At 59.8% G+C, this 57,671-nt stretch carries 45 protein-coding genes and 1 pseudogene (1 of these 46 running past the window's edge); 37 read left to right on the top strand and 9 right to left on the bottom strand.

Annotation, left to right across the window (positions count from 1 at the left end; genetic code table 11):
* The first annotated feature begins 149 nt into the window (after positions 1–149).
* Together BW686_RS16015 and purT are read left to right on the top strand one after the other, a co-directional pair.
* The gene (locus tag BW686_RS16015) at positions 150–617 is read left to right on the top strand and encodes a preQ0 transporter (RefSeq protein WP_084918571.1); all 468 of its coding nucleotides are present in this window, start codon (positions 150–152) and stop codon (positions 615–617) included.
* A gap of 102 nt (positions 618–719) precedes the next feature.
* The gene (gene purT, locus BW686_RS16020; protein WP_084918572.1) at positions 720–1,901 is read left to right on the top strand and encodes a formate-dependent phosphoribosylglycinamide formyltransferase; all 1,182 of its coding nucleotides are present in this window, start codon (positions 720–722) and stop codon (positions 1,899–1,901) included.
* A 56-nt stretch (positions 1,902–1,957) separates the two neighbouring features.
* Here the strand turns inward: purT and BW686_RS16025 are convergent, their stop codons facing one another.
* From BW686_RS16025 to BW686_RS16035, 3 genes are all read right to left on the bottom strand, one after another.
* Positions 1,958–3,268, bottom strand: coding sequence for an MFS transporter (locus BW686_RS16025; protein ID WP_084918573.1), 1,311 nt, complete (start codon positions 3,266–3,268; stop codon positions 1,958–1,960).
* 133 nt (positions 3,269–3,401) lie between these two features.
* Entirely contained in the window at positions 3,402–4,649 is a 1,248-nt protein-coding gene (locus BW686_RS16030; RefSeq protein WP_084918574.1) for a transporter associated domain-containing protein, read from the bottom strand.
* Positions 4,650–4,661: 12 nt separating this feature from the next.
* Entirely contained in the window at positions 4,662–5,474 is an 813-nt protein-coding gene (locus BW686_RS16035; protein ID WP_084918575.1) for a cytochrome C assembly family protein, read from the bottom strand.
* A gap of 213 nt (positions 5,475–5,687) precedes the next feature.
* Between BW686_RS16035 and ffh the strand changes: the two genes are divergently transcribed.
* The 12 genes and pseudogenes from ffh to BW686_RS16100 all read left to right on the top strand — a co-directional run bounded on the left by ffh (position 5,688) and on the right by BW686_RS16100 (position 20,193).
* Positions 5,688–7,064: a signal recognition particle protein gene (gene ffh / locus BW686_RS16040; protein WP_084918576.1), complete on the top strand. Its 1,377-nt coding sequence runs from the start codon at positions 5,688–5,690 to the stop codon at positions 7,062–7,064.
* A 247-nt stretch (positions 7,065–7,311) separates the two neighbouring features.
* Positions 7,312–7,569 (top strand): 30S ribosomal protein S16, encoded by a 258-nt coding sequence (rpsP, locus tag BW686_RS16045; protein WP_003377687.1) that lies wholly within the window; start codon positions 7,312–7,314, stop codon positions 7,567–7,569.
* Between the two features lie 5 nt (positions 7,570–7,574).
* Positions 7,575–8,114, top strand: a complete 540-nt coding sequence (gene rimM / locus BW686_RS16050; RefSeq protein WP_084918577.1) for a ribosome maturation factor RimM — start codon at positions 7,575–7,577, stop codon at positions 8,112–8,114.
* Between the two features lie 5 nt (positions 8,115–8,119).
* Positions 8,120–8,872 carry a tRNA (guanosine(37)-N1)-methyltransferase TrmD gene (trmD, locus tag BW686_RS16055; RefSeq protein WP_002552523.1) on the top strand — a complete coding sequence of 251 codons (753 nt, stop codon included), beginning with the start codon at positions 8,120–8,122 and terminating at the stop codon, positions 8,870–8,872.
* Positions 8,873–8,916: 44 nt separating this feature from the next.
* On the top strand, positions 8,917–9,267 hold the full coding sequence (gene rplS, locus BW686_RS16060; protein WP_002552524.1) for a 50S ribosomal protein L19: 351 nt from the start codon (positions 8,917–8,919) through the stop codon (positions 9,265–9,267).
* Positions 9,268–9,370: 103 nt separating this feature from the next.
* Positions 9,371–10,267, top strand: a complete 897-nt coding sequence (gene xerD / locus BW686_RS16065) for a site-specific tyrosine recombinase XerD (protein WP_084918578.1) — start codon at positions 9,371–9,373, stop codon at positions 10,265–10,267.
* Between the two features lie 146 nt (positions 10,268–10,413).
* Positions 10,414–11,115 (top strand): hypothetical protein, encoded by a 702-nt coding sequence (locus BW686_RS16070; RefSeq protein WP_084918579.1) that lies wholly within the window; start codon positions 10,414–10,416, stop codon positions 11,113–11,115.
* Between the two features lie 244 nt (positions 11,116–11,359).
* A complete protein-coding gene (gene dsbC, locus BW686_RS16075; RefSeq protein ID WP_084918720.1) occupies positions 11,360–12,100 on the top strand; it encodes a bifunctional protein-disulfide isomerase/oxidoreductase DsbC in 741 nt (246 codons plus the stop codon).
* A gap of 115 nt (positions 12,101–12,215) precedes the next feature.
* The gene (locus BW686_RS16080) at positions 12,216–13,520 is read left to right on the top strand and encodes a homoserine dehydrogenase (RefSeq protein WP_084918580.1); all 1,305 of its coding nucleotides are present in this window, start codon (positions 12,216–12,218) and stop codon (positions 13,518–13,520) included.
* A 112-nt stretch (positions 13,521–13,632) separates the two neighbouring features.
* Positions 13,633–15,042 (top strand): threonine synthase, encoded by a 1,410-nt coding sequence (gene thrC / locus BW686_RS16085; RefSeq protein ID WP_084918581.1) that lies wholly within the window; start codon positions 13,633–13,635, stop codon positions 15,040–15,042.
* A gap of 174 nt (positions 15,043–15,216) precedes the next feature.
* On the top strand, positions 15,217–18,792 hold the full coding sequence (locus BW686_RS16095; RefSeq protein WP_084918582.1) for an ATP-binding protein: 3,576 nt from the start codon (positions 15,217–15,219) through the stop codon (positions 18,790–18,792).
* Between the two features lie 113 nt (positions 18,793–18,905).
* A pseudogene (locus tag BW686_RS16100) lies at positions 18,906–20,193 on the top strand (EAL domain-containing response regulator).
* Here the strand turns inward: BW686_RS16100 and BW686_RS16105 are convergent.
* Positions 20,166–20,828, bottom strand: coding sequence for a response regulator transcription factor (locus tag BW686_RS16105; RefSeq protein ID WP_084918583.1), 663 nt, complete (start codon positions 20,826–20,828; stop codon positions 20,166–20,168). The pseudogene BW686_RS16100 and the gene BW686_RS16105 overlap by 28 nt on opposite strands.
* Before the next feature lie 288 nt (positions 20,829–21,116).
* On the opposite strand from BW686_RS16105, the gene BW686_RS16110 reads away from it, so the two are divergent.
* Positions 21,117–21,413 carry a DUF3509 domain-containing protein gene (locus BW686_RS16110; protein WP_084918584.1) on the top strand — a complete coding sequence of 99 codons (297 nt, stop codon included), beginning with the start codon at positions 21,117–21,119 and terminating at the stop codon, positions 21,411–21,413.
* Positions 21,414–21,583: 170 nt separating this feature from the next.
* On the opposite strand, the gene BW686_RS16115 is transcribed toward BW686_RS16110, so the two are convergent.
* A complete protein-coding gene (locus BW686_RS16115; RefSeq protein WP_179149290.1) occupies positions 21,584–22,423 on the bottom strand; it encodes a TIGR02285 family protein in 840 nt (279 codons plus the stop codon).
* Between the two features lie 346 nt (positions 22,424–22,769).
* Between BW686_RS16115 and BW686_RS16120 the strand changes: the two genes are divergently transcribed.
* From BW686_RS16120 to BW686_RS16130, 3 genes are all read left to right on the top strand, one after another.
* A complete protein-coding gene (locus tag BW686_RS16120; protein ID WP_002554774.1) occupies positions 22,770–23,312 on the top strand; it encodes a YaeQ family protein in 543 nt (180 codons plus the stop codon).
* Between the two features lie 62 nt (positions 23,313–23,374).
* Entirely contained in the window at positions 23,375–25,090 is a 1,716-nt protein-coding gene (gene recJ / locus BW686_RS16125) for a single-stranded-DNA-specific exonuclease RecJ (protein ID WP_084918586.1), read from the top strand.
* 114 nt (positions 25,091–25,204) lie between these two features.
* On the top strand, positions 25,205–26,311 hold the full coding sequence (locus BW686_RS16130) for an NADH:flavin oxidoreductase/NADH oxidase (protein ID WP_084918587.1): 1,107 nt from the start codon (positions 25,205–25,207) through the stop codon (positions 26,309–26,311).
* A gap of 48 nt (positions 26,312–26,359) precedes the next feature.
* On the opposite strand, the gene BW686_RS16135 is transcribed toward BW686_RS16130, so the two are convergent.
* Entirely contained in the window at positions 26,360–28,447 is a 2,088-nt protein-coding gene (locus BW686_RS16135) for a response regulator (RefSeq protein ID WP_084918588.1), read from the bottom strand.
* Between the two features lie 297 nt (positions 28,448–28,744).
* Between BW686_RS16135 and BW686_RS16140 the strand changes: the two genes are divergently transcribed.
* Entirely contained in the window at positions 28,745–29,485 is a 741-nt protein-coding gene (locus tag BW686_RS16140) for a tellurite resistance TerB family protein (RefSeq protein ID WP_084918589.1), read from the top strand.
* A gap of 57 nt (positions 29,486–29,542) precedes the next feature.
* Here BW686_RS16140 and BW686_RS16145 read toward each other — a convergent pair whose 3' ends face one another.
* A complete protein-coding gene (locus tag BW686_RS16145; RefSeq protein WP_084918590.1) occupies positions 29,543–35,506 on the bottom strand; it encodes an NEL-type E3 ubiquitin ligase domain-containing protein in 5,964 nt (1,987 codons plus the stop codon).
* Between the two features lie 285 nt (positions 35,507–35,791).
* On the opposite strand from BW686_RS16145, the gene BW686_RS16150 reads away from it, so the two are divergent.
* The 13 genes from BW686_RS16150 (at position 35,792) to BW686_RS16210 (ending at position 50,679) form a co-directional block, all read left to right on the top strand.
* Positions 35,792–37,414: a methyl-accepting chemotaxis protein gene (locus tag BW686_RS16150; protein WP_084918722.1), complete on the top strand. Its 1,623-nt coding sequence runs from the start codon at positions 35,792–35,794 to the stop codon at positions 37,412–37,414.
* 9 nt (positions 37,415–37,423) lie between these two features.
* A complete protein-coding gene (locus BW686_RS16155; protein ID WP_084918591.1) occupies positions 37,424–37,960 on the top strand; it encodes a chemotaxis protein CheW in 537 nt (178 codons plus the stop codon).
* Entirely contained in the window at positions 37,957–39,231 is a 1,275-nt protein-coding gene (locus tag BW686_RS16160; protein ID WP_084918592.1) for a CheR family methyltransferase, read from the top strand. The genes BW686_RS16155 and BW686_RS16160 overlap by 4 nt, the downstream gene beginning before the upstream one ends.
* Positions 39,231–39,917 (top strand): chemotaxis protein CheW, encoded by a 687-nt coding sequence (locus tag BW686_RS16165; RefSeq protein WP_084918593.1) that lies wholly within the window; start codon positions 39,231–39,233, stop codon positions 39,915–39,917. Before BW686_RS16160 ends, BW686_RS16165 begins: the two co-directional genes overlap by 1 nt.
* Positions 39,914–42,274 (top strand): hybrid sensor histidine kinase/response regulator, encoded by a 2,361-nt coding sequence (locus tag BW686_RS16170; protein ID WP_084918594.1) that lies wholly within the window; start codon positions 39,914–39,916, stop codon positions 42,272–42,274. The genes BW686_RS16165 and BW686_RS16170 overlap by 4 nt, the downstream gene beginning before the upstream one ends.
* Positions 42,271–43,281 carry a chemotaxis response regulator protein-glutamate methylesterase gene (locus tag BW686_RS16175; RefSeq protein WP_084918595.1) on the top strand — a complete coding sequence of 337 codons (1,011 nt, stop codon included), beginning with the start codon at positions 42,271–42,273 and terminating at the stop codon, positions 43,279–43,281. Before BW686_RS16170 ends, BW686_RS16175 begins: the two co-directional genes overlap by 4 nt.
* A 45-nt stretch (positions 43,282–43,326) precedes the next feature.
* Positions 43,327–44,331 carry a response regulator gene (locus BW686_RS16180; protein ID WP_084918596.1) on the top strand — a complete coding sequence of 335 codons (1,005 nt, stop codon included), beginning with the start codon at positions 43,327–43,329 and terminating at the stop codon, positions 44,329–44,331.
* A 114-nt stretch (positions 44,332–44,445) separates the two neighbouring features.
* Positions 44,446–45,541 (top strand): peptide chain release factor 2 gene (gene prfB / locus BW686_RS16185; protein WP_102048019.1). Its coding sequence is split into 2 segments (ribosomal slippage): positions 44,446–44,517 and positions 44,519–45,541, totalling 1,095 coding nucleotides; the frame shifts between segments, so codons are not numbered across the junction.
* 69 nt (positions 45,542–45,610) lie between these two features.
* Positions 45,611–47,113, top strand: coding sequence for a lysine--tRNA ligase (lysS, locus tag BW686_RS16190; protein ID WP_084918598.1), 1,503 nt, complete (start codon positions 45,611–45,613; stop codon positions 47,111–47,113).
* Positions 47,114–47,190: 77 nt separating this feature from the next.
* Positions 47,191–47,916: a TetR/AcrR family transcriptional regulator gene (locus BW686_RS16195; protein WP_084918599.1), complete on the top strand. Its 726-nt coding sequence runs from the start codon at positions 47,191–47,193 to the stop codon at positions 47,914–47,916.
* 92 nt (positions 47,917–48,008) lie between these two features.
* Complete coding sequence (locus BW686_RS16200; protein ID WP_179149291.1) at positions 48,009–49,334, top strand: flavohemoglobin expression-modulating QEGLA motif protein; 1,326 nt, start codon at positions 48,009–48,011, stop codon at positions 49,332–49,334.
* A 131-nt stretch (positions 49,335–49,465) separates the two neighbouring features.
* Positions 49,466–50,362 carry an alpha/beta hydrolase gene (locus BW686_RS16205; RefSeq protein ID WP_084918723.1) on the top strand — a complete coding sequence of 299 codons (897 nt, stop codon included), beginning with the start codon at positions 49,466–49,468 and terminating at the stop codon, positions 50,360–50,362.
* A complete protein-coding gene (locus tag BW686_RS16210; protein ID WP_084918601.1) occupies positions 50,359–50,679 on the top strand; it encodes a hypothetical protein in 321 nt (106 codons plus the stop codon). The genes BW686_RS16205 and BW686_RS16210 overlap by 4 nt, the downstream gene beginning before the upstream one ends.
* Positions 50,680–50,775: 96 nt before the next feature.
* On the opposite strand, the gene BW686_RS16215 is transcribed toward BW686_RS16210, so the two are convergent.
* Positions 50,776–51,558, bottom strand: a complete 783-nt coding sequence (locus BW686_RS16215; protein WP_084918602.1) for an OmpA family protein — start codon at positions 51,556–51,558, stop codon at positions 50,776–50,778.
* 58 nt (positions 51,559–51,616) lie between these two features.
* Positions 51,617–52,030 carry a DUF4398 domain-containing protein gene (locus BW686_RS16220; protein ID WP_084918603.1) on the bottom strand — a complete coding sequence of 138 codons (414 nt, stop codon included), beginning with the start codon at positions 52,028–52,030 and terminating at the stop codon, positions 51,617–51,619.
* A 381-nt stretch (positions 52,031–52,411) separates the two neighbouring features.
* On the opposite strand from BW686_RS16220, the gene ppc reads away from it, so the two are divergent.
* The 5 genes from ppc to BW686_RS16245 form a co-directional block, all read left to right on the top strand.
* Positions 52,412–55,048 (top strand): phosphoenolpyruvate carboxylase, encoded by a 2,637-nt coding sequence (ppc, locus tag BW686_RS16225; RefSeq protein ID WP_084918604.1) that lies wholly within the window; start codon positions 52,412–52,414, stop codon positions 55,046–55,048.
* 282 nt (positions 55,049–55,330) lie between these two features.
* On the top strand, positions 55,331–55,987 hold the full coding sequence (gene adk / locus BW686_RS16230; protein ID WP_084918605.1) for an adenylate kinase: 657 nt from the start codon (positions 55,331–55,333) through the stop codon (positions 55,985–55,987).
* Between the two features lie 86 nt (positions 55,988–56,073).
* A complete protein-coding gene (tsaB, locus tag BW686_RS16235; protein ID WP_084918606.1) occupies positions 56,074–56,748 on the top strand; it encodes a tRNA (adenosine(37)-N6)-threonylcarbamoyltransferase complex dimerization subunit type 1 TsaB in 675 nt (224 codons plus the stop codon).
* A 250-nt stretch (positions 56,749–56,998) separates the two neighbouring features.
* The gene (locus BW686_RS16240) at positions 56,999–57,310 is read left to right on the top strand and encodes a hypothetical protein (RefSeq protein ID WP_084918607.1); all 312 of its coding nucleotides are present in this window, start codon (positions 56,999–57,001) and stop codon (positions 57,308–57,310) included.
* Between the two features lie 2 nt (positions 57,311–57,312).
* Positions 57,313–57,671: the beginning of a DUF72 domain-containing protein gene (locus BW686_RS16245; protein ID WP_179149292.1), read on the top strand. 505 nt of this gene lie beyond the right edge of the window; 359 of the gene's 864 nt are visible here — the first part of the coding sequence; the start codon lies at positions 57,313–57,315; the stop codon falls past the right edge of the window.

Raw genomic sequence — 57,671 nt, forward strand, 5'->3', positions numbered from 1 at the left:
GGCTTTTGTGGGAGCGAACTTGTTCGCGAAGAGGGCGTGACAGTCGATGCATTTCCTGCCTCAGGATTAACGCTTTCGCCCACGTCTTGGCACGATCCTTGTCCTTGTTTGCTATCATTGCCGCTCGCTTGCACAGGCCCAAACTCTCCATGCTTTTCCTGATCGCTTACATCGGCAGTGTCGTGCTGATCAACTTCGCCTTTTCCAGCGCTCCGCATCTGGACATGATCTGGTCGGCCTGGGGCGGGCTGGTGTTTGTGCTGCGCGACATGGTGCAGGTTCGCTTCGGTCACGGTGCGATCATTGCCATGCTGGTGGCGCTGTCGCTGTCGTACGTGACCAGTGATCCCACGATTGCACTGGCCAGCGCCACCGCATTTGCCGTGTCCGAGTGCATTGACTGGCTGGTCTTCAGCATCACCAGGCTTCCGCTGCGTGATCGGTTGTGGATCAGCTCTGCGCTGAGCATTCCGCTGGACACCTTCATCTTTTTCGGCATGATCGATGCCCTGACCGCACCCGTGATACTGACCGCCCTGATCTCCAAGTTCGCTGGCGTGACAATGGTCTGGTTGATCATGGCCTGGCGAGCGCGCAACAGCGCTTGCCCCGGTTGAGCCCCATTTGTCCGGGCTTCGTGGTAAATTGCGCGCCTTTCTTCACTGCGGTTGCTCGCCTGAGGCGTGCAGCTCTCGATATCTGCTTCACGAGGACCTGAGATGACTCGAATCGGAACTCCACTGTCGCCCACCGCGACTCGCGTACTGTTCTGCGGCAGCGGCGAACTGGGCAAGGAAGTCGTGATCGAACTGCAACGCCTCGGCGTTGAAGTGATTGCAGTTGACCGTTATGAAAACGCGCCAGCCATGCAGGTCGCTCATCGCAGCCATGTGATCAACATGCTCGACGGCGCGGCCTTGCGCGCTGTTATCGAGCTTGAAAAGCCGCATTTCATTGTTCCTGAAATCGAAGCGATTGCCACCGCCACACTGGTTGAGCTTGAAGCCGAAGGCTTCACGGTCATCCCGACTGCACGTGCCGCGCAATTGACCATGAACCGCGAAGGCATTCGTCGTCTGGCGGCGGAAGAACTGGAACTGCCGACCTCGCCGTACCATTTCGCCGACACCTTCGAGGCCTACAGCAAGGCGGTCGAAGACCTGGGTTTCCCGTGTGTGGTCAAGCCGGTCATGAGCTCGTCGGGCAAAGGGCAAAGCCTGCTGAAAAGCACCGATGATGTGCAGAAGGCCTGGGATTACGCACAGGAAGGCGGACGTGCCGGTAAAGGGCGCGTCATCGTGGAGGGCTTCATCGACTTCGATTACGAAATCACTCTGCTGACCGTGCGTCATGCCGGTGGCACCACGTTCTGTGCGCCGGTTGGCCATCGTCAGGAGAAGGGCGACTATCAGGAATCCTGGCAGCCACAGGTCATGAGCCCTGCGGCCCTGGCAGAGTCAGAGCGCGTGGCCAAGGCCGTGACCGAGGCATTGGGTGGTCGTGGCATGTTCGGCGTCGAACTGTTCATCAAAGGCGATCAAGTGTGGTTCAGCGAAGTCTCGCCGCGCCCGCACGACACCGGTCTGGTCACCCTGATTTCTCAGGACCTGTCCCAGTTTGCCTTGCACGCCCGGGCGATTCTGGGACTGCCGGTCCCGTTGATTCGCCAGTTCGGCCCGTCAGCCTCTGCGGTGATCCTGGTTGAAGGCCAGTCCACACAGACCGCTTTCGCCAACCTCGGCGCCGCACTGGCAGAGCCGGACACCGCACTGCGCCTGTTCGGCAAGCCGGAAGTCAACGGTCAGCGCCGCATGGGCGTTGCCCTGGCCCGCGACGAGTCCATCGACGCTGCGCGTGCCAAGGCAACCCGGGCCGCTCAAGCGGTCAACGTCGAGCTGTAGGTTTGTAAGCGGCAAGCTGCAAGAAAGGACGCGCACGTCTTCTTGCAGCTTGCACCTCAAAGCTCCCTGTCTTTCGTTTCCTTCAGGCTCAACACCGCCAGCACGCTGATCAGCGCGGCTGCAGACACATACCCGCCGACCCAGCTCAAACCGCCCATCGCCACCAGTTTCTGGGCGAAGAAGGGCGCCACCGACGCACCCACGATTCCGCCCAGATTGTAGGCTGCCGAGGCGCCTGTGTAGCGAACCTGTGTCGGAAACAGCTCTGGCAGCAGGGCGCCCATCGGGGCAAAGGTAATGCCCATCAGAAACAGCTCGATGCACAGGAACAACGCCACCGCCCAGGTGCTGCCGTGGGTCAGCAGGGGTTCCATCGTAAAGCCCGACAGAATCGCCAGAACGCCACCGACTATCAGCACCGGCTTGCGCCCGAAGCGGTCGCTCGCCAGAGCTGCCAGCGGTGTCGCTGCCGCCATGAACAGCACCGCAAAGCACAGCAGGCCGAGGAACGTTTCGCGGGTATAGCCCAATGTGGAGACGCCATAGCTCAGCGAAAACACCGTCGAGATATAAAACAGCGCGTAGCAGACCACCATGGATGCCGCACCCAGCAGCATGGGCCTCCAATGCTGACTGAAGGTTTCGACAATCGGCAGGCTGAAGCGTTGATGGTGTGCCATCGCCTTGGCGAAGACTGGCGTCTCTTCCAGTTTCAGGCGTACGTACAGCCCGACCATCACCAGCACGGCGCTGAGCAAAAACGGAATTCGCCAGCCCCAGGCGCGGAACTGCTCGTCATCCAGCGTCATGGCCAAGGCCAGAAACAGGCCATTGGCCGCCAGAAAGCCGATCGATGGCCCCAGTTGCGGAAACATGCCAAACCAGGCTCGCTTGCCTTTAGGAGCGTTTTCGGTCGCCAGCAAAGCCGCGCCGCCCCATTCCCCGCCCAAGCCCAGCCCCTGACCGAAACGCAGTACGCACAGCAGAATCGGTGCCCATGCTCCGATAGTGGCATAGCCAGGCAAGACGCCGATCAGTGTGGTGCAGACCCCCATCAGCAACAGCGATGCCACCAGTGTCGATTTGCGCCCGACCCGGTCACCGAAGTGGCCGAACAGCGCAGAACCCAGAGGGCGTGCAAGAAAGGCGATGCCGAAGGTCAGAAATGACGACAGCATTTGTGCGGTGCCTGACGTCTGCGGGAAAAACACCGGACCAATGACCAGTGCGGCAGCGGTGGCGTACACGTAAAAGTCGTAGAACTCGATGGCGGTGCCGATGAAGCTGGCAGTGGCTACGCGGCTTGTGGAGTTGGCCGGTGTGGCGGGCACGTCATTATCTTCGCGAGCGAGCGGAGTACTGGTCATGCGGATTCCCTGACAGTCATCTCGCCGGTCGGCCTGCGCCGTGGCCCGGCAAGCGTTGATTATTGTGATTGTGGGTGCAGCGCTGAGCAGAGTAACGCGAATGCGGCGAGAGGCAACGGTGGCGCGATGGAATCTATTTGAACGTGCCCACCAGCGTGTTGTGCCACATGGCCACGCGAGTCACGCGGTTATCCTCGGTCTCGAGTATTTCCAGGCGGTAAGGCCCGATCTTCAGGCACACCGGAGCTTGCGGAATGGTTTCCAGCGCTTCGGTGACCAGCCCGTTGAGGGTTTTCGGGCCATCGGACGGCAGGTGCCAGCCAAGGCTTTTGTTCAGTTCACGAATAGAAGCTGCGCCTTCGACTTCAAGGCGTCCGTCTTCCTGGCGCTTGATGTGAGGGTTGTCCAGCCTTTGCTCGCTTTCGAACTCGCCGACAATTTCTTCCAGAATGTCTTCAAGGGTCACGATGCCCAGCACTTCGCCGTACTCATCGACCACCACACCCAAGCGACGCTGCTGCTTGTGAAAATTCAGCAGCTGCAATTGCAGCGGTGTACTTTCGGGTACGAAATAGGGTTCGTAGCAGACCGCCAGCAACTGCTCTTTGGTCAGCGTACTCTTGGGCAGAAGATGGCTGATATCGCGGGTGTTGATGACGCCTTGTACCTGATTGATGTCGTTGTGGTAGACCGGCAGGCGCGTGTGGCGGGAAATGATCAGGCGTTCGATGATCAGTTCGAGCGGGTCATCCAGATTGACACCGTCTACTTCATTGCGGGGTATCAGAATGTCATTGACGGTGATGCTGTCCAGCGCGCGGATGCCTGAGAGCACGTTGATGCGCGGGTTATGCTCCTGAACCACAACGTGTTGAACGGCTTTGTGCGAATCGTCATCGAAGGCCTGATGCTCAGGTTGCGCATGGCGTGACGTCACCGGGCGCAGGAGGGTCTTGGCAAGCACATTGAACACGTACGCCAGCGGCCAGACGATCTTCATCGGAATTCGCAGGACGCCATTACCCAGCAGCAATGTCGAAACCGGATGGCGGTTTGCAAGGCGACGCGGCATGTATTCGGCGAAGACCAGCATGATACTGAACGTGCCCAGCCACGCTACGGTCGGCCCGTTATAGAACCAATAGCCGGCAGCGATCAGCGTGGCAATGACGGTCACCAGCACCTTGATCATGGTGTTGCACAGAATCAGGCTGTTCAGGTTGAACGCAAGGTCGGGAAGCTTCGCGGCTTCATCTTTGCGGCTGGCGGCGCGCAATGTCTTGAGCTGATGGTGCGCGGCTTCGACTGCAGTCAGCAGGGCGGCCCAGAGAGTCAGCAGGGCGAGTACGCCGAGCAGGGGGCCGAGCGGCAAATTATCCATGATCAGAGGCCATCAGATGTGCAGAATGAATTCGCGTACCAGCTTGCTGCCGAAATAGGCCAGCATCAGCAGGCAGAAACCGCCCAGTGTCCAGCGGATGGCCTTGTGTCCGCGCCATCCAAGACGATTACGCCCCCACAACAGCACGCTGAACACCACCCAGGCCAGGCAGGCCAGCAGGGTTTTATGCACCAGATGCTGCGCGAACAGGTTCTCGACGAACAGCCATCCGGAAAGCAGCGACAGCGAGAGCAGTATCCAGCCGGCCCAGAGAAAGCCGAACAGCAGGCTTTCCATGGTTTGCAGCGGCGGAAAGTTTCTGATCAGCCCGGTCGGGTGCTTGTGCTTGAGCTGATGGTCTTGCAGCAGCACCAGCAACGCCTGAAAGACCGCAATGGTGAACATCCCGTAGGCCAGAAGAGACAGCAGAATGTGGCTGAGGATGCCGGGCTCTTCCATGATTGGTTGCACGGTGCCGCTGGGCGCGAATTGCGCCAGCAGGACGGTGATCATCCCAAGAGGAAACAGCAGCACCAGCAGGTTTTCCACCGGTATGCGTGACGTGGCGATCAGCGTGACGGCGATCACCGACGCGGCGATTAGGCTGGCCGAGTTGAAAAAGTCCAGGCCAAGGCCGACGGAGTGCGTCAGCTGGGAAAACAGAGCGAAGGCGTGCGCGATCACGGCAAGCGTGCCGAGCAGGCACAGCAGCCGTTTGTCGGGCCTGGCGGTCTGGCTCAGGCGCACGCCCTGATAGGCGGTCGCGGCGGCATAAAGAGCGGCGGCGGCGAGGCTGGGAAGCAGGCTGGGTGGCAAAGGGGACATAGATCCTGATGGACGGGCCTGGAAAGGCGCTGAGTTTGGCATATAACCGGCAAATCACGAAAGACCACAGAAGCAGTCTGCGTGGTGTCCGTGCGACGGAGTCTTCGCTATAATCCGCGACCTGCTCACGCCGCAGGCTCGCCGAGCGCCATTTCTGCATTACGGGCCGGGCCGCATCAACCGGGGTTCGACGAGAGCCTGAAAGGATCGCGCATGTTTGAAAATCTGACTGACCGCCTCTCGCAGACGCTGCGCCATGTAACTGGCAAGGCCAAGCTGAACGAGGACAATATCAAAGATACCTTGCGCGAAGTGCGTATGGCGTTGCTTGAAGCCGACGTCGCCTTGCCGGTGGTCAAAGACTTCGTCAACAGTGTCAAGGAACGCGCCGTCGGCACCGAAGTGTCGCGCAGCCTGACGCCGGGCCAGGCGTTCGTGAAGATCGTCCAGGCCGAGCTCGAAAGCCTGATGGGCGCTGCCAACGAAGACCTGGTGCTCAATGTCACGCCGCCTGCCGTGATCCTGATGGCGGGTCTGCAAGGTGCGGGCAAGACCACCACGGCCGGCAAGCTGGCGCGCTTCCTTAAAGAGCGCAAGAAGAAAACCGTCATGGTGGTGTCGGTCGACGTTTACCGTCCTGCCGCCATCAAGCAGCTTGAAACCCTGGCCAACGACATCGGTGTCACCTTCTTTGCCTCCGACATCAGCCAGAAGCCTGTCGAGATCGCCCAGGCTGCCATAAAAGAAGCGAAGCTCAAGTTCATCGACGTGGTCATCGTCGATACCGCCGGTCGCTTGCACATCGATGTCGAGATGATGGGCGAGATTCAGGCGCTGCACGCGGCGGTCAAACCGGCCGAGACGCTGTTCGTGGTCGATGCCATGACTGGTCAGGATGCGGCCAACACGGCCAAGGCCTTCGGCGACGCACTGCCGCTGACCGGCGTGATCCTCACCAAGGTCGACGGTGATGCCCGTGGCGGTGCGGCACTGTCGGTGCGCGCCATTACCGGCAAGCCGATCAAGTTCATCGGCATGGGTGAGAAGAGCGAGGCGCTGGAGCCGTTTCACCCGGACCGTATCGCTTCGCGGATTCTCGGCATGGGCGACGTGCTCAGCCTGATCGAGCAGGCCGAACAGACCCTCGACAAGGACAAGGCCGACAAACTTGCCAAGAAACTCAAGAAGGGCAAGGGCTTCGACCTCGAAGACTTCCGCGATCAACTGCAGCAAATGAAGAACATGGGCGGCCTTGGCGGCCTCATGGACAAGCTGCCAAGCATCGGTGGCGTCAATCTGTCGCAGATGGGCAATGCCCAGGGCGCGGCAGAGAAGCAGTTCAAGCAGATGGAAGCCATCATCAACTCGATGACGCCGGCCGAGCGCCGTGACCCCGAGCTGATCAGCGGCTCGCGCAAGCGCCGGATCGCAATGGGTTCCGGGACTCAGGTTCAGGACATCGGGCGTCTGATCAAGCAGCACAAACAGATGCAGAAGATGATGAAGAAATTCTCCGCCAAGGGCGGAATGGCAAAAATGATGCGCGGCATGGGCGGAATGCTGCCCGGCGGCGGCATGCCGAAAATGTAATTGTGTCGCGTGCAAGAGGTTTTGCACGCGTCCCATCCGGGGGGAGACTCCCGGCCAGCCCGTGTCATGCGGGCTTATACCCGCTGTCGTGATGACAGCTTCTTGGCAAATCTGGAAGGCATGCCGATAGGCGCCGGAAAAAGACATTTGCAAAAGTCCGGATATTCCTTAGAATATGCGGCCTTTCGGGCACCTATGCCCGCTGTGCATCTTAGATTTGCAGCACCGACTACAGGAACGATGTTCAATGCTAACCATCCGTCTTGCCCTTGGCGGCTCCAAAAAGCGCCCGTTTTACCACTTGACCGTAACCGACAGCCGTAATGCTCGTGACGGTTCCCACAAGGAACAGATCGGTTTCTTCAACCCGGTTGCCCGTGGTCAGGAAATCCGTTTGTCCGTTAACGAAGAACGCGTCAACTACTGGTTGAGCGTGGGCGCACAAACTTCCGAGCGCGTTGCCCAGTTGCTCAAAGAGCACAACAAGACCAAGGCCGCGGCCTGAGTCTTATGAACGCGACGCCTGCATCTGCCGACGATCTGATCGTCATTGGCAAGATTTACTCGGTTCATGGCGTTCGCGGCGAAGTGAAGGTTTATTCCTTTACTGATCCGATTGGAAACCTGTTGGACTACAAAACCTTGACGCTTCGGCGCGAAGGCAGCGTTGAGAAACAGGTGGAGCTGGTCAGTGGACGCTTGCAGAGCAAGTTTCTGGTCGTAAAGCTCAAGGGTCTCGATGATCGTGAGGAAGCCCGTCTTCTCTCAGGTTACGAAATCTGCGTGCCGCGCAACCTGTTCCCTGATCTGGACGATGGCGAGTACTACTGGTACCAGCTTGAAGGCCTCAAGGTCATCGACCAACTCGGGCAACTGCTCGGGAAAATCGATCACCTGCTCGAAACCGGTTCAAACGATGTAATGGTTGTAAAGCCCTGCGCGGGCAGCCTTGATGATCGTGAACGCCTGTTGCCCTATACGGAGCAATGCGTGTTGGCAGTCGACATGGCCGCTGGCGAGATGAAGGTGGAATGGGACGCGGACTTCTGAATGTCATGGCCAGCCTGCGCATAGAAGTCATCAGTCTGTTTCCCGAGATGTTTTCCGCCATCAGCGAATACGGCATTACCAGCCGTGCGGTGAAACAAGGGCTGTTGCAGCTCACTTGTTGGAATCCGCGGGATTACACCACTGATCGCCATCACACTGTGGATGATCGCCCATTTGGCGGTGGTCCGGGCATGGTGATGAAGATCAAGCCCCTTGAAGATGCCTTGGTTCAGGCCAGGCAAGCGGCAGGGGATGCGGCGAAGGTGATTTACCTGTCGCCACAAGGCCGCCAACTGAATCAGTCTGCGGTACGCGAACTGGCGCAGGAGGAAGCGATTATCCTCATCGCCGGTCGTTATGAAGGCATTGACGAGCGTTTTATTGATGCTCATGTCGATGAAGAGTGGTCGATTGGTGACTATGTTCTTTCCGGTGGCGAGCTGCCGGCGATGGTCCTGATTGACGCGGTTACGCGGCTGCTGCCTGGAGCTTTAGGGCATGTGGACTCCGCGGAGGAAGATTCCTTCACGGACGGTCTGCTGGATTGCCCGCACTACACCCGACCTGAGGTGTATGCGGATCAGCGTGTTCCCGACGTGTTGCTAAGTGGCAATCACGCGCACATCCGGCGTTGGCGTTTACAGCAGTCCCTTGGGCGGACCTATGAACGACGCGCTGATCTTCTGGAAAGCCGCTCGCTTTCTGGAGAAGAGAAGAAGCTGCTGGCGGAATACATCCGCGAGCGGGACGATAGTTAACGTATCGATGGTCGATCCAGACGGATTACCTTAGGAGCACCAGCATGACTAACAAAATCATTCTTGCCCTCGAAGCAGAGCAGATGACCAAAGAGATCCCTACCTTTGCACCGGGCGACACCATTGTCGTTCAGGTTAAAGTGAAGGAAGGCGACCGCGCTCGTCTGCAAGCATTCGAAGGCGTTGTCATTGCCAAGCGTAACCGTGGCGTGAACAGTGCTTTCACTGTTCGTAAAATCTCCAACGGTGTTGGCGTTGAGCGTACTTTCCAGACTTACAGCCCGCAAATCGACAGCATGGCTGTGAAACGTCGCGGTGACGTTCGCAAGGCCAAACTGTACTACCTGCGTGACCTGTCCGGTAAAGCAGCGCGCATCAAGGAAAAACTGTCCTGATACAGTTTTTCGATGCATAAAAAAGGCAGCCTCAGGGCTGCCTTTTTGCTGTCTGTTGTTTGATGATTTGCCTCCGGCATCTCCACATAGGGTTTGAGTAAAAATGGCTGCCGTCGACCATCCGCTGATTGACCGGTTTCTGGATGCGCTCTGGCTCGAAAAGGGCCTGTCCGATAACACCCGCGACTCCTATCGCAGCGATCTGGCGCTGTTCAACGGCTGGTTGCAGGAACGCAGCGTGGATCTGCCCGGTGCCGGGCGCGACGTAATCCTCGATCATCTTGCATGGCGCGTCGAAAACGCCTACAAGCCGCGTTCTACTGCCCGTTTTCTGTCCGGCGCACGCGGTTTTTACCGTTACCTGCTGCGCGAAAAGCTGATTACAGTCGATCCGACCCTGCAAATCGACATGCCTCAACTGGGCAAGCCGTTGCCCAAGTCACTCTCTGAAGCCGACGTCGAGGCGTTGCTGGCCGCACCGGACTTGAGTGAGCCCATCGGCCAACGTGATCGGGCGATGCTTGAAGTGTTGTATGCCTGCGGTTTGCGAGTAACCGAACTGATCAGCCTGACACTGGAACAGGTCAACCTGCGCCAAGGCGTGCTGCGGGTCATGGGCAAAGGCAGCAAGGAGCGGCTGGTGCCGATGGGCGAAGAGGCCATCGTCTGGGTCGAGCGATATATGCGCGGCGCCCGCGACGAACTGCTCGGCGGAAGGCCCAGCGACGTGCTGTTCCCTAGCACGCGCGGCGAGCAGATGACCCGCCAGACCTTCTGGCACCGTATCAAGCACCAGGCGACGGTTGCGGGTATCGGCAAATCCCTGTCACCGCACACCCTGCGCCACGCGTTCGCGACTCACTTGCTCAATCACGGTGCCGACCTGCGCGTGGTGCAGATGCTCCTCGGCCACAGCGACCTGTCGACGACCCAGATCTACACCCATGTGGCCCGCGCGCGCCTGCATGAAATGCACGCGAAGCATCATCCTCGGGGTTAGGCGTTGATGATATCGAGCCACGCCCCTGTTTGAGGCGGTTTCATCGGTGATTATTTCAAATCGTTCTTGTAGAAGGCGAGTGTCGGGGCGCGGGCTGACTATTCTTGACGTGAGGGTTTTAAAACCAATTATCAAGGATGATCGATATGCCTGTTGAAAAGAAACAGCTTTCATTTCTCGCGACGCTGGAGTTGAAAGACGGCACAAAGCTGGCTTTTTCAAAAGTTGTAGCGAATGGTGAGCAGAACGGTGAGCATAGCGAAGCCCATGAGTATCTTTGTGCGAACTCCTTGGCCAAAGATACTCTGAAGCTTTATTTCAGGGCGGGCAGCGACGGTGAGTACGTTTTGCTGAATAGAGGCGTGGTGCCTGGTGTTTCGGCTCTATTGCAGGTGTATGAGAAAACGCATGAGTATGAGTATGACCCGATGCCAGTGTCTGAGCGGACCCAAGGGCAGGTACTAGATTCAAGGCCACCGGTCGACGGTAATATTGATGAGTCGGAAAGTTCTCCTCCACCGCCCGCTTCTTCAACGCCTGAAACAACATCCCCCGTTTATCTCGGTGTCAACGCTGGCGGCTGGGTCTTTAAAACAGACAATTCGGGATTGGCTTACGTGGCTCGGATAGTGCCTGAGCAAGGTCGTGAGTTTTCAATAGAAAGCAATGACGCTCACTATGTTTATCTGACATCCGGCGCAAGCAAGAACCCTATGCAAACCTATAAGCGAGAGAGCTTCCCCAGCGGTGCATGGTTTGCCTGGATGACTGACCGTGACGGGGTAGATGAGGTCTTGAAGCTGACCATCATTGAGCGGTATGACGAAAACGGTGCGGTTCGGAAGTAGATTTCTGACGGGCCTTACACTGTCCGTTACTCCAGACGTCGAAATAGGCAATACACAGCCTGGGTGCCTCACCGGCACCCATGTTTCACTTGAAAGCCTGCAATCCATCCGGGAAACATCCGGAATGACGACGTCCTGTCGGCCCCGCGAGCCTTATGTGATAGGCTTTGCCGGTTTCGCAGAACAAGGCCGGACCCTCCTGTTTTTTGCAGCCGTCAGCCTGTCCGCCGTCATAGGAGTTTTCATGCGTTTGCCCCAGATTTTCGCTGCCGCCGCTTTCATGCTGGCCGGCACATTCAGTATGTTCGCCGTCGCAGATACCGCCCCCGATCAGGCTATTCGCAAGACGCTGGATTCGCTCCAGCTGGAACTGCCGGTCGAGAGCATTTCACCGAGCCCGCTCAACGGCCTTTACGAGGTCAAGCTCAAGGGCGGCCGAGTGCTGTACGCCAGCGCGGACGGTCAGTTCGTGGTTCAGGGCTACCTGTTTCAGGTGCAGAACGGCAAGCCGGTCAACCTGACCGAAAAAACCGAGCGTCTGGCCATTTCCAAGACGATCAATGCCATTCCGCTTTCCGAGATGGTGATCTATCCGGCTGTCGGCGAAGCCAAGTCGCACATCACGGTGTTCACCGACACCACCTGCCCGTACTGCCACAAACTGCATGAAGAAGTCGCGCAGTTGAACAAAATGGGCGTAGAAGTCCGTTACATGGCATTCCCGCGCCAGGGGCTCGGTTCGCCAGGTGATGAACAATTGCAGGCCGTCTGGTGTTCAAAGGACCGCAAGGCCGCAATGGACCGCATGGTCGACGGCAAGGACATCAAAGCTGCCAAGTGCGACAACCCGGTCAGCAAGCAATATGAAATCGGCCAGTCTATCGGCGTGAACGGTACGCCTGCAATTGTTTTGGCGGACGGTCAGGTAATTCCGGGCTACCAGCCTGCCGCACAGGTTGCCAAACTGGCGATGGGCGCTAAATAGAACGGCGTCGTGTGGGGCGCAACCTTCGCGCCTCGTCCAATTTGTGGCCGCATGGCGACATGCGGCGGTTTTCCACGGCTGATTCAGCATCGGCCGTTTTTCGGGGAGTTCATCAGTGAAACCGGTCAAAGTAGGCATATGTGGGCTGGGTACTGTCGGTGGCGGTACTTTCAACGTACTTCAGCGTAACGCCGAGGAAATTGCCCGCCGTGCCGGGCGTGGAATCGAAGTGGCGCAAATTGCGGTTCGTACACCCAATCCCGACTGCCAGATTGCCGGTACACCGACCACCAGCGACGTGTTCGCCGTGGCGACCAACCCTGAAATCGATATCGTCGTCGAACTGATCGGCGGTTACACCGTTGCCCGTGAACTGGTGCTCAAGGCCATCGAAAACGGCAAGCACGTGGTCACGGCCAACAAGGCGCTGATCGCTGTTCACGGCAATGAAATTTTCGCCAAAGCGCGTGAGAAGGGCGTGATCGTTGCGTTTGAAGCGGCTGTCGCGGGTGGCATTCCGGTCATCAAGGCCATCCGTGAGGGGCTGTCGGCGAACCGTATCAACTGGCTCGCAGGCATCATCAACGGTACGGGCAACTTCATCCTGACCGAAATGCGCGAAAAGGGCCGTACCTTCCAGGACGTCCTCGCCGAAGCTCAGGCTCTGGGTTACGCCGAGGCCGATCCGACCTTCGACGTAGAAGGCATCGACGCTGCACACAAGCTGACAATCCTGGCGTCCATTGCGTTCGGTATCCCGCTGCAGTTCGACAAGGCGTACACCGAAGGCATCACCAAACTGACCACTGCGGACGTGAACTACGCCGAAGCACTGGGCTACCGCATCAAGCACCTGGGTGTTGCGCGCAGCACGGCGCAGGGCATCGAGCTGCGCGTACACCCGACGCTGATCCCGGCTGATCGCCTGATCGCCAACGTAAATGGCGTCATGAACGCGGTGATGGTCAACGGTGATGCCTCCGGTTCAACGCTGTTTTATGGCGCTGGCGCCGGCAAGGAGCCGACCGCTTCGTCGGTGATTGCCGATCTGGTGGACGTGGTGCGTGCCATGACCTGCGACCCGGAAAACCGCGTGCCCCATCTGGCCTTCCAGCCCGACTCGTTGTCCGCTCACCCGATCCTGCCGATCGAAGCCTGCGAAAGTGCCTACTACCTGCGCATCCAGGCCAAGGATCATCCGGGCGTACTGGCGCAGGTGGCAAGCATCCTGTCCGAGCGCGGCATCAACATCGAATCGATCATGCAAAAGGAAGTCGAAGAACACGATGGCCTGGTGCCGATGATCCTGTTGACGCACCGCGTGCTGGAACAGCGCATCAATGACGCCATTCAGGCCCTGGAAGCTCTTCAGGATGTTGCAGGCCCGGTGGTTCGCATTCGCGTCGAGCACCTAAACTAACGTCAGCTGCGAGCCGTCAGTTGCACGTCTGACGCTCGTCGCCTTGAACTCGATGCTGAGCGCTTGAGGCTTTTCGCTTCGGGCGTTCAGCTCAAACCAAAGGTTTGATCCCATGCGCTATATCAGTACTCGCGGGCAGGCACCGGCCCTGAATTTCGAAGACGTCCTGTTGACTGGTCTGGCCAGCGATGGCGGCCTCTATGTGCCCGAAAACCTGCCGCGCTTTACTCAGGAAGAAATCGCCTCCTGGGCGGGACTTCCGTATCACGAGCTGGCCTTCCGGGTCATGCGTCCCTTCGTGACAGGCAGCATTCCGGATGCCGATTTCAAACAGATTCTCGAAGAGACCTACGGCGTCTTCGCCCACAGTGCCGTCGCGCCATTGCGCCAGTTGAATGGCAACGAGTGGGTGCTTGAGCTGTTCCACGGTCCTACCCTGGCGTTCAAGGATTTCGCACTGCAACTGCTCGGTCGTCTGCTGGACTACGTGCTGGCCAAGCGCGGCGAGCGTGTCGTGATCATTGGCGCCACCTCGGGTGACACCGGTTCTGCGGCCATTGAAGGCTGCCGCCGCTGCGACAACGTCGACATCTTCATCCTGCACCCGAACAACCGTGTTTCGGACGTTCAGCGTCGGCAGATGACCACCATCTTCGGCGATAACATCCATAACATCGCTGTGGAAGGCAACTTTGACGATTGCCAGGAAATGGTCAAGGCCAGCTTCGCCGACCAGGGCTTCCTGAAAGGCACGCGCCTGGTGGCGGTCAACTCGATCAACTGGGCGCGGATCATGGCCCAGATCGTCTACTACTTTCATGCGTCGCTGCAGTTGGGTGGCCCTGCGCGGTCGGTCTCGTTCTCGGTACCTACCGGCAACTTCGGCGATATCTTCGCCGGGTACCTGGCGCGCAACATGGGGCTGCCGATCAATCAACTGATCGTCGCCACCAACCGCAACGACATCCTGCACCGCTTCATGAGCGGCAATCAGTACGTCAAGGAAACCCTTCACGCCACGTTGTCGCCTTCTATGGACATCATGGTGTCCTCGAACTTCGAACGCCTGCTGTTCGACATGCACGGTCGCAAGGGATCAGCAATCGCCGAATTGATGAGCACCTTCAGGCAGGGGGGCGGTTTCAGTGTCGAAGAAGAGCGCTGGACCGAGACCCGCAAACTGTTCGACTCTCTGGCGGTCAGCGATGAGGACACCTGCAAGACCATCACCGACGTGTTCAAGAGCACCGGCGAGCTGCTTGACCCGCATACCGCTATCGGTGTGAAGGCCGCCCGTGAATGTCGTCGCAGTCTGGACACGCCAATGGTGATTCTGGGGACGGCGCATCCGGTCAAATTCCCGGAGGCAGTGGAGAAAGCCGGTGTAGGAAAAGCGCTTGAGCTACCTGCACATTTGTCTGATTTGTTCGAGCGTGACGAGCGCTGCACCGTACTGCCGAATGACCTGAAAGCCATACAGGCGTTTGTCAGCCAGCATGGTAACCGCGGCAAACCGCTCTGACAGAAGCCTCGTGTAACAACTTTAGGCCCGCCATTTGGCGGGCCTTTCTGTTTCTACGTGCCAAACTTCGCTGGTTTTTCGAACCAGAGAGTTGAGTCATTCGTGGTGAAGCAGGCAAGCAGGCAGCGCACAGTCAAGGAGACGGGCAGCATAATGAGAAGCCATGTATGGCGCATGGCAGCGATGCTGTTGGCGTTGTTTTTTGCCCGCTCGGTCGATGCTGCGCAGAGCCTGCCATTCACACTGACCGCCCCCTTCGTGGTATCGGAGGATCTGGCCATCGAGGGCAAGGACCGGGCATGGCTCGATCAGCGCAAGACACTTCGGGTCGGGATTGCGATTGCCGATTACGAGCCAATCGATATCACCAGTGATCGCAACCGCTATCAGGGCATCAGCGCCGATTACCTGGGTCTGGTCAGTGATCAGTTGAATATCCCGATGCAGGTGGTGGGCTTCATCAGGCGTGAAGAGGCGATTGATGCGTTACGCGAGGGCAGGATCGACCTGCTGACCAGCGCCAACGGTTTTGAGCGAGGCGTCCCCGGGCTGCTGTTCTCCAGCGAGTACATGCCGGACCGCTCGGTGGTTGTTGGCCGCGGTAACGATCTGAGTCCGCCACCCGGTCTGGCCGACAAAAAAGTGGTGCTGCTTGACGGATATGCCGATTCGGACGTGGTACACCGCGTCTATCCCCAGAGCGAGATCATTATCGCCCCCAACCTTTACAGCGCGCTGGAGGCCTTGAGTCAGGGGGAGGCCGACGTTTTCATCGGCAACGAAGTGATCGTGCGCACCTACACCGCCCTGCGGCCCTATCTCGGGTTGCAGATCAAGTTTGAAAGCCGCTTGCCGCCTGTGGGGTTTTCCTTCGCCATGCGCGGGGACGAGCAGCGCTTGCTGAACCTGATTGATCGAGCGCTGGACAGCATTGCCCCGTCAGTCAGCCGTGAGGTGCTCGGGCGCTGGACGCTGGGGCTTGGTGCCGACGTGGATGGGCAGCGTATTCGGCTGACCAGCGCAGAGCGGCGCTGGCTGCTGAAACACCCCAAGGTGACCGTTTCCACCACTCAGCATCCGCCTTACATCTACAAGGACAAAAATGGCCAGTGGGTAGGCCTGAATGCCGACGTGCTGGCGCGCATTTCGCGCATGACCGGGTTGCAGTTCGAACACAAGGAAGTGCCTTCCACGCAGCAGAGTATCGACTTGCTTCGTGCGGGGCTGGCGGACATGAACACCACGCTTGCGGAAAACGCCGAACGGCGACGTTATCTGGACTATACCTACTCGTTCGGCGGCACCAGCTGGATGTTCGTGGTGCATTCTGATCGCTCGTCCCGGGTATCGCTTGCCGGTCTAAGCGGGCAAGTGCTGGCGCTGCCTGCCCGGCATGCGCTTGAGGACATGATCCGGCAAGAGCACCCGTTGATTAAGCTTCGTCTGGTGGACACCTACGAGCAGGCCCGCGCGCTGGTCGAGAGTGGTGCTGCCGACGCGACCATTCAAAATGAAGCGGGCGCTTACATGTTCCCGTCGGGGCAGCTGAAAGTGGCCCGCAGTGTCGATGGCAAGTGGTCGCCGGACCGGTTTTCCGTGGTCAAGTCCCAGCCGGAATTGCTGGGCATTCTGAACAAGGCACTGGAAGAGTTTCCGGTGGCCGAGCTGCGCTCGATCCGCTTGAAATGGCTGGGGTCGACCTTGCCTCAGCCATCGCTCTGGGGGCGGATACCGCAATGGGTGTTCTGGGTCGTCGCATTGGCGTTGCTGACCGGGCTGGTATCGCTGGTCTGGAGCAGCCGTCTGAATGTACAGATTCGTCAGCGCCACAAGGCGGAACAGCAGCTCAATGATCAGTTGGCGTTCAAGCATGCGTTGCTCGACGGCATTCCCAATCCCATTTACGTGCGCGATCTCAAAGGGCGCTTGATCTCCTGCAATCGCAGCTACGAGCAAAGCCTGGACATCAGCTTCGAACAGATGAATGGCCGACGCCTGACCGATGTTCACCTCATTCCGCGGCCATTGGCCGAACAGATGCACGCGGACTACCTCAAACTGCTGGAAAATCATCAGCCGGCCTTTTCCGACCGCACCATTGAACTGTCTGGAAAACGCATGGAGGTCTGGCAATGGACGGTCCCGTTTTTTGCTGCCGACGGGCAGTTGCAGGGGCTGCTGGGTGGCTGGATAGATATCACCGAGCGTAAGCAACTGGAGCGGCAGCTCGAGGAGGCGAGGCGTCAGGCTGCCGACGCCAACGAGGCAAAAAGTATCTTTCTGGCCAGCATGAGCCATGAAATTCGCACGCCGATGGGGGCGATCATCGGTTTGCTGGAGCTGGAATGCGAGCAGGCGCTAAGCCGGGGCGAGACGCCTTCCCAAGGATTGCAGGTTGCCCACCGGTCAGCCACAGAGCTTGTGGCATTGATTGGCGAAAGCCTCGATCTGGCCAGAATCGAAGCCGGTGGCATGCAGTTGTCATTGGCTGTGACGCCTCTGCAAGCGTTTTTCGAGGGCGTCATCGAGCTCTTTTCGGCACAGGCTCGCGGAAAAGGTCTGGAGCTGCACCTTGAGTTCGCTGATCAGGCGCAGGGTGACTACTGGCTAGACCCGCTGAGGCTGCGCCAGGTGCTGCATAACCTGCTGGGCAACGCCCTGAAGTTCACCCGACAAGGGGCGGTGGTCGTCAGGGTAAATGCCTCCGATGAGGCGGCCGATGCATCGCGGATACACATTTGTATTCAGGACAGCGGCGCTGGCATTGAGCCGGAGCGCCAGCAGCAGATCTTTCAACCCTTCATTCAGGCCAGCGACGATACGGCGGCACGTTACGGTGGCAGCGGGCTTGGATTGAGCATCACCCGACAACTGGTGGAGTTGATGAAGGGCGATATCAGTCTGCACAGCGAGCCGGGGAAGGGGACGCGGGTCACCGTCGATATCCCGCTCGCGCGCGTCACCGAGCCGGTTGTGCCCGCTGACGATGCTTTGCAGGCACACCTGACCACGCGCAGTCTGACGCTGCTGGTGGTCGATGACATGTCAGCCAATCGATTGGTACTCACCCGGCAACTGGAGTTTCTCGGCCATCGGGTGGTGCCTGTCGAAGACGGCGAGGCTGCCCTGTCGACCTGGCGTGAAGGGCTGTTCGATGCCGTCATCACCGATTGCAACATGCCGGGCATCAGTGGCTACGCATTGACCGAGGCCATTCGACGGATCGAGGAGAAAGAGCAGCGCCGACGTTGCCCGATCATCGGCTGCACCGCCAACGCCATGAGTGACGAGGCCGATCGTTGCGAGCAGGCGGGGATGGACGGGCTGCTGATCAAGCCGCTGTCACTGGCGCGTCTGGCCAGGGAACTGGCGGATCGGGTGCGTGAGCCGACCTTTGACATACGCTCGCTGCAAGGCATGACCCAGGCCAATCCCGAACAGATGCAACGCTTGTTGGGCGAACTCTGGAAAAACCTGCGCCATGAGCATGCCTTGCTGGAACCTGCGGTACTGGCAGACGACTGGAAGACTTTAGGTGCCGGTCTGCATCGACTCAAGGGCGCGGCCAGTCTGGTCGACGCCGTCCCGCTGGCCAAGGCGTGCGCCGCGCTGGATGAAAGCGTTCGGCTGCAATGCACCGCGGGTGTGTCCGAGCGCTGGCCGGCGCTGGAGCGTGCAATGATCTGCCTGCGCGCGGACATCGAACTGCAACTGGTGACTGTACCTGAGACTGCGTTGCTGCGTCATTGAGCCTTGCGGATCGGGTCTCGCCGTTGCCAGATTAGGACAGGTCCTATGGGACATTTCTGCGGGAGTGACTAGAGTCAGTGTTACCCCGGCCAGATGGCTGTGATTCTCCAGGCATGACTGTGAATTCTCTCAAGGTTCTGATTCTCGAAGATCATCCGTTTCAGATGATGGCTCTGCACCAGATGCTCAACGCCAATCAGGTGTTCGACGTGTTGGCGGCCGACAGTGTCGAGGCCGCAAAACAATCTTTGCAAGGCCGTGGCCCTGTCGACATCGCGATCTGCGACCTGCAGATGGACGGCCCTGACGGTCTTGAGCTGATCCGCTTTCTCGCGGAAAACGGGCAGGCGAAGGCGCTGATCATTTTGAGCAGCTCGGCCGCCTGTGTGCTGGAAGGTGCTGCGCAACTGGCGCTCAATCAGGGGCTTGAGGTGCTGGGGTACCTGCAAAAGCCAGCCTCGGTCGTCGCGCTGTACGATCTGTTGGACGTGTACGGGCCGAGCCGGGCAGGCGTCACGTCGGCGTTGCCGGTCAATCGCGCTTCAGCGTCCCCCCCCGCACTGGAGTTGTTCGTCCCCACCGATGACCGGGACGCAGACATTGCCGCTCTCGCCGAACAGTGGATCGCGTATTTCCAACCCAAGGTCAGCCTGGGCGGTGAGCTGCTGGGCGTCGAAGCGCTGGTTCGCTGGCAGCACCCTGTGCATGGCTTGCTTGCACCCGGTCGCTTCATGGATGTGATCGAAACCGAAGGGCTGACGGTTCCGTTGACCTGGCGTGTGCTTGATCAGGCGTTGCAGTTTTCGGCGCAGGTCATGCACGAGCGGGGCGAAGCCTTAGCCGTCGCTGTCAACATCGACCCTCAAGTGCTGCAACAAGTGGATTTTGCCGGGCAGATCATGCAAGCCCTTGCGCGTCATGGCGTGCCGGCCAGTGCGCTGACGCTGGAAATTCTCGAGCAGGATGCCGCCCGGCCTCAGAACTGGCAACTGGAGGGCCTGTTGAGGTTATGCATGCAGGGCTGCAAATTGTCCATCGATGACTTTGGCATGGGGGCATCGAATATCGAGAGATTGCTGCAGTTGCCGTTCACCGAGTTGAAGATCCCGACCGAATTCGTGCGCGGCATGGCCGATGACGCGCGCAAGTCCGCCGTGGTGGCCGGAGCCATGCTCATGGCAAAACGTCTTTCCATGTCGGTTGTGGTCGAGGGCGTCGAGACGGTGGATGACTTTCACAGCCTGCTGGCGCTGGGCGACCCTGCCGTTCAGGGGTATTTCATTGCCCGCCCGATGCCTGCGTCCGAGCTGTTACGCTGGATAGCCGAACGTGATGACACTCGCCGGCAGGCGGTATTGGAATGACACTTGTCGTCAGGACATCCCGCTTTCCTGCAAATAAATGAACAACGCAGCGTCGTTGGCCAGACCGAGTTTGCGCATGGCGCTGACTTTCTGCGCGCTGATGGTCTGTTTGCTGCGATTGAGCTGCGCGGCGATCTGGCCGACAGTATGCCCGGCCGACAACAGGCGCAGCACCTCCAGCTCTCGGGGCGACAGGTGTTCGTAAGTCGATAGCCTGTCAGGTCCATGCGGCTGTGCGTCTCTCAGGACCCGGCGCACCGAGTCAGCGACAAATACCCCACCGCGTTGCGTGCTTTTGATCGCAGCAGGCAGTTCTCCGGCCAGACTGGCCTTGCTCAACAGCCCCTGCACCCCGATGTCGAGCATGGACTGAAACAGCCCGCCGTTGCTCAACGTGGTGACCACGATCACCGGCAGTGCCGGAAAGTCCCGCCGAATACGCTGCAACAGGCGCAAGCCGTCATTCTGATGCTCAACGGGCATCATGAAGTCAGTCACCAGCACATCACAGGCGTGATGCGTCAGTACGTGCAACAGCTCATCCGGGTTGCAGGCTTCGGCCACCACTGTCGCCAGGTCCTTCTGTTCCAGCACGACCCGCAGACCAATGAGAAAAATAGGGTGGTCATCCGCCACGATGGCGCGCAACGGGCGATCAGGTGAATCGCTCAAGGTGTGGCTCCGTCAGAAAAAAAGGCTGAACGCATTGCAGGTGATCATTGTGTTTATCACAGGAGGCACAAGGATGGGCGCTGTGTAGGACCTGTAGCGGATTTTTGTCGGGTTTTCCTACGTCTTTCTTTCCTGCTTCGGAGGGTGCCGGTTTTTTCCGTGTCACATTCAACAGGCATGCTCGAAATAACAGCCGGTGCTGTGATCAGGTGACAGAAAGAACTTTCTGCTATCACCGACGGTCATTTGTTGGCACCTTTGCATTCAAACTGTTGAGTGGTGATCCGGATGGAAAATATCAGCTTACTGCTAAGCGAAGCGCTGGCGCCTTATCAGGCCACTATCGGTCAGGCGGGCGCTCGGGGCGAGCGTCTGGTGACTCTGAAAGATAAAACGGGTGCCTGTGTGATCAAGCGTACATTCAGCGCTGATCAATTGAGCGACAAGCGTCAGCTCACTGATGTGGTGGACGGTCTGCGCCGGGACCTGATGGTCGCTGAAGGCCGGATCGAACCTTGTGTCATTGCGGCCATGCGCAATCTGGCAATCAGCCGGAGCTTTGCAAATGCCCGGTCTTTTGCTTAACAGTGGCTTAACAGCCATCAACCGGGTCGGAACCTGACGGGTTCGCTGTAATCCTATTCATGACGCCAGACGTGATCATTGTGCTCCGGTGATCAGCGGCTGGCGTACTGACCCCAAAGGTCATGTTTACCCCGGGCAGGCCCCCTCTGCCCGGGGTTTCTTTTGCCTGATCAGTTCTTCTCGAACAGCGCTTTTACATCTTCCAGGTAGCCGGCCCGCTGGGCGGGGTCCAGCCATTGGGCGTAAAACCCCACCAGATGGCTTTCACGCAATACACGCATCTCGCGATTGATCGTAGCGATGGCCTGCTCGCCTTCAGGTGACCGGCTGCAACTGATGTAGATGAACTGGTAGGCCGGGTTGTTCTTGATCGGTAAAAAACTGAGCTCTTCCGGCAGGATGCCTTGTTGCATGGCCTGGTAACGCGCTTCCGGCCAGAAGCTGATAAACGCTTCCAGCCGCCCCAGCCGTTCCATTTGCAGCAGGCTGCCGACGGCGTCGTTGCCGTAGTGCGTGACCAGCGTGTCTTCATCGGCGGTGTGCAGGATAGGGTCGATCACTTCTCCGTAGCTGCGCTCGGCAACCACGCCCAGTTTGATGGTGTGGCTGGCCATCAACGCCGTGAAGTCGATTTTTCCGTCTTCGACGAACGGGGCAAAGGTTTCCATGTCCTCTTTGCGCACGATCAGGCCGCTGCTGATGATGGCGACAATGGGAATGGAGAACAGAAGGGTTTTGGCGCGCGCCTCAGTCCACAGCATGGTGGGGTCACAGCTCAAGGACGTAGCGTCATTCAGCATTTGCAGACCCCTGGCACGGTTGACCCGCATCAGGACATGATCGTATTCGGGCATTCTTTCGGTCAGCAACGGCATGAGCTGATCGATCGCGCCCTTTCCGCGCGAGGCCCCGGAGAATATCGTCGAAGGCGGTATGTCGCGCATCAGCCAGGTCAGCGTCTCCCTTGCCTGGCTGGCACACGACAGTGCCGTCAGCGAAAGGACGAGCATCAATCGAGCCATAATGCGACACGAGGCAGGAAGGGCCATTCGCGGGTGTCATCCTCGAAAAGGGGTCAACAATCTGGGTGGTGTAGCAGGTCTTTGAGTGGCGCTGCGCCAGTGGCGTCACATTCAAGTACCCGAAGCCCCCTCGGGCGGGCAGGCTGGCTGTCCTCCGGAGGTTGTTGCAAAAGATCAAGATGTATCAGGATTTTGTTTCAGGCTATCGTTTTTTTCACACGCCGCAAATCAGTGAATCCGGATGTCGACTGCATCACCTGCGCGAGCAAGTTCGTCCGCGAGGCGCGCATCGGTTAGACTTGCGCTCTTCCCTCCAGACTCTAGAAGCCCGTTCATGGCCCAGCCGTCCACGACCTACAAATTCGAACTCAACCTGACCGACCTCGACCGCGGGGTCTATGAAAGCGTCAAGCAGACCATTGCCCGCCACCCTTCGGAAACCGAAGAGCGCATGACCGTGCGCCTGTTGGCCTATGCGTTCTGGTACAACGAGCAATTGTCGTTCGGGCGGGGTCTTTCCGATGTGGACGAGCCAGCCCTGTGGGAAAAGAGCCTGGATGATCGCGTTCTGCACTGGATCGAAGTGGGCCAGCCGGATGCCGACCGCCTGACCTGGTGTTCGCGTCGTACCGAACGCACCAGTCTGCTCGCCTACGGCAGCTTGCGCGTCTGGGAGGGCAAGGTCATACCGGCGATCAAGAACCTGAAAAATGTCAACATCGCAGCGGTCCCGCAAGACGTGCTGGAAGTGCTGGCCAAAGACATGCCCCGGGTCATCAAATGGGATGTGATGATCAGTGAAGGCACCGTGTTCGTCACCGATGACCGTGGCCAGCATGAAGTCCAGCTGCAGTGGCTGGCCGGCGAGCGCGGCTGACGGCGATTGCCTGAATAGAACGCTTCATCCCTCGACACCCCAAAGAGAATCAGCTGACCCGCATGCGCATTGAACCTCGTCCGTTGCCCGACACCTTGCCGTTTCTCGGTGACCTGCCGCCCTTGCTCACCCGTCTGTACGCCGCCAGAGGCGTGGCCTGCGAGGCCGAGCTGGACAAGAGTCTGGCGCGGCTGATCCCCTATCAGCAGCTCAAGGGCATCGATGCCGCTGTCGATCTGCTGGTGACGGCGCTGCGTGAAGGCCAGCGGATGCTGATCGTCGGTGACTTCGATGCCGACGGCGCGACCGCCAGCACGGTGGGTGTGCTGGGGCTGCGTCTGTTGGGGGCGGCGCACGTCGATTATCTGGTGCCCAACCGTTTCGAGTACGGTTACGGGCTGACGCCGGAAATCGTCGAGGTGGCGTTGCAGCGCCAGCCGCAACTGCTGATCACCGTGGATAACGGCATTTCCAGCGTTGAAGGTGTGGCCGCTGCCAAGGCGGCAGGGTTGCAGGTTCTGGTCACCGATCACCATTTGCCCGGCAACGAGCTTCCGGCGGCCGACGCCATCGTCAATCCCAACCAGCCGGGCTGCACCTTTCCCAGCAAATCGCTGGCAGGCGTCGGGGTCATCTTTTATGTGCTGATGGCCTTGCGTGCGCGCCTGCGGGACATCGGCTGGTTCGAGAGCAATCAGCGTGCCCAGCCCAATCTGGGCGAGCTGCTGGACCTGGTGGCGCTGGGCAGTGTGGCCGATGTCGTGCCGCTGGATGCCAATAACCGCATTCTCGTGCATCAGGGCCTGATGCGTATCCGGGCCGGACGTGCCCGCCCCGGGTTGCGCGCAATTCTTGAAGTCGCACGGCGTGAGCCGGCGCGTATCACCTCTACCGACCTGGGGTTCATTCTCGGTCCGCGCCTCAATGCGGCAGGGCGCCTGGATGACATGAGCCTGGGCATCGAGTGCCTGCTGTGCGACGACCCGACGCTGGCGCGGGAAATGGCCGTTCAGCTGGATGAGCTGAATCAGGACCGCAAATCCATCGAGCAAGGCATGCAGCGCGAAGCGCTCGCCCAGCTCAAGGACCTGCCGCTGGAGTCCATGCCGTTCGGCCTGTGCCTGTTCGATGCCGAGTGGCACCAGGGTGTTATCGGCATCCTGGCCTCGCGTCTCAAAGAGCGTTATCACCGGCCGACCATCGCCTTCGCCAGTGCCGGGGAGGGCGTGCTCAAGGGGTCGGCCCGTTCGGTGCCGGGGTTCCATATCCGTGACGCGCTGGACGCCGTGGCGGCCCGTCATCCGCAACTGATCAGCAAGTTCGGCGGTCACGCGATGGCTGCCGGCCTTTCGTTGCCCGAAGAGAACTTTCCGGCGTTTGCCGAGGCGTTCGACCTGGAAGTGCGTCGCCAGCTCGACGAGCAGGACCTCACCGGACGCCTGCTGTCTGACGGCTCGCTGGCGGTCGAAGAGTTTCATCTGGAACTGGCACGCGCCCTGCGCAATGCTGGCCCGTGGGGGCAGCATTTCCCCGAGCCGCTGTTTCATGGCGTGTTTCAGCTGGTGGAGCAGCGTATCGTCGGCGAGCGTCATTTGAAGATGGTGCTCAAGACCGAGTGCGGCAGCGTCAAACTGGACGGTATCGCCTTCAGCGTCGACCGCGACATCTGGCCCAACCCCACTATTCGCTGGGTTGAACTGGCCTACAAGCTCGACCTCAACGAATTTCGTGGCAACGAGACCGTACAGCTGATGGTGGTACACCTCTCGCCACGCTGATAATCAGCAGGAACCCCTCGTGCTGCCGGGTTGTCGACAACAGACGGTCCACTGAAATCTGTTGCATGAATGAACAGAGCCTGGACCCCCGGATTTTCAACACGAGAGGTCGCCATGAGCCTGCTGCTAGAACCCTATACCCTGCGCCAACTGACCCTCCGCAATCGCATTGCCGTTTCGCCGATGTGCCAATACTCCAGCGTCGACGGGCTGGCCAACGACTGGCATCTGGTCCATCTTGGCAGTCGCGCTGTCGGCGGAGCCGGTCTGGTCATCAGCGAAGCAATGGCCGTGACCCCGGACGGTCGTATCACGCCTGAAGACCTCGGTCTCTGGAACGATGAGCAGATCGAGCCGTTGCAGCGCATCACCCGCTTCATCAATGCCCAAGGCGCGGTGGCGGGCATTCAGCTTGCGCACGCCGGACGCAAGGCCAGTACCTGGCGTCCGTGGCTGGGCAAGCATGGCAGTGTGCCGTTGACCGAAGGCGGCTGGACCCCGGTCGGGCCATCGGCGATTGCTTTCGATCCACAGCACACCGCGCCCGTGCAACTGAACGAAACGCAGATTCAGGCGTTGATCCAGGCGTTCGTCGACTCCGCACGCCGCGCCCTGACGGCCGGTTTCAAAGTGGTGGAGATTCACGCCGCACACGGTTATCTGCTGCATCAGTTTCTGTCGCCATTGAGCAACCAGCGCACCGACCAGTATGGCGGATCATTCGAGAACCGCATTCGTCTGACCTTGCAGGTCACTGAAGCGGTGCGTGCGGTATGGCCCGAAGAACTGCCGTTGTTTGTCCGGGTGTCCGCCACTGACTGGGTAGAAGATGGCTGGAACGCCGATGAAACCGTAGAACTGGCTCGCCGGTTGAAAGCGCTGGGCACCGACTTGATCGACGTGTCTTCCGGCGGCACGTCCGCCAATGCGGAAATTCCGGTAGGCCCCGGTTACCAGACGCGTTTTGCCGAACGGGTTCGCAAGGAGTCGGAGATCGCCACCGGCACAGTGGGCATGATCACCGATCCGGCGCAGGCCGAGCATATTCTGCGCACCGGGCAGGCCGATATCATCCTGCTGGCGCGCGAGCTGTTGCGCGATCCGTACTGGCCGCTGCGCGCCGATGAAGACCTGGGTGGCCGTCTGGCGACCTGGCCCGCGCAATACCAGCGTGCGACTCATCGCGACCAGCCGATTCATGAATCCGATCTGCGTGAATGACCGCTGACTGAAGCACTGAATGAGCGCCTGATGGCGCTCATTTTTTTGTCACTCACCTTCCAGCAGTTCAGTCACGCGGCTGATCAATTCGGCGATGGCAAACGGTTTTGGCAGCACATGCATGCCAGGCTCCAGCGTATCGTGTGCCAGCGCAGCGTTTTCAGCGTAGCCGGTCACGAACAGGATTTTCAGATCGGGCCGGACGTCTCGGGCCGCGTCTGCAACCTGGCGACCGTTCATGCCGCCTGGCAGGCCGACATCGGTGACCAACAGGTCGATGGCGGTTTTTGACTGCAGAATGCTCAGCGCATCGGCGCCTCGCTCGGCTTGCAACACCGCATAGCCCAGGTCCTCAAGCAGCTCGACCATCAGCAGCCGGACCGCAGGTTCGTCGTCGACAACCAGAATCGTCTCGTCGCCAGTGTTTTGCGTCGGCACTTGCAGCAGCGAGTCTTCCTGCGCAGGGTTTTGAGCGTCACCTTCGTGCATCGGCAGCAGAATGCAGACCGTCGAGCCTTCCCCGGATTTTGAGGTGATGCTGACGCCGCCGCCTGATTGTCGTGCAAAACCGTAAATCATCGACAGCCCCAGGCCGGTGCCCATGCCCAGCGGCTTGGTGGTAAAGAACGGGTCGAACGCGCGCCCGATGACGTCCTCTTCCATGCCGCTGCCCGTGTCACTGACCGACAACTCCACATAGCGACCAGCGGATAATCCGTGGTTCGCCGCTGCCGCGGCATTCAGGTTGCGGTTGGCGGTCCGGATCAGCAGTCGACCGCCATCGGGCATGGCGTCCTTGGCGTTGATACACAGATTGAGCAGCGAGTTTTCCAGTTGATGCGGATCGACCAGCGTTGACCACAGGCCTTGCGAAGGCACGACCTGCATATCGATGCCAGGCCCTACTGTTCGCCTGATCAGCTCATCCATGCCTGTCACCAGCCGATCAACGTCGATGGCCACCGGGGCCAGCGTCTGGCGGCGTGAAAACGCCAGCAGCCGGTGGGTCAGGGACGCCGCACGCCTCGAGCCTTCCAGTGCGGCGTTGATGTAGCGATCCAGCTCCGTGAAGCGCTCCTGCCGGATTCTCGACAGAAGCAGCTCCATATTGCCGGTCACCCCCATCAGCATGTTGTTGAAGTCGTGGGCCAGGCCCCCGGTGAGCTGCCCGACCGCTTCCATCTTCTGGGACTGAATCAGTGTTTCCTGCGCAATGCGCAACGCTTCGATGCGGTCCTTTTCATGGGTCAGGTGCTTGCCCAGCGCAAAGATGATTCCGTTGCCTGGCGCGGAGGTCCAGCCGAACCAGCGATAGGTCCCGTCGACGTGTTGATAACGGTTTTCAAACAACGGCAGAACATGATCTGCGGCGTGCTTGAGCGCATCCTGTGTGTTACTGAGGTCATCCGGGTGGAGCAGGGTCATGATCGAACTGCCCAGCAGTTCCTGCTCCGTGCGCCCGAGGATTGCGCTCCATGCCGGGTTGACTCTCAGGAACCTGCCGCTGAAATCGAGAATGGCCAGCGGGTCGGGAGACAGTTCCCAGAACGTGTCCAGTTCGAGCGTACGTTGCTCCAGCGTGGCGGCCTGCCGTTGTTCCAGCGAAATCAGTTCGTCGATCAGTTTCAGGCGCTTGCGCTCGCTGTCCTGCAAGGCCTGTTGATCGAGAACGTGGCGAGTGGTTTCGTTGGTGATGCAAAACATACCGACGGTGATGCCTTGTTCGTCTATCACGGGCGAGAACGAGAATGTCCACCACGTCTGCTCGGTTTCACCGTAGCGCGACATGCTCAGCGGCAAGTCTTTGAAATGGCATGCCTTGCCTTCGAATGCATCCATCACCAGCGGTGCGACCTGATCCCAGACGTCAGCCCAGAGTTCTGGAATGAGCGCCCCCATTGCGTTGTCCTTGCGCGGACCGAGAATGGGGGTGTAAGCGTCATTGTGGAAAAACACCAGGTCCGGCCCCCAGAGCAGGTACATCGACTCGGGTGAGTTCAGGATCAGGTTCAGGGTATTTTTCAGCGACACCGGCCACCGTTCGATAGGCCCGAGTGATGTTCGATTCCAGTCCTTTGATCGAATAGTCTCAGCAGCCTTGCTGTTACCTGCCGGGAAACCAATGGGGAAAATCACTTCAGGCACGCTCCTGGCGGCTGCATTCTATTGCGAGGCATTCAAATGGCACTGTCTGATGGCTGGATCAATTCAAAACGATTTATTGCTGCGTTCAAGTGACTCAATGCGCACATTATTGACCCTCTCCCCTAGGCGCGGGTTGCACGTATTCTGCAGATAAGTTCGACGAGGGGATGAGCGGGCGCTGTGCCTGACCGTAACATTCGGAAGCACACCGGTAAGGGAGTGGCAGGTGACTTCTCTTCGGGTTGTGGGTCAATGAATCATCTGACAACGGCCTATCGGAGGTTTCCTGTGAATACGCGTGGTTTACTCGATCAACTGCTCAAGTCCGGGCAAAGCATGTTGCAAGACAAAACGCAGAGCAGGCCCGGCAAGTCCTCTGGCACTGACTCCCTGATGAACGGGCTGGGCAGCCTGCTGGGCGGTAAGGGTCACGGCGCCAGCCAGGGCGGGCTGGGAAGTTTGTTGTCTGGCGCGGGCGGTGGTGCTTTGGCTGCCGGGGCGATGGGGCTGCTCAAGGGCAAGCGGTCACGCGGCATGGGCGGCAAGGTGCTGACCTATGGTGGCCTGGCAGCGTTGGGCGTGTTGGCTTACAAGGCTTATAACAACTGGCAGGCCAGCCAGGGTGTTTCTGGCCAGCGCGAACCGCAGACCATTGATCGCCTGCCCGAGGCTGAAGCCGAACAGCACAGCCGCGCTATCCTGCGTGCGCTGGTCGCTGCCGCTAAAGCGGATGGCCATGTCGATGAGCGCGAGCGCGAGCTGATCGAGGGTGAGTTCAGCAAGCTCAGCGCCGATCAGGAACTGCAGCACTGGCTTCATGCCGAGTTGAATAAACCACTGGACCCGGCTGAAGTGGCGCGGGCCGCCGCCACGCCGGAAATGGCTGCCGAGATGTACATCGCCAGTGTGATGCTGGTAGATGATGAGCATTTCATGGAGCGTACCTACCTTGACGAACTGGCGCGCCAGTTGAAGCTGGAGCCAGGCCTCAAGGCCGAACTCGAAACTCAGGTCAAAAACGCTGAGTAGACGGCTGTTGCGCGGCGGGGTTGCCAGAAGCCTTTGCAGCTTCTGACAACCTGTTCGTCACGGCTGCTCAAGCCCTTCTGCGTTGGTCAGCTCCCTGATCAGGGTCGCTTCCTGTTCCTTGAACGTTGTTTCGAACTCACGAATCCGTGCTTCGTATTCTGCACTGTCGAGGCTGATGTCGCGGCGCTCGAACTCGTCAGTGAGCCGGGTCAGGTCATTGCGGTAGACCTGTTCGAGTGCGTCAAACCGTCCTGAATGAGTTTCCCGCAGGTAGCTGACCCAGTAATCCTGTTGCGCAGCGAAGCGCAGGAACGGCTCGCCTCGCTCACCGGTCTGCACGCGCAAGAGGGCTGTTTCGAATTCACCCGGACGAATGCCGGCGTGGGCTTCGAACAGCATCGACTCCGGTGGCACGGGCAGGTCCAGCGCACTGGCCCAGTGCGTGCGATACGCCAGGCGGACTTCCGCTTCATCTCGGGTTCCGGCCTGTTCGAGGGCGGCAGCATCCAGCTCCGACAGGCGATAGAGGCGGGTCACAAGCCGGTATAGCTGGGCGCCGCGTTGCTCAGGCACGACATCCTGCAAGAACCTCCGGGTGAAGACCAGTACCTCCATCTGGTTGAATTCCAGAACAATGCCGTCAGGACACGTGTTGTTATTACGAAACAGCCTGAGCGGCTCTTCGGCGATGGCGTTGAGGGTCATTCTTGTCTGAGGGTCCTGTGTGACGGCAGCCAGTACCTGCCAGATGCGCTCGACGAGCGCAGGGCGGCTGTTCAGATTCCGGTAGTCGGCACTGCGACGCAATGAATCCACCAGGTCCAGCAGGTTGCGGGCCTGTTCGCCGTCCTCCAGTTGTTCCCAGATCTGGCGTCGCTCTGCGTTCAACGGGTGGTTGTCTTGCAGCCACGGTTCGACCGTGACGATTTCCGGCGTGGACGGGCGACTGTCGTCGGAAGACATGTAGTCAGAGAACGACGAATCCGAGTCGTGGTGTTCCGTCCAGTCCATTGCAACGAGTTCCGGTGGCAGATTCATGTCGAAAGTGAAGACGCGCCCGTAACGCTCCGACATCTGCGCGCGCCGCATGGTGGTTTCGGACAGCGGGTTGTTGAGCAGGCTGATCTCGGTATGTAAATGCGGACTGCTGGGGTTGGCCAGAATATGTTCCGGCAGGTCGATGATCTGGTTGCCCTCGAGCAGCAGCGTTTTCAAGGGGTCCGGAGCCATGTCATCCAGCCATGCCGGCCATTCGCTCAGCCCGACTTCGTTCAGTGAAAGCCAGTTCAGTGCGGTGTTTTTCAGTCCGGCCAGCGTGTTGATGTTTCCCAGTTGGTTGCGATCCAGTTCCAGCCGTTGCAGTGTCGGAATACGGCTGAAGAAATCGATATGCTGCTGATCGATCACCAGACCCTGGTCATTGAGGCTCAGCGAGCGCAGTAAGCGAAGCTCCAGTAGGGCCTGCGGCAGTTCGTTCAACGGTGCGATATGGCCGTTTATGTCCAGTGCGTTCAGCTCTGTCATGGGCCGCAGAAAACGGTCGAAATCAGCGGCTGTTCCGGAGATCCTGCTCAAGTGAAGGTGGCGCACCTGCCGATAGAAAGACTCCGGCAGTTGCGGTGGGAAGTCGACCAGCGCGATGTCGGCAAGGTGCAGCGGCATGTGAATCTGCCCCATGCTGAACGCCCGCCAGTATTCAATCAGCACCAGGCCAATGCGGCGGCGTGCTTCGACGGTCTGTTCACTCGGAGCAGCCATCGAGCTGGAGGCGTTTGCCCATTGGTCAAGTGCCGTGAACAGGTCGGCGCCTTGCTGCAATTGCATGTTCACTGCGGCTTGCACGGCCAGCGGCGTGTCTATGACAAAGCGGAAAGAACGATCAGACACGGCCTCGCTGATACGCGCCTGTATCGTGGTGTGCCGGGACAGACTGTTACCGCGTAAATCGATCAGTGTCTGATGGCTGGAGCCGGGCGGGTTGTCGAGAATCCACCCTGGCAGTTCTGTCAGGTTATTGTGCGCCACCGACAGCTCGCGGATGTTGCCCGGCATCAGATCGCTCAGCCAGGATGGCCAGCGGTGCATGCCGACCCGTTGCAGCACGAGGCGGTCGAGCTGAAGCCAGCCCACGTCCATAGGCAACAGGCTGATCAACCGGTTGCCGCTCAGGTCCAGTGATCTGAGACCGGTCAGGCTCCGCAAGTGATTCATCTGCGTCTGATCCAGAAAGATGCCCTGATTGATCAGCGCCAGTTCGGTGAGCTGCGGCGCGGCGTTTGCAATATGCTGAGGCAGGTTGAGGAAGACCGAAAAGTCGGGATCCAGCCCGGCGCTAGGCTCGCTGATCAGGTTCAGTGAACGCGCATTCGGGAAACGCTGCAGGAAATGTCCAAGCTCTACACTGTTGGTCAGTTGTCGGGGCAGATCCGGTGCGGCGGGCACCGCGCCTGCGCCTGTCTGTACTCGATGCTCGACCGAGATATTTTCCAGGTGCAATCCGGTTACCCGGGAATACACGAAGTCTGGCAACTGGCGCGGAAAGTCATTCAGCGCCACATATTGCAGGCGCAGCGGCTCGAGCGTTCGCCCGATTTCAGGCAGGCTGTTGAGGCGCCAGTGGTTCCAGAGGGCTTCGCTGATGCGTTCCCGACTGTCTATGTGCGCCTGACTCATGAGCGGCATTTCGATGATTTCATCGGTCCAGACTCGCAAACTGGCCCTTAGCGCCATTTGCTCGCCCAGCAGGCCGTTGAGTCGTTGGTCGATAGTCCTGTTATTCCAGCCGGTGTGGCGCAGGCGGTTGAGGATATCTTCCGGAAACGCGTCTTCCAGCTCCAGCATACGAATCTTGTCCAGCAGGCTGTCGTCGGTGATATGCCAGTCGGCTTCACCGCGTCCGCTCAATGGATAACCGAGACGGCCGTCCGCCAGACGCATGGGTGACTTTGCCCCGGGCTTGATTGCCTGCATGTTCAGCAAGGGAGCCAGGTTCTGGCGAGGCAAGGGGTGTTCCTGAATCCGGCTCGCCAGTGCCTGGCCCTGACTGGCGTGGTCAAAGCCCAACTGGCTGCGTTCGGCATCCGGCAGGGCACGAAGCAGGGATGAGTACAGGTCGTCTAGACCGTGCAGGTGCCGGTCATCGGCATCGCGCGTCTCGTAACGATTGCCCTCTCTGATCAGCACCTTGCGAATCGGCGCGTCATGCGGCCCTATGCTGTCGATCAGCGGGCCACCGAAATAACGGTCATGCACTTCCAGTCGCACGTGTGATGGCCATTGCGCGAGGGCTTCAAGGCTGTGCAAAACAAGGCAGTCGGTATCGGCGCTGGTAACGGAGGCCAGATACAGCCCTTCGTAGGCCCGCGCCAGCCGAACCTGTTGCAGATAGGCGCTGGCTTCCTCGGCAATTCGCAGCGGTACGCGGCGCTCCGTTGTCAGTTGGGCCAGTTCTGCCGGCGATGCGTGGCTGGCCAGTTCCTGAATGATCAGCGGCGGCAGCCCTGAAAACGCCTGCTGGATGACTTGAGCGCCTTCCGTATCCGCCACTTCCAGCGCGCGATAGCGAGTTTCGAACAGCCAGCCTCTGGTTGCCCGGGCACGAGCAGCCAGGTGCGTTCGCAGCGTCGTCAGTCGCGACGCGATACTCAGGCGGCCTGCGCCGAATTCTTCGTCGAGCAGCGTCTGGATTTCGCTGTTGCTCAGGCTCTCCAGCACCTGGCGCAGGGCGTCCGGCTGGTCGGCGCGGACAGTGATGGCTTCCCGGACGGCAGCCTGATGCACCGGCGTGAATGTCTGAACCGTATCATTTTGGGCATCCACCAGCGTCAGGGCACGATTGCCCGGCCAGCGAGGATCCTGGCTCAGCAGTTCAAGTTGAAGAGCGGCTGCGGCGTTCGGGTTGTTCGCTTCCATCTGCTCAATGAAGCGATTGATCTGCTGATCCAGCCTGAAGCGGCGTGCGGTGTCTTCAAGTAACGCGGGCGGGCGTTGCAGGTCGGCCAGCGCCTGGCGCATCACGGACTCGGACGTATTACTGACGTTCAGGATGTGCCTGGCAGTGGTATCGGAAAAGGCATCGCTGGAATACCCCAGCCGTCGAAACAGGGTCAGGCCTTCCATTTCCAGGGGTTGATCCAGCTCATGCAGCCAGGCTCCCGAGCCATTGTGTCGCAAGGCCGGCTGATAGCTTTCCGGGCGGGCCGGGTGCTCCATCAGGTAACCGTCGTCAGTCGCCGTTGGCGTGACGGAATAGACTCGCCCCTCAAGGGGCAGCCATTGCTTGCCTTGCCATGTGTACAGACCTGTGGCGTCGGGCTGCAGGTTGGCTGGCAGTACAACATCATGGGCAAAGGGCGCCAGGTCGGGCTTCCACAGGCGCGTGGCGCCGTCCGGCAGCTCCACGGGTTTGAGGCTGTTCACGAATTCGGGCACTTGCAGCGCAGGTACCGCCGCGCCGCCCGCTGTTGCCGCGCCGAGAGCCGACATCAAGGCGATGTTTTCCACCACGTCGAACAGATAAGCGAACGCCTGATCTTTCTCGTCTTTCGCCCAGCTCTCCACGCCTTCGTAAACTTCATGGACAAGCTGAATGGCCGTGACGGCCAGCATCAGTTCGCCCACTACCGGAACGACAAAGCCCGCGATGTTCAGAACGTCGAAGGCTCGGTCTTTGAAGTATTGCACGCGCTGGTCGAACGTCTTTTGATCCTCTGCCGCCGTCGGTACTCCATGAAACAGGGCATCGTCCTGCAAAGCAGCGCGTTTGCGATCATGCAGATTGTCCAGCAGGCGACCTTTGAGCGGCGTCTCTCTCAGGTCCAGACGGGCATTGCGGTCGTCTTCACGCTCCAGCCACTGACGCTCGAAAATGCCGCCTTTCTTGACCTTGGGGTGCAGGCGCTCGAACAACTGCTCCAGCAGCGCGCTTCGGTGGCGCGCCGGTATGAAGCGCTTGAAGAAGTTCAGATAGCCTTTGACGAACATCCGGTCGCGCAGCGAGTTTATGAAAACCGCCACCGAGTCGTACTCTTTCAGCGGAGCGATGGGATCGTCAGGAATGTAGACGACGACTTTCTCGAGTCCGGTTGCGATGTCCCGATCCTTGCCGAAAACAAGGATGCCGGTGAGCTCGACATCCCCCAGGCGCGGTGCGCTGCACTTGACCGGAATGTTATCCAGTCGCACGTTTTGCTGGCCATCGAGAATCTTCAGCAATGCCTGCTGCATGGGAGGGCTGATCAGCCCTTGAAGCGCTGCAATCTGCACGTGCAGCCGGATGGAAGACGACTCCAGCTGCATGAAATCCTGGCGAATTCTCGTGGCGGCCTGTTCCGGCGTTTCGCCAGGTGTGGACGGTGCGCTGAAAACGGACGTGAGATGAGCCTGATACTGGCCTCCCAGGTCCAGCTCACGGCACAGCGAGGCGAACCCTGTCGCAGAGATCGGCAGGGCTGTACCGGTGATGTAATTGCCCATGATCTCGCAAGAGGAAAAAACCTCGGCTTTGGTGCCTGTGTCAGCGTCCATTGCCCCAGGCGCTGTTTCCCAGGCCTCGAAATTCTGCAGAGCGGCCTTGAGCAAGGTCTGCTTCGCGGCCTTCAGGGCGAGGTGGGCCTGCGTTAAAGGGTCTTTGGACGCCGAAAGGAACGACTGATCGACCTTTGCGCGACGGGCGTGAAACAGCCACGAACCGGCAACGTCCACCTCCAGTCCGAATCGCTCCTTGATGGCCGCCGTCAGCAAGGGTTTTGCGAAGTCTTCCAGGGTGGAGATGCCTTCAAGCACCGGGCGAACCTTGTGTTCATTCCGGCGGTGCTCGGCATACAGCCTTTGCAGCTCGGCGACCTGCTTCGGGCTGGACGTGCGCGCGCTGTTCAGCCATTGCACTGAGCGTGCGGAGGACATGCGCAGGGTGGCGTGGGTCGCCGGTTCTGCTTCAAGCAGCCAGTCAGGTGCCTTGCTTTTTATGTGCTGCAGGTGCGGGATGGGTGGCGCAGGGGCCGCCATTGATGAATCAAGCATCGAAGTGCCTTGTCGTGATTGAAGAGACGACAAAGCTTACGGACGTGCTCCGGCCTGAAAGCGCTAACTATGTATATGCGCTGCATATTCCTGGTCGCTGCGCTCAAGTAGCGCTGAACGTTGCCGAAGACAAAGGATCGGTGTTAATAACACGCATCATGACTGGATGTCGGTATGACCCTTTTGGCCGTTGAAGGCTGGGCTATACTCACGCCGCCTGGACCGTTCGTCGGTCCGCTTCTTGAACACGGCCCGACGCCGTCGTTGAACTCTTGAGGGATGACTGTGAAGAACTGGACCTTGCGCCAACGGATACTGGCGAGCTTTGCCGTCATCATTGCAATCATGCTGTTGATGGTGGTCGTGTCGTATTCCCGGTTGTTGTCCATCGAGAACAGCGAGGAACAGGTTCGCCTCGACGCGTTGCCCGGCGTCTACTACAGCACGCTGGTCCGCAGCGCCTGGGGCGAAAGCTACATCCGCACACTGGAGTTGATCTCCGAAGGTGCCGCGCGCCCGCTGACCAAGCAAGAGAAAGACCAGTACAAAGGCTTCGAGGAAAACCTTCAGGCCCAGATGGACGGTTACAAGAAGTCCATTTTCGATAAAGAAGACAGTGACAGCTTCACGCTTTTTGAAAAGCGTCGCGAAGAGTACTCGCGCACGCTCAACGAAGTGCTTGCCAACTACGATCGCGGTGATTACGCGGCCGCACGGGCCGAGTTTTTCGGCGACGTGAACCCGGTCTGGCTGACGGGCCGCAAGCAGCTCAACGAACTCATCGTCGCCAACAAGAAGCTGGCTGACGAAGCCACCAACAATATTGTCAATTCGGTGTTGAGCGCCAAGATCAGCATGATCCTGTCGCTGCTGATTGCCGTGATGGCGGCGGCTGCCTGCGGCCTGCTGCTGATGCGTTCGATCATGGCACCGATGCAGCTCATCGTGCGTATTCTCGACATCATGCGCACCGGCGACCTGAGCACGCGCCTCAGCCTGGCTCGCAAGGACGAGTTCAACGCGGTCGAGACCGGCTTCAACGACATGATGACTGAACTCACCTCACTGGTCTCCCAGGCCCAACGCTCTTCCGTGCAGGTCACGACGTCGGTCACCGAGATCGCCGCGACCTCGCGCCAGCAACAGGCGACCGCGACGGAAACCGCTGCGACCACCACCGAAATCGGTGCGACCTCGCGAGAAATCGCTGCCACCTCGCGCGACCTGGTGCGCACCATGACCGAAGTCACGTCGGCCGCCGATCAGGCGTCGATCCTTGCCGGTTCCGGCCAGCAAGGTCTGGCGCGCATGGAAGAGACCATGCATCAAGTCATGGGCGCGGCCAATCTGGTCAACGCCAAACTGGCCATCCTCAACGAGAAGGCCGGTAACATCAATCAGGTGGTCGTCACCATCGTCAAGGTGGCCGATCAGACCAACCTGCTGTCGCTGAATGCGGCCATCGAGGCCGAAAAAGCGGGCGAGTACGGTCGCGGTTTTGCGGTGGTTGCCACTGAAGTCCGTCGTCTGGCCGACCAGACCGCTGTCGCCACTTACGATATAGAACAGATGGTGCGCGAAATCCAGTCAGCTGTGTCTGCCGGGGTCATGGGCATGGACAAGTTCTCCGAGGAAGTGCGCCGTGGCATGTTCGAAGTCACTCAGGTCGGCGAGCAATTGTCGCAGATCATTCATCAGGTTCAGGCGCTGGCCCCGCGCGTGCTGATGGTCAATGAAGGCATGCAGGCTCAGGCTACGGGTGCCGAGCAGATCAATCAGGCACTGGTGCAACTGGCCGACGCCAGCAGCCAGACCGTCGACTCATTGCGCCAAGCCAGTTTCGCCATCGACGAGTTGAGTCAGGTTGCGGTCGGCTTGCGCAGTGGCGTATCGCGCTTCAAGGTCTGAGTCCGGACCATGACGGAGCAATCGCCGAGGCGCAACGTTTCATCAGTGACCGCCAACAAGCTCTTCCTGCTGTTTTGCATCGGTGAAGACCGCTACGCGCTGGAAGCGACCGAAATCGCGGAAATCCTGCCGCGGGTAAAGCTCAAGAAAATTGCCAGAGCGCCCGACTGGGTTGCCGGGATTTTCGCGCACCGTGGCGAGATCGTGCCAGTCATCGATATCAGCGCGCTCAATTGCGGCCAGCCGGCGCGTGCGCGCACCAGCACCCGCATGATTTTGGTGAACTACCGGTACAACGATGCTCACCCGGCGCAGTTGCTCGGGCTGATTCTGGAACAGGCGACGGAAACCCTGCGCTGCCCGGCCTCTCAGTTCAAGGCGTACGGACTGGACAATCGTCTGTCGCCGTACCTGGGGCCGGTCCGCGAAGATGAACAGGGGCTGCTGCAATGGATTCACGTGCAGGAGCTGCTGAGCGAACCGGTGCGCGAGCTTCTGTACCCGGTGGTGCCGATAAACCTCGAATTGCTTGAGGATGCGCCATGAAGGTTGATGATTCGCGCTTCTTCAGTTTTCTGAAGGATCGCATCGGGCTCGATGTGACCTCGGTGGGCGAGGCCATTATCGAGCGCGCCTTGCGTCAGCGGGAAACGGCGTCCAACTGCCCCGACAGCGATGCCTACTGGCACCTGCTGATTACCTCGCCCCAAGAGCAGCAAGCGCTGATCGAGGCGGTGATCGTCCCCGAGACCTGGTTTTTTCGCTACCCGGAATCGTTTCTCACCCTGGGCCTGCTGGCCCGTGAGCGCGTAGAGAGCCTTGCCGGGGTGCGGCCGCTGCGCATTCTGAGTTTGCCGTGTTCGACCGGTGAAGAGCCCTATTCCATTGCGATGGCATTGCTGGATGCGGGTGTCGATCCGCGGCAGTTCACAGTCGATGCGATAGACATCAGCCCGGTGTCGATTGCCAAAGCCGAATCCGGCATCTACGGCAAGAACTCGTTTCGCGGCACTGACATTGGCTATCGCGAACGGTTTTTCAACCCGGTTGCCAACGGGTTTGCCATCGCCGATTCGATTCGCGCCTGCGTCAACTTTCAGGCCGGCAACCTGCTCGACCCGAAACTGGCAAAGCAGTTGGCCTATGACATCGTATTTTGTCGCAATCTGGTGATCTATTTCGATCAGCCGACCCAGCAACGGGTCTTTCAAGTGCTCAAACAGTTGACCCGGGAAGACGGCCTGCTGTTCATCGGCCCGGCCGAGGGCAACCTGCTGGCGGGGATCGGTATGCGCTCCATCGGCATTGCCCAGTCGTTCGCATTCCGCCATGCGCCCGCTGCGGCGCCCGCGCCGGTGCATCCAGCGGCCTACAGCTTGCCGCGTCCGGCGCCTGAACCGCCTCCGTCAGCGCCTGCACCGCGCCCCGTGCCTGCGGCCCGCACGTCCGCCGCCTTTGCGCCCCTCGTGAAAAAAGACACCCCGGCCGGCAACGCGGGCGTTTCGGCATTGCTCGAGAACATCGCGGCGCTTGCCAACGAGGGTAAAAGCGCCGAAGCCCGTGTGGCCTGCGACCGCTACCTGCAACAGCACGAACCGGTGGCGCAGGTGTTCTACTGGCTGGGGCTGCTCAGCGAAGTAGAGGGCAATGTGGCCCAGGCTCAGGGTTTTTATCGCAAGGCGTTGTACCTGCAGCCGCAGCACCGCGAATCGCTGGCCCAGCTGGCCGCGCTGTTGGCCGCTCAGGGCGACAGCGCCGGTGCCCGGCGTTTGCAGGACCGTGCGGCCCGTGGTGTGAATAAACAAGGAAATCATTGATGACGGGCCTGTCCGGTTTTTCCAGCCTTACTCATGATCAGGCACAGGACATCGACGATTGCTGGAACCGCATCGGTATCCACGGTGACCGCTCGTGTCCGTTGCTGGCAGAGCATATTCATTGCCGCAATTGCGCGGTGTATTCCGCTGCCGCTACGCGTTTGCTGGATCGCTATGCGCTGGCTCAGGAGCACCACGAGCAGTTTCAGGGCTCGGTGTTACAGCGCGACATCAAGACCCGTTCGATTCTGGTGTTTCGCCTCGGCGAAGAGTGGCTGGGGCTGGTTTCCCGTTGCCTGTCGGAAGTTGCCCCGCAACAGGCCATTCACTCGCTGCCGCATCAGCGTTCGCGTGCGATGCTGGGTGTCGCCAACGTACGTGGCGCTCTGGTAGCGTGCATATCCCTGGTTGAGTTGCTTGGGCTGGACAGTAACCCTGTGGTGGCGTCGGCGCGCGCTTTGCCGCGCATGCTGATCGTTGCTGTCGAGGGCGGTCCGGTGGTGGTCCCTGTGGACGAGGTGGACGGGATTCACGCCATCGACGAGAGCGAGCTTGACGCCGCCTCTGCGTCCGGCACGCACGCCAATGCCCGCTTCACCCGCGGCGTATTGCAATGGAAAGACCGCAGCCTGCGTTGGCTTGACGAAGAACAGTTGTTGTCGGCGGTGCATCGGAGCCTCACATGACGCCAGATCAAATGCGTGACGCTTCACTGTTCGAACTGTTTACCCTGGAGGCCGATGCGCAGACTCAGGTCTTGAGTGCCGGCCTGCTGGAGCTCGAACGTAATCCGACCCAGGCGGACCAACTGGAAGCCTGCATGCGCGCGGCCCATTCGCTCAAGGGTGCGGCGCGGATTGTCGGCGTCGATTTCGGCGTCAGCGTCGCGCATGTGATGGAAGATTGCCTGGTCAGCGCCCAGGAAGGTCGCCTGTTGTTGCAGGCCGAGCACATCGACGCGTTGTTGTCCGGCACTGACCTGCTGATGCGCATTGCCACGCCAGGCGGCAACAGCGTCGGCCAGCCTGACATCGACCGTTACGTCGAGCGGCTCAACGCGCTGCTGGCGTCCGGTGCCGGCGCGGCACGCACGGTCAGCACGCCGCTGATCGACCCGTTGCTGGCCAGTGCAATGCAGCAGCTTGAATCGGCCTCTGGCGCCACATCGGCATCCACGGCCCCTGTCATTGATCCGCTGGCCGCCGACTTGCGCCTCGATACGCCCGCGCCGCCACCGGTTCCCGAGCCCGAAGCGCCGTTCACCCCGTTGCGCGAACGTCGGGTGGCCGAGGGCGGCGAGCGTGTCTTGCGAGTGACCGCCGAGCGCCTGAACGGGCTGCTGGATATGTCGAGCAAGTCGCTGGTGGAAACCCAGCGACTCAAGCCGTTGCTGGCCGGTATGCAACGGCTCAAGCGTCTGCAAAGCAGCAGCGACCGAGCGCTTGAAGTGCTGGGCGCCAGTTTCGGCGAAGAAGGCCCTGGCGCCGATGTGCAGAAAGCGCTGGAAGATGCGCGTGGCCTGTTGTCTCAGGCGCAACACATGCTGGCCCAGCAAACAGCCGAACTGGATGAGTTCGGCTGGCAGTCGGCGCAACGCGCCCAATTGCTGTATGACACCGCGCTGGCCTGCCGCATGCGGCCGTTCGCCGACGTATTGACTGGCCAGGCGCGCATGGTTCGCGACCTGGGGCGTGAACTCGGTAAACAGGTCCGTTTGCAGATCGAAGGCGAAAAGACCCAGGTTGATCGCGACGTGCTGGAGAAGCTCGAAGCACCGCTGACCCATCTGTTGCGCAATGCGGTGGACCACGGCATCGAATCGCCGGAAAAGCGTGTTGCCTGCGGCAAGGAACCTGAAGGCCTGATTCGTTTGCAAGCCTCTCATCAGGCCGGGTTACTGGTCGTGGAGCTGAGTGACGACGGCGGCGGTGTGGACCTTGAACGTCTGCGCCAGAGCATCGTCGAGCGCAAGCTTTCGCCCGCCGAAACCGCCCTGCAATTGAGTGAAGAAGAGCTGTTGAGTTTTCTGTTCCTGCCCGGCTTCAGCATGCGTGACAAGGTCACGCAGATTTCCGGACGCGGCGTCGGGCTGGACGCCGTGCAGCATATGGTTCGTCAGATGCATGGCAGTGTCGAGTTGCAGCAATGGGCCGGCGAGGGCAGCCGTTTCAGAATCGAAATGCCACTGACACTGTCCGTCGTGCGCAGCCTGGTGGTGGAGGTGGGCGGTGAGGCCTATGCCTTCCCGCTGGCTCACATCGAGCGCATGCGTGACTTGCAGCCCGACGACATCGTGCAGCTTGAAGGGCGCCAGCACTTCTGGGACGAGGAGCGCCACGTGGGTCTGGTCTCGGCCAGCCAGTTGCTGAATCGACCCCCTGCACAGAACGCCGGAGAAGCCCTCAAGGTCGTGGTCATTCGCGAGCGCGACGCCGTGTATGGCGTGGCCGTCGAGCGTTTCATCGGCGAGCGCACGCTGGTGGTCATGCCGCTGGACGCGCGTCTTGGCAAGGTTCAGGACGTGTCGGCAGGCGCCTTGCTCGATGACGGGTCGGTGGTGTTGATCATTGACGTCGAAGACATGCTGCGCTCGGTGGAAAAACTGCTGAATACCGGACGGCTGGAGCGTATCGACCGGCGCAATCGTCAGGTCGATCAGGTTTCGCGCAAACGGGTACTCGTCGTCGATGACTCTTTGACGGTTCGCGAACTGGAACGCAAGCTGCTGGTGGGACGCGGCTACGAGGTCTCGGTGGCCGTGGATGGCATGGATGGCTGGAACGCCTTGCGTGCCGAAGACTTCGATCTGCTGATCACCGACATCGACATGCCGCGCATGGACGGCATCGAGCTGGTGACGCTGTTGCGCCGCGACACCCGCTTGCAGTCTCTGCCGGTAATGGTCGTTTCCTACAAGGATCGCGAAGAAGACCGACGTCGCGGTCTGGATGCCGGTGCCGATTATTACCTGGCCAAAGCCAGTTTCCATGATGATGCCTTGCTCGATGCGGTTGCCGAATTGATAGGAGACGCGCAAGGATGAAGATTGCCATCGTCAATGACATGCCCCTGGCGATAGAGGCTTTGCGTCGGGCGCTGGCCTTCGAACCTGCGCACCAGATCGTGTGGGTGGCGGCCAACGGCGCAGACGCGGTGCAGCGCTGCATTGATCAGACCCCGGATCTGATCCTGATGGACCTGATCATGCCGGTGATGGATGGCGTTGAGGCAACACGCCGAATCATGGCCGAAACGCCATGCGCAATCGTCATCGTGACCGTCAACCGCGAGCAGAACATGCGTCGTGTCTTCGAGGCCATGGGCCACGGCGCGCTGGACGTGGTGGACACGCCTGCCATTGGCGGCCCCAACCCCAGAGACGCAGCGATGCCGCTGCTGCGCAAGATCCTCAATATTGAATGGCTGATCGGGCAGCGCGGCAGCCGTGAACGGGTGGTGGCAGCGCCGTCTCGGGATTCGGTAAAGCGCGACCGGTTGATCGCCATCGGGTCTTCCGCCGGCGGTCCGGCGGCGCTGGAGATTCTTCTCAAGGGTCTTCCGGCCAATTTTTCACCGGCCATCGTGCTGGTGCAGCACGTTGACCAGGTGTTTGCAGCGGGTATGGCAGACTGGCTGTGTTCGGTGTCCGGCGTACCCGTGCGGCTGGCAACAGAGGGCGAACCCCCTCAGCCCGGTGTGGTGTTACTGGCCGGGACCAATCATCATATCCGGCTGTTGAAGGACGGTACGCTGGCGTATACGGCGGAACCGGTGAATGAAATCTACAGGCCCTCGATTGATGTGTTTTTCGAGAGCGTGACCCGTTACTGGAGTGGTGAGGCAGTGGGCGTTCTGCTGACCGGCATGGGGCGCGACGGCGCGCAAGGGCTCAAGGCAATGCGTGAGCGGGGGTTTCTGACCATCGCTCAGGATCAGGCCAGCTCTGCCGTGTATGGCATGCCCAAGGCGGCCGCCGCCATTGATGCAGCGGTTGAAATACGCCCGCTGCTCACCATTGCACCTCGCCTCATCGAGGTATTTACCCAATGATTGTTCAGGTCAAATTACTGACTGTCGGCGAACAGGAGACAATTCATGGATGACCTGCACAAGGACGACATCACCACACCGGACGAGAACAGCGCAATGGTGCTGCTGGTGGATGATCAGGCCATGATTGGCGAAGCAGTACGGCGCGGGCTGGCCGGTCACGAATCGATCGACTTCCACTTTTGCGCGGATCCACATCAGGCGATTGCTCAGGCGGTGCAGATCAAACCGACTGTCATTCTTCAGGACCTGGTCATGCCGGGGCTGGACGGTTTGACGCTGGTGCGTGAATACCGCAGTAACCCGCTGACTCGCGACATCCCGATCATCGTTCTGTCCACCAAGGAAGATCCGCTGATCAAGAGCGCGGCATTTACAGCCGGGGCCAACGACTACCTGGTAAAGCTGCCGGACAACATCGAACTGGTCGCACGCATTCGTTATCACTCGCGCTCGTACATGACGCTGCTGCAGCGTGATGAAGCCTACCGCGCCTTGCGCGTCAGCCAGCAACAGTTGCTCGACACCAACCTGGTGTTGCAGCGCCTGATGAACTCCGATGGCCTGACCGGGCTGTCGAACCGGCGTCATTTCGATGAATACCTGGAGCTGGAATGGCGCAGGGCGGTACGTGACCAGTCACAGTTGTCGCTGTTGATGATCGATGTCGACTACTTCAAAGCCTACAACGACAACTTCGGGCATCTGGAGGGCGACGAAGCCCTGCGTCAGGTGGCCAAGGCGATCCGTAACAGTTGCAGTCGCCCGTCCGACTTGCCGGCACGCTACGGTGGGGAAGAGTTCGCGATGGTGCTGCCCAATACGTCGCCGGGGGGCGCACGCCTGCTGGCGGAGAAACTGCGGCAGAGCGTGGCAGGCATGAACATTCCGCATATCGCCCCGACGCCGGGTTCCAGTCTGACCGTCAGTATCGGCGTTGCAACCGTGACGCCGCAGCTGGAGATGTCCAGTCGCCAACTGATTCTGGATGCCGACAAAGGGCTTTATGTGGCAAAGAACAACGGGCGCAATCAGGTGGCGGCGGGCTGATACGGCCGGCAGCCGCCAAATGGCAGGATAACGGTGCCATACGGGCTGCTTTCACAGCCCTGCCTGGGGTATACTCGTCGGCTTTGAAAATTTCGCCTGCGAGTGCTGCCTACCATGGAAATCAACCCGATCCTAAACAGCATCAAGGATTTGTCCGAGCGCTCCGAAACCATTCGGGGGTATCTTTGACTACGATCACAAACATGATCGTCTGACCGAAGTCAACCGCGAGCTCGAAGATCCAGCTGTCTGGAACAACCCGGCCTACGCCCAGGAACTGGGGCGTGAGCGCTCCCTGCTGGCGCAGATCGTAGAAACCCTGGACGAAATGTCCTCCGGGCTGGCCGATGCCAAAGACCTGTTGCTGATGTCCGCCGAAGAAGAAGACCAGGCGGCTGTCGATGACGTGGCTGCCGAAGTCGAGCGCCTGCGCGAGTCGCTGGAAAAACTCGAATTTCGCCGCATGTTCAGTGGCGACATGGACCCCAACAACGCTTACCTGGACATCCAGGCCGGCTCCGGCGGCACCGAAGCCCAGGACTGGGCCAACATCCTGCTGCGCATGTACCTGCGCTGGGCTGACAAGCGCGGCTTCGACGCAACCATCATGGAACTGTCTGCCGGTGAAGTCGCCGGTATCAAGGGCGCTACCGTGCATATCAAGGGTGAATACGCCTTTGGCTGGTTGCGTACCGAAATCGGTGTTCACCGTCTGGTGCGCAAGAGCCCGTTCGACTCCGGCAACCGTCGCCACACCTCGTTCTCGGCCGTTTTCGTTTCGCCTGAAATCGATGACAACATCGAAATTGACATCAACCCGTCGGACCTGCGCATCGACACGTACCGGTCCTCCGGTGCCGGTGGTCAGCACGTCAACACCACCGACTCGGCGGTGCGTATCACCCACGTTCCGACCAACACCGTGGTCAGTTGCCAGAACGAACGTTCCCAGCATGCGAACAAGGACACCGCCATGAAAATGCTGCGGGCCCGTTTGTATGAGCAGGAAGTGCAGAAGCGCAACGCAGCGTCCCAGGCGCTGGAAGACACCAAGTCCGACATTGGCTGGGGTCACCAGATTCGCTCCTATGTGCTGGACGCTTCGCGCATCAAGGACCTGCGGACCAACATCGAACGCAGCGATTGCGACAAAGTGCTTGATGGCGATATCGACGAATACCTGATCGCAAGCCTCAAGCAAGGGCTGTAAACCGTCAGCCGACCCCTCAAGCCCCTCGTCGCAAGGCGAGGGCGAACCCGTGATGGAATATCTAAAGACATGAGCGACCAACAACTCGACCCGCAAGCCCTGCAACAGGAAGAAAACACCCTGATCGCCCTGCGCAAGGAGAAGCTTGCTGCCGGCCGTGCCAAGGGTCAGGCCTTCCCCAACGACTTCCGCCGCGACAGCTACTGCAACGACTTGCAGAAACAGTACGTCGACAAGACCAAGGAAGAACTGGCAGAGGCAGCGATTCCGGTCAAGGTTGCCGGTCGCATCATGCTCAACCGTGGCTCGTTCATGGTGATTCAGGACATGACCGGACGCATCCAGGTCTATGTCAACCGCAAGACCCTGCCTGAAGACACCCTGGCCGAGGTGAAAACCTGGGACCTGGGCGACATCATTGCTGCCGAAGGCACCCTGGCGCGCTCCGGCAAGGGCGACCTGTATGTCGAAATGACCAGCGTGCGCCTGCTGACCAAATCGCTGCGCCCGCTGCCCGACAAGCACCACGGCCTGACGGACACCGAGCAGCGCTACCGTCAGCGTTACGTCGACCTGATCGTCAACGAAGACGTGCGCGAGACTTTCCGCGTCCGTTCGCAGGTCATCGCTCACATCCGCAGCTTCCTGATGAAGCGCGACTTCCTCGAAGTCGAAACGCCGATGCTGCAAACCATTCCCGGCGGTGCGGCGGCCAAGCCGTTCGAAACCCACCACAACGCGCTGGACCTGGAAATGTTCCTGCGTATCGCGCCAGAGCTGTACCTCAAGCGTCTGGTGGTCGGCGGGTTCGAGAAAGTCTTCGAGATCAACCGCAACTTCCGCAACGAAGGCGTTTCGACCCGGCACAACCCCGAGTTCACCATGCTCGAGTTCTACCAGGCGTACGCTGACTACGAAGACAACATGGACCTCACCGAGGAACTGTTCCGTGAACTGGCGCAACTGGTTCTGGGCAGCACCGACGTGCCTTACGGCGACAAGGTGTTCCACTTCGGCGAGCCGTTCGTGCGTCTGTCGGTGTTCGATTCGATCCTCAAGTACAACCCTGAACTGACCGCCGCCGACTTGCAGGATGTCGACAAGGCGCGTGCCATCGCCAAAAAGGCCGGTGCGAAAGTGCTGGGCTTCGAAGGTCTGGGCAAGTTGCAGGTGATGATTTTCGAAGAACTGGTCGAGCACAAGCTGGAGCAGCCGCATTTCATCACCCAGTACCCGTTCGAAGTGTCGCCGCTGGCCCGTCGCAACGACGAAAACCCGAGCGTGACCGACCGTTTCGAGCTGTTCATCGGTGGCCGTGAAATCGCCAACGCCTATTCCGAGCTCAATGACGCGGAAGATCAGGCCGAACGCTTTCAGGCTCAGGTGGCCGACAAGGACGCCGGTGATGACGAGGCCATGCATTACGACGCCGACTTCGTTCGTGCGCTGGAATACGGCATGCCGCCTACGGCTGGCGAGGGGATCGGGATCGATCGCCTGGTGATGCTGCTCACCGACTCACCGTCTATCCGGGACGTCATCCTGTTCCCGCACATGCGCCCCCAAGCGTAATCAGTGAAAAATCAGCCGCCTTCAATGGGCGGCTTTTTTTTAGGTGTTTTTTCAGAACGACTCAAAAGGAAGCTGTCGTGACCATTGCCAGAGAAGGGGCCGCCGGAGTAGCCAGTGCGGTGGCCAAAAGCGTCAAGTATCAAGGCCGAAAGGCCGCTCGTGAAGGCAGTGAGCAACGCAGGCAGGTGATTCTCGATGCGGCCATGCGCATCGTGGTGCGCGACGGCGTACGTGCTGTGCGCCATCGTGCAGTGGCTGCCGAGGCCTGCGTGCCGCTGTCGGCCACCACCTATTATTTCAAGGACATCGACGACCTGCTGACCGATGCCTTCGCCCAATACGTCCAGCGCAGTGCCGACTACCTCGCCAGGCTCTGGCAGAACACGGAAGTCGTTCTGCGCGAGATGATGAGCCGCAGTTCAGGAAGCCCGACCGACCGCTTTCGGCTGGCCGACGATATCGCCCGCATGGTGATGGAGCACATTCGGCATCAGTTGCTCACCCGGCGTGATTATCTGATTGCCGAACAGGCTTTCTATCACGAGGCGCTGATCAACCCGCGCCTGACCCCGCTGGTCATGGCTCATCAGGAAATTCTGTTGCAGGGCAGCTGTCAGTTTTTCCAGGTGATCGGCTCGCTGCAGCCTTATCAGGACGCTCAGGTGTTGACGGGACTCATCCGGCGCATGGAGTATCAAGGCCTGCTTCATGGTCCACAGCGTCAGGCAGACGAAGAAATGCTCTGTATCCTGACCCGTCAGATGCGTCTGGTACTGGGGACGCCGCAGCCGGCACGAGCGTGACGGTGCTTCGTGCCGCATGCTCTGGATCAACGGCCTGTCCGGATTGACGATCCGGCCATTTCCGATATTTTTCTACAGGTGGCGCATGGTCCATGCGTTGCCAAGCAGCAGGGCAACAGCCCGCCAGCCAAGGAGTCCCGGTGGACGAGTATCAACAGACTATTCGTGCGTTATCGGATCGGATCGTCGTTGCACAGACGCCGATTCGCATTCTGGATGCAGTGAAGTGGGATGACACGGTCCGCAAGGAGTTTCTGGCGGCCAATGGCAAGGCACTGCCTGCCGTGGACCGCGCCTATTATGAAAACCGCCCGTTGGGTTTCGATTCGGTTGCCTTGAAACAAGAGTTTCAGAACATCGAGCGGGACGTCACGCGTCAGTTGGGGCAGTTCAACCCGGTCGGGCAGATCATGCGGCGTATGTGCCGTGAGTACCGAATGGTGGTCCGCATGCTTGAAGCGCGCGGCACCCCCGACTTCGGACTGATCTCGCAGGAGCTCTACGGCGCGGCGTCCGACGCTTTTCACGCCGGCGACCCGACCCTGGCCGACCTGGGCCTGATGCTCTCGGACTACCTGAACAACATTGCCGGGCGCGGCGATCTGAAGGACGAGCCGAAAACCCTGACGGCCAAAGACGCGGTTTCGCTGTTGCAGTCGCGCTTGAACCGGGTGTTCGGCGAGGCGGAGGAAACCATTCGGGTGTTCGAGTCGGACGGTATCGTCGCCGATGCGGCTGCCGGTGCCGACTACATCAAGATCCGCAGTGACGCGATGTTCAACGAGCGTGACGTACGGGCGCTTGAGGTTCATGAGGGGCTGGTTCACGTCGGCACGACGCTGAATGGTCAGAACCAGCCGATCTGCACGTTCCTGTCCAAGGGGCCGCCCTCGTCGACAGTGACTCAGGAAGGGTTGGCGATTCTCATGGAGGTCATCGCTTTTGCCTCTTATCCCAGCCGCCTGCGCAAACTGACCAACCGCACGCGTGCCATTCACATGGCGGAGCAGGGCGCTGACTTTCTGCAGGTGTTCGAGTTCTATCGCGAGCAGGGCTTCGGCATGTCGGAGAGCTACGGCAACGCCAGCCGGGTCTTTCGTGGCTCGGTGCCGAACGGGTTACCGTTCACCAAAGACCTGTCTTACCTGAAAGGCTTCATCATGGTCTACAACTACATCCAGTTGGCCGTGCGCAAGGGCAAGCTGGAGCAGGTGCCACTGCTGTTCTGCGGCAAGACCACGCTGGAAGACATGCGCAGCCTGCGGCAACTGGTGGACGAGGGCCTGGTCGTCGCCCCCAAATACCTGCCCGACCAGTTCCGCGACATGAACGCCCTGTCGGCCTGGATGTGCTTCTCCAACTTCCTCAACCACCTCAGCCTGGATCGGATAGAAGCGGATTATTCGAATATTTTGTAGGGGTTGAGCGTTGGATCAGTGTCAGGGCGAAGAAACCCGACGAAGTCGGGCCGGAAACGGAGCAGCAGGCGTTGGTGACGTTGGCCCCAGGCAGGAGAGTCGGTCATGACCCACCCACAAGGAACCCCCCTTTGAAACTGCTCGGCATCCTCACCCTCGTCCTCGCGCTGACCGGTTGCAGCTCCATGCTGTTCTATCCCGAACGTGGCGTGCCGTTCACGCCGGACAAGGCGCGCTTGCAGTATCAGGAGGTCAACCTGACTGCCGCCGACGGCACGCGTCTGCACGGCTGGTGGCTGCCTGCCAAAGAGGGCGTGCCGGTCAAGGGCACGGTTCTGCACCTGCATGGTAACGGTGGCAACCTGTCGTGGCACCTTGGCGGCGTCTGGTGGCTGCCGGAACAGGGTTATCAAGTGCTGATGCTCGACTATCGCGGTTATGGTCAGTCGGAAGGCGAACCCGCCCTGCCGGCGATCTATCAGGACGTTCAGGCCGCGTTCGACTGGCTGAACGCCGCGCCACAGGTACAGGGCAAGCCACTCGTGGTGCTGGGGCAAAGCATCGGCGGGGCGTTGGCGGTGCATTACCTGTCTCAGCACCCGGATGAACGCTCCCGGTTGAAGGCGTTGGTGCTGGACAGTGTGCCCGCCAGTTACCGCAGCGTTGCGCGTAATTCCCTGAGCAGCTCCTGGCTGACCTGGCCATTGAGAACGCCCTTGTCGTGGCTGATTCCGGACGCCGACAGCGCTGTCAACGGCCTGCCGCAACTGGCGGGCACGCCGATACTGATTTTCCACAGCATGGACGACACCCTGGTGCCGCTTGCCAATGGCATCGAACTGTACAAGGCCGCACCCCCTCCGCGCGTGTTTCAACTGACGCGCGGCGAACACGTGCAGACGTTCGCTGATCCGCTGTGGCGTCAGGTCATGCTGCGCTACCTTGAGGATCCCGCCCACTTCAACGGCCTGCGTCGGCTGGGTGAAGTGCCTGATTATCCCGCCCCTGCAAAACAGCCTGCGCCATGAACCGAGATCGCAACGTCAATGGCATGATCCTGAGCGGCGTCGTCGCGATCATCGGCACGGTCGGTTGCCTGTGGTACTACGGCTACCTGCACTTCGCCAAACCCGAAGACGCGCTGTTACTCGGCGAATTCACGCTGCTCAAGACCGTGCCGGGCGAAGAGTACAAGGTGGCTGCGACGCCCGCCGCAGAAGTCGCTCAGTGCGTCGACGGCGTGCTGGTGCTGTTCGATACCACTCGGAAGGGGCTGTCTGGCGTGCTGATTGATGACCGCAGACAAGCCGTACGCTGCATCGGGCAGCAGACACCGCAGCCATAAATCAATGGAAGACACTGAAAACCGCTGAAAACTTTCGCCCACAAAAAAGCCCCGCCTGTATGCGCAGGCGGGGCTTCGGTGCAGCCGCTCGTTCGCTTATTTCATCGAAGAGCGCGGTGCAACAGGCTGGTTGTCGTTGGAAATGGTGACTTCCACACGACGGTTCATGGCGCGGCCCGAGTTGCTGGTGTTGTCAGCGACCGGGTATTCCTTGCCATAGCCCATGGTCACGACGCGTGCAGGGTCTACACCCATGCGTACCAGAGCCATGCGAACCGAATTGGCGCGACGCTCGGACAGCGACTGGTTGTAGGAAGCCGAACCGGTGCTGTCGGTGTAGCCTTCGACAATCACTTTACGGTCAGGGTTTTCCTGAAGGAAAGCAGCCAGTTTGCCAATGTCGCCCTGGGCGGTCGGCTTCAGGTCGGCTTTGTTGTAGTCGAACAGCACGTCACCGAAGGTCACCAGCGTACCGCGTTCGGTCTGCTTGGCATTCAGGCTGTTTTTCAACGCAGCGATCTGGGCGTCACGCGCTTCCAGACGAGCCTTGGCACGGTCGGCAGAAGCGTTCTGCAGAGCGGCTTCGGAGGTGCGCAGGGCGATAGTCTGCTTGGCCAGCTCAACGCGCTGGTTGGTCAGGTAAGCCAATTGATCGACTTTCTGTGCATCTTCATTGTCACGGAAAGCTTTATCAGCCTTGTCCAGCCACTCACTGGCGTCTTTGGTTTCAAGCGCCGCGACTTTGGTGGCTTCCGGATTGGTTTGCAGCGCGGTGTAGTTGGTGCGCGCCTGTTCCAGATTAGGGTTCGGCTTGGTTGCACAGGCTGCCAAAGCAACGCTCATGGCCAGCAGAGCAGGGATCATCAATTGTTTACGCATAATGTGGTCGTCCTTTAATCAGTTACGAATTCATGAAAACAGAAGGTTGGCGGGGCAATCACTGCACCTGGCGCAGGCCTTCTTCACGGAGTTCGTTGACGCCTTGACGGGCGTCCTGCACGGCCTTGGCAGCTTTGGCGGCCTGAGATTTACGTTCTGCTACGCGAGCGTCCCACTCGGCTTGTTCAGCCAGTTTACGAGCTTCGTCGTATTTGTGGTCCTGCATCGCCAGATCAGCGGCCTTGAGCTTGTCTTGAGCGGATTTCATTTCCACGGCGGCGAACTCGGTACCGCCAGCGCTGACGGCGCTGTTGACGGCCGATTGGGAAACCGCGTATTGCTCGGACGGCGGGTTGCCAGCGCAACCTGCGAGGATGAAGGTGCTACCGATTGCCAGCGCAGCAAGCTTCAAGCCGCGCAGGCCTTTGGATTTGTTTTTGGCAGTAGGGGTGTTCATGGTGATCAACTCCATTGTCTGACTCCGAACGTGGTTATCCATGACAGTTTTTTCATCAAGTCCGGGCATGAGGTCATACAACTGCCTGCTGCCTGACGGGCTTTCCTGTAATGGTTAATGGCTCCGACCTGCGCAGTTTTTGAATAGTTCAGATAAATATTTTCTGACCGGTCAGGAAACGTCATCCCCATTCAACATATTCACGCTATGCAGGGCGACATATGAAGCGATGCCGTCCCTGCACGATCAGGAGGGCCGTGATCAGGCTTTTTGCTGCGGGGAATTGTCGTGGCGAGGTCTTTTGATGCACTGTTGGCAAAGCGGATTTGAATTCACGTAGCCGTTCTTCTGAACGGGGACGCAACTGAGCCCATATAAAAACCGGGAGAGGGGACGATGGCCGATATCGATGCGCGTCTGCGCGAAGACGTTCACCTGCTGGGTGAGCTGCTGGGCAATACCATTCGTGAACAACGCGGGGCTGAATTTCTCGACAAGATCGAACGTATTCGCAAGGGCGCCAAGGCGGGCCGGCGCGGCTCTGCAGAAGGAGCCGAGCAGCTCAGCTCCAGCGTCGACGGGCTGGAAGATGATGAGCTGCTGCCAGTGGCCAGGGCCTTCAATCAGTTTCTCAACCTGGCCAATATCGCAGAGCAGTATCAGCTCATGCATCGCCGTGACGATACTCAGCCCCTGCCGTTCGAATCGCGTGTGCTGCCGGAATTGCTCGATCGCCTGAAGGCTGAAGGGCACGCGCCCGACGCCCTGGCGCGACAGCTGAGCAAGCTGCAAATCGAACTGGTGCTGACGGCGCATCCCACCGAGGTAGCACGCCGTACGCTGATTCAGAAATACGACGCTATCGCTGCGCAACTGGCGGCGCTGGACCACCGTGACCTGAGCAGTGCCGAGCGTGCGCAGATCACGTCCCGTCTGCAGCGTCTGATTGCCGAAGCCTGGCACACCGAAGAAATCCGGCGGATCCGGCCCACTCCCGTCGACGAAGCCAAATGGGGTTTTGCGGTCATCGAGCATTCGCTCTGGCACGCCATTCCCAACTACCTGCGCAAGGCCGATCACGCGCTGCACGCGGCCACGGGCATGCACCTGCCACTTGAGGCTGCGCCGATCCGCTTCGCTTCCTGGATGGGCGGCGACCGTGACGGCAATCCGAATGTCACCGCTGCTGTGACCCGTGAAGTGCTGTTGCTGGCGCGCTGGATGGCGGCCGACCTGTACCTGCGAGACGTCGACAATCTGGCGGCAGAACTGTCTATGCAGCAGGCCAGCGACGCCTTGCGCGCCAGCGTGGGCGACAGTGCCGAACCGTATCGCGCCGAGCTCAAACGCCTGCGTGAACGTTTGCGTGCCACCCGCAACTGGGCTAATGCCTCACTGACTGCACCGCAGCCGGCACCGGAAGCGGTGTTGCACGACAACCGTGATTTGCTGGACCCGCTGCTGCTGTGTTTCCAGTCCCTGCACGACTGCGGCATGGGGGTCATCGCCGACGGCCCGCTGCTGGATTGCCTGCGTCGCGCGGTCACCTTCGGCCTGTTCCTGGTGCGCCTGGACGTGCGACAGGACTCCACCCGGCATTGTGCGGCAATGACCGAAATCACCGATTACCTTGGGCTGGGGCGCTACGAAGACTGGGATGAACAGGCCCGGATCGATTTTCTGCTGCGCGAGCTGAACAACCGCAGGCCGTTGCTGCCAAGCTATTTCAAACCGGCGGCCGACACCGCAGAGGTTCTGGCGACGTGCAGAGAAGTGGCGGCCGCTCCGGCAGCCTCGCTGGGTTCTTACGTCATCTCGATGGCCGGTGCGGCGTCGGACGTGCTGGCGGTGCAATTGCTGCTCAAAGAGTCGGGCCTGCAACGGCCAATGCGCGTCGTGCCACTGTTCGAGACCCTGGCAGACCTGGACAACGCCGGGCCGGTGATCGAGACACTGCTGGGGTTGCCGGGCTACCGCTCGCGTCTGCAAGGCCCTCAGGAAGTCATGATCGGTTATTCGGATTCGGCCAAGGATGCCGGCACCACGGCCGCGGCCTGGGCACAGTACCGCGCGCAGGAAAAACTGGTGGAGATCTGCCGTGAACAGCAAGTCGAGTTGCTTCTGTTTCACGGTCGCGGGGGGACGGTCGGACGTGGCGGCGGCCCGGCGCACGCGGCGATCCTGTCTCAGCCACCTGGCTCCGTGGCCGGACGTTTCCGGACGACCGAACAGGGCGAAATGATCCGTTTCAAATTCGGGTTGCCAGACATTGCCGAGCAGAACCTCAACCTTTATCTGGCCGCTGTGCTGGAAGCGACCCTGTTGCCGCCTCCGCCACCGCAGCCTGCCTGGCGCACGATGATGGACCAGATGGCCAGCGACGGCGTCAGCGCCTACCGCGCGGTGGTGCGTGAAAACCCCGAGTTCGTCGAGTATTTCCGCCAGGCAACGCCTGAACAGGAACTGGGCCGCCTGCCGCTGGGCAGTCGTCCGGCCAAGCGCCGTGAAGGGGGTGTGGAAAGCCTGCGCGCCATTCCGTGGATCTTCGCCTGGACCCAGACACGTCTCATGCTGCCTGCATGGCTGGGCTGGGAGGCCGCGTTGAGCAAGGCGCTGGAGCGCGGCGAAGGTGACGTGCTGGCGCAGATGCGCGAGCAGTGGCCGTTCTTCAGAACCCGTATCGACATGCTGGAAATGGTATTGGCCAAAGCCGATGCGGACATCGCCAGGCTTTACGACGAACGTCTGGTCACCGCTGAGCTGCAACATTTAGGCGCACATTTGCGCGACCTATTGTCGCAGGCCTGCAACGTGGTGCTCGGTTTGACCGGACAGGCGCGACTGCTGGCTCATAGCCCTGAAACGCTGGAGTTCATCAGTTTGCGCAATGCCTATCTGGATCCGCTGCATTTGCTGCAGGCCGAGCTGCTGTCCCGGTCGCGCAACCGCGAGGCAAATCTGGACAGCCCTCTGGAACTGGCGCTGCTGGTGTCTGTGGCGGGGATTGCCGCCGGCCTGCGTAACACCGGCTGACGGTTTGGGGCGACGCCGTTGTCGGGTCGTTTCGATCCGGCGGCGGCAGCGCTCGGGTTCGCAGGTCAGCCCACCGAAAACGTTGATGCAGGTCACGTTGCTCTGTCATCAAGGCCCGCACGCCTGTACACCAGCGGTTACTGCGACTTTCGGCGGCTTGTGCGGCCTCGGTCTGCTGTGTATCTTGATCAGCCTTTCGGCCTGTTGGCCTGATTATTTTTTTAGATTGGCCCCCGAGGCGAATCCGTTGATTTCACTATAAAAATTTTGAGGAGCATGACGATGCGCGTGATTCTGCTGGGAGCTCCCGGGGCCGGTAAAGGTACTCAGGCAAAATTCATCACTGAAAAATTCGGCATCCCGCAAGTTTCGACTGGCGACATGCTGCGCGCTGCGGTCAAGGCTGGCACTGAACTGGGTCTGAAAGCCAAAAGCGTCATGGACGCGGGCAATCTGGTTTCCGATGACCTGATCATCGGCCTGATCAAAGACCGTCTGGCCGAACCGGATTGTGCCAACGGCGTATTGTTCGACGGTTTTCCGCGCACCATTCCTCAAGCCGAAGCGCTATTGAACGCTGGCCTGGAAATCGACCACGTGCTGGAAATTGCCGTCGATGACGAAGAAATCGTCAGGCGCATGTCGGGCCGTCGCGTTCACGAAGGCTCTGGCCGCATCTATCACACGATCTTCAACCCGCCGAAGGTTGAAGGCAAGGATGATGTCACGGGCGAACCGCTGGTACAGCGCAAGGACGATGTCGAAGAGACCGTGCGCTTGCGCCTGAAGGTCTACCACGATCAGACCAAGCCGCTGGTCGAGTTCTACAGCAAGTTGCAAGCGAAGAACGGCAAGCCTAAATGCAGCCACATTCCGGGCGTCGGCTCGGTTGAAGAGATTACAGCCAAAGTGCTGGAGGCCCTGAAGCCCCTTGACTGAGGCACGCAGCCTGATCAATAAATGGCCCGCTTGCGGGCCATTTGTCATTTATACTGCGGCACTTTTTCACCAAGACGGAAACACCGATGACCACCTTGCTGGCCCTGGACACCGCCACTGAAGCCTGCTCGGTCGCTTTGCTGCATGACGGCAAGGTACTGAGCCATTACGAGGTGATCCCGCGCCTGCATGCCCAGCGTCTGTTGCCGATGATCAAGAGTCTGCTGGCCGAGGCGGGCATTGCAATGTCGGCGCTGGATGCCATTGCTTTCGGGCGTGGGCCGGGTGCGTTTACCGGCGTTCGAATTGCGATTGGTGTGGTGCAAGGTCTGGCGTTCGCGCTGGAGCGTCCGGTGTTGCCTGTTTCGAACCTGGCTGTTCTGGCCCAGCGAGCCTTTCGTGAGCACGGTGTTTCTCAAGTGGCTTCGGCCATTGATGCGCGCATGGATGAGGTCTACTGGGGATGCTATCGCGAGACCGGCGGTGAGATGCGCCTGCTGGGCACCGAAGCCGTCATGGCGCCTGAGCAGGCGGCGCTGCCGATGCAGGCGGATGGACAATGGTTCGGTTCGGGCACTGGCTGGGGTTACGCCGAGCGGATTCCCGTCAGCCTGACGGCCTACGATGCAAACATGCTGCCCCATGCGCAGGACTTGTTGACCCTGGCAACCTTCGCCTGGCAGCGCGGCGAGTCCCTGCCGGCCGACGATGCCCAGCCGGTTTACCTGCGTGACAAAGTCGCCACGCCCAAGGCGCGTTGATCCTGTTCATTCTGCGCAGCTCGAAAACGAGCAGGTCGGTGCAGAGGGCGAGGCGATTCACAGCTCATGAAATGCCTGTTCGTGCCGAAAAGAATATCAATAGGCCAGCTACCGTTTATCGTCTGGATGCGTCGTAATCTCATATAGCGAAAACAATTTGTAAGATGTGTGGTCTAGTTATCGTTAAGCAATTTGCGAACTACAAGGCAGTAACGTTAAATTGCCACTATCGACGCCGAGTATATAATCGATGCGCATAGACGGAACCTCATCACGCTCCTACCCGATCAAGCGAAAGCCGCAGAAGACGCCTGCTACTGTTGAAGGTTCTTTCGAGGAAGTCGCTACAGATGCCGAGTTGCCGCCCCCTGCGGCCCAGGCTCGTCGGGAATCGGGTGATTCACCTGTTGGCAGCACTGCCAATGTGCCTGCGCGTCCGCAAGACATCATCTTCCCGCGTTCCATGAGTTCTCGTGTGGCTCATGCGTTGGCCAGCTACCTGACCACTGCAACCTTTGTTGATTGGGACCTTGAAGTATCCGGGCTCGATCTTCACGTTTGATTGTGTCTCGCCTCCCTTACTACCTCGGCTGCCCGTCATGGAGTGAAAACGCCTGGCGTGAGTTTCTGTACCCCGAGGATGCCCGCCCCAATGATTTCCTGAGTCTTTACACCCAGGTGTTCAACGTCGTTGAAGGCAATACCACGTTTTATGCGCGTCCCGCCGCCACGACCGTGCAGCGCTGGGCCGAAATAATGCCTGACGATTTTCGCTTCACTGCCAAGTTTCATAGAGATATCAGCCACGGTGGCGACCTCCGTGAGCAGATCGGGGCTGCCGAGGAATTCATTCGTCTGCTCGCACCGCTGGGTGGCCGGATTGCGCCGTTCTGGCTGCAACTGCCCGCCAGTTTCACGCCGCA

It is taken from the genome of Pseudomonas syringae (assembly GCF_002157375.1).
GTDB classification, from domain to species: Bacteria; Pseudomonadota; Gammaproteobacteria; order Pseudomonadales; family Pseudomonadaceae; genus Aquipseudomonas; species Aquipseudomonas syringae_T.

Coding starts and splice junctions, on each gene's coding strand:
- BW686_RS16110 (WP_084918584.1), top strand. CDS start 21,117: ATGGAAAATATCAGCTTACTGCTAAGCGAAGCGCTGGCGCCTTATCAG.
- rpsP (WP_003377687.1), top strand. CDS start 7,312: ATGCTAACCATCCGTCTTGCCCTTGGCGGCTCCAAAAAGCGCCCGTTT.
- rimM (WP_084918577.1), top strand. CDS start 7,575: ATGAACGCGACGCCTGCATCTGCCGACGATCTGATCGTCATTGGCAAG.
- adk (WP_084918605.1), top strand. CDS start 55,331: ATGCGCGTGATTCTGCTGGGAGCTCCCGGGGCCGGTAAAGGTACTCAG.
- BW686_RS16095 (WP_084918582.1), top strand. CDS start 15,217: ATGGCAGCGATGCTGTTGGCGTTGTTTTTTGCCCGCTCGGTCGATGCT.
- BW686_RS16220 (WP_084918603.1), bottom strand. CDS start 52,030: ATGGAGTTGATCACCATGAACACCCCTACTGCCAAAAACAAATCCAAA.
- ffh (WP_084918576.1), top strand. CDS start 5,688: ATGTTTGAAAATCTGACTGACCGCCTCTCGCAGACGCTGCGCCATGTA.
- BW686_RS16240 (WP_084918607.1), top strand. CDS start 56,999: ATGCGCATAGACGGAACCTCATCACGCTCCTACCCGATCAAGCGAAAG.
- BW686_RS16035 (WP_084918575.1), bottom strand. CDS start 5,474: ATGTCCCCTTTGCCACCCAGCCTGCTTCCCAGCCTCGCCGCCGCCGCT.
- BW686_RS16200 (WP_179149291.1), top strand. CDS start 48,009: ATGCGTTGCCAAGCAGCAGGGCAACAGCCCGCCAGCCAAGGAGTCCCG.
- BW686_RS16015 (WP_084918571.1), top strand. CDS start 150: ATGCTTTTCCTGATCGCTTACATCGGCAGTGTCGTGCTGATCAACTTC.
- BW686_RS16070 (WP_084918579.1), top strand. CDS start 10,414: ATGCCTGTTGAAAAGAAACAGCTTTCATTTCTCGCGACGCTGGAGTTG.
- BW686_RS16170 (WP_084918594.1), top strand. CDS start 39,914: ATGACGCCAGATCAAATGCGTGACGCTTCACTGTTCGAACTGTTTACC.
- trmD (WP_002552523.1), top strand. CDS start 8,120: ATGGCCAGCCTGCGCATAGAAGTCATCAGTCTGTTTCCCGAGATGTTT.
- BW686_RS16175 (WP_084918595.1), top strand. CDS start 42,271: ATGAAGATTGCCATCGTCAATGACATGCCCCTGGCGATAGAGGCTTTG.
- dsbC (WP_084918720.1), top strand. CDS start 11,360: ATGCGTTTGCCCCAGATTTTCGCTGCCGCCGCTTTCATGCTGGCCGGC.
- BW686_RS16160 (WP_084918592.1), top strand. CDS start 37,957: ATGAAGGTTGATGATTCGCGCTTCTTCAGTTTTCTGAAGGATCGCATC.
- BW686_RS16025 (WP_084918573.1), bottom strand. CDS start 3,268: ATGACCAGTACTCCGCTCGCTCGCGAAGATAATGACGTGCCCGCCACA.
- BW686_RS16215 (WP_084918602.1), bottom strand. CDS start 51,558: ATGCGTAAACAATTGATGATCCCTGCTCTGCTGGCCATGAGCGTTGCT.
- purT (WP_084918572.1), top strand. CDS start 720: ATGACTCGAATCGGAACTCCACTGTCGCCCACCGCGACTCGCGTACTG.
- BW686_RS16130 (WP_084918587.1), top strand. CDS start 25,205: ATGAGCCTGCTGCTAGAACCCTATACCCTGCGCCAACTGACCCTCCGC.
- thrC (WP_084918581.1), top strand. CDS start 13,633: ATGCGCTATATCAGTACTCGCGGGCAGGCACCGGCCCTGAATTTCGAA.
- BW686_RS16120 (WP_002554774.1), top strand. CDS start 22,770: ATGGCCCAGCCGTCCACGACCTACAAATTCGAACTCAACCTGACCGAC.
- ppc (WP_084918604.1), top strand. CDS start 52,412: ATGGCCGATATCGATGCGCGTCTGCGCGAAGACGTTCACCTGCTGGGT.
- BW686_RS16145 (WP_084918590.1), bottom strand. CDS start 35,506: ATGCTTGATTCATCAATGGCGGCCCCTGCGCCACCCATCCCGCACCTG.
- BW686_RS16030 (WP_084918574.1), bottom strand. CDS start 4,649: ATGGATAATTTGCCGCTCGGCCCCCTGCTCGGCGTACTCGCCCTGCTG.
- recJ (WP_084918586.1), top strand. CDS start 23,375: ATGCGCATTGAACCTCGTCCGTTGCCCGACACCTTGCCGTTTCTCGGT.
- BW686_RS16115 (WP_179149290.1), bottom strand. CDS start 22,423: ATGCTCGTCCTTTCGCTGACGGCACTGTCGTGTGCCAGCCAGGCAAGG.
- lysS (WP_084918598.1), top strand. CDS start 45,611: ATGAGCGACCAACAACTCGACCCGCAAGCCCTGCAACAGGAAGAAAAC.
- rplS (WP_002552524.1), top strand. CDS start 8,917: ATGACTAACAAAATCATTCTTGCCCTCGAAGCAGAGCAGATGACCAAA.
- BW686_RS16210 (WP_084918601.1), top strand. CDS start 50,359: ATGAACCGAGATCGCAACGTCAATGGCATGATCCTGAGCGGCGTCGTC.
- BW686_RS16155 (WP_084918591.1), top strand. CDS start 37,424: ATGACGGAGCAATCGCCGAGGCGCAACGTTTCATCAGTGACCGCCAAC.
- xerD (WP_084918578.1), top strand. CDS start 9,371: ATGGCTGCCGTCGACCATCCGCTGATTGACCGGTTTCTGGATGCGCTC.
- tsaB (WP_084918606.1), top strand. CDS start 56,074: ATGACCACCTTGCTGGCCCTGGACACCGCCACTGAAGCCTGCTCGGTC.
- BW686_RS16165 (WP_084918593.1), top strand. CDS start 39,231: ATGACGGGCCTGTCCGGTTTTTCCAGCCTTACTCATGATCAGGCACAG.
- BW686_RS16180 (WP_084918596.1), top strand. CDS start 43,327: ATGGATGACCTGCACAAGGACGACATCACCACACCGGACGAGAACAGC.